Origin of the sequence: Arthrobacter sp. ZGTC412, assembly GCF_002929215.1 — a bacterium.
In the GTDB taxonomy this organism is placed as follows: Bacteria; Actinomycetota; Actinomycetes; order Actinomycetales; family Micrococcaceae; genus Arthrobacter.
In genome coordinates this window covers 170,575-225,042 of sequence record NZ_PJII01000003.1, presented here as the reverse complement: position 1 = coordinate 225,042, position 54,468 = coordinate 170,575, and the positions used below count along the sequence as shown (strand labels likewise).

Annotated in this window: 56 protein-coding genes, 1 tRNA gene and 1 other RNA gene (2 of these 58 cut by a window edge); 32 read left to right on the top strand and 26 right to left on the bottom strand. The window is 64.9% G+C overall.

Annotated features, from left to right (window positions below; translation table 11 throughout):
* The 3 genes in view from CXQ88_RS05990 to CXQ88_RS05980 are tightly spaced (at most 25 nt apart) and all read right to left on the bottom strand, a layout consistent with a single transcriptional unit that may run on beyond the window.
* A protein-coding gene (locus CXQ88_RS05990) for an acetyl-CoA acetyltransferase (RefSeq protein ID WP_104043242.1) crosses the window boundary here: on the bottom strand, positions 1 to 431 show its 5' end (the start). The gene continues 760 nt to the left of window position 1, outside the view; 431 of the gene's 1,191 nt are visible here — the first part of the coding sequence; it begins with the start codon at positions 429 to 431; its stop codon lies beyond the left edge, outside the window.
* Positions 428 to 1,123 carry a 3-oxoacid CoA-transferase subunit B gene (locus tag CXQ88_RS05985; RefSeq protein WP_104043241.1) on the bottom strand — a complete coding sequence of 232 codons (696 nt, stop codon included), beginning with the start codon at positions 1,121 to 1,123 and terminating at the stop codon, positions 428 to 430. Before CXQ88_RS05985 ends, CXQ88_RS05990 begins: the two co-directional genes overlap by 4 nt.
* Positions 1,124 to 1,148: 25 nt before the next feature.
* Positions 1,149 to 1,877 (bottom strand): CoA transferase subunit A, encoded by a 729-nt coding sequence (locus CXQ88_RS05980; RefSeq protein ID WP_104043240.1) that lies wholly within the window; start codon positions 1,875 to 1,877, stop codon positions 1,149 to 1,151.
* Positions 1,878 to 2,060: 183 nt separating this feature from the next.
* On the opposite strand from CXQ88_RS05980, the gene CXQ88_RS05975 reads away from it, so the two are divergent.
* A complete protein-coding gene (locus CXQ88_RS05975; protein WP_104043239.1) occupies positions 2,061 to 2,855 on the top strand; it encodes an IclR family transcriptional regulator in 795 nt (264 codons plus the stop codon).
* A gap of 114 nt (positions 2,856 to 2,969) precedes the next feature.
* Here the strand turns inward: CXQ88_RS05975 and nadE are convergent, their stop codons facing one another.
* Positions 2,970 to 3,824 carry an ammonia-dependent NAD(+) synthetase gene (nadE, locus tag CXQ88_RS05970; RefSeq protein WP_104043238.1) on the bottom strand — a complete coding sequence of 285 codons (855 nt, stop codon included), beginning with the start codon at positions 3,822 to 3,824 and terminating at the stop codon, positions 2,970 to 2,972.
* Between the two features lie 74 nt (positions 3,825 to 3,898).
* Here nadE and pyrE point away from each other — a divergent pair, with 74 nt between their 5' ends.
* From pyrE to CXQ88_RS05950, 4 genes are all read left to right on the top strand, one after another.
* A complete protein-coding gene (gene pyrE / locus CXQ88_RS05965) occupies positions 3,899 to 4,483 on the top strand; it encodes an orotate phosphoribosyltransferase (protein WP_104043237.1) in 585 nt (194 codons plus the stop codon).
* 130 nt (positions 4,484 to 4,613) lie between these two features.
* Positions 4,614 to 5,381, top strand: a complete 768-nt coding sequence (locus CXQ88_RS05960; RefSeq protein WP_104043236.1) for a GAF and ANTAR domain-containing protein — start codon at positions 4,614 to 4,616, stop codon at positions 5,379 to 5,381.
* A gap of 85 nt (positions 5,382 to 5,466) precedes the next feature.
* Complete coding sequence (locus CXQ88_RS05955) at positions 5,467 to 6,117, top strand: hypothetical protein (RefSeq protein ID WP_104043235.1); 651 nt, start codon at positions 5,467 to 5,469, stop codon at positions 6,115 to 6,117.
* 80 nt (positions 6,118 to 6,197) lie between these two features.
* On the top strand, positions 6,198 to 7,238 hold the full coding sequence (locus CXQ88_RS05950; RefSeq protein ID WP_104043234.1) for a thioesterase domain-containing protein: 1,041 nt from the start codon (positions 6,198 to 6,200) through the stop codon (positions 7,236 to 7,238).
* Positions 7,239 to 7,244: 6 nt separating this feature from the next.
* Here the strand turns inward: CXQ88_RS05950 and CXQ88_RS05945 are convergent, their stop codons facing one another.
* Positions 7,245 to 8,075 (bottom strand): HAD-IIA family hydrolase, encoded by an 831-nt coding sequence (locus CXQ88_RS05945; protein ID WP_104043233.1) that lies wholly within the window; start codon positions 8,073 to 8,075, stop codon positions 7,245 to 7,247.
* 70 nt (positions 8,076 to 8,145) lie between these two features.
* On the opposite strand from CXQ88_RS05945, the gene CXQ88_RS05940 reads away from it, so the two are divergent.
* The 3 genes from CXQ88_RS05940 to CXQ88_RS05930 all read left to right on the top strand — a co-directional run bounded on the left by CXQ88_RS05940 (position 8,146) and on the right by CXQ88_RS05930 (position 10,499).
* Entirely contained in the window at positions 8,146 to 8,826 is a 681-nt protein-coding gene (locus tag CXQ88_RS05940) for a TrmH family RNA methyltransferase (RefSeq protein ID WP_373637708.1), read from the top strand.
* A 231-nt stretch (positions 8,827 to 9,057) separates the two neighbouring features.
* Positions 9,058 to 10,077, top strand: a complete 1,020-nt coding sequence (gene fbaA, locus CXQ88_RS05935) for a class II fructose-bisphosphate aldolase (protein ID WP_104043231.1) — start codon at positions 9,058 to 9,060, stop codon at positions 10,075 to 10,077.
* Positions 10,078 to 10,079: 2 nt separating this feature from the next.
* Positions 10,080 to 10,499 (top strand): DUF3151 domain-containing protein, encoded by a 420-nt coding sequence (locus tag CXQ88_RS05930; RefSeq protein ID WP_104043230.1) that lies wholly within the window; start codon positions 10,080 to 10,082, stop codon positions 10,497 to 10,499.
* A 117-nt stretch (positions 10,500 to 10,616) separates the two neighbouring features.
* Here the strand turns inward: CXQ88_RS05930 and CXQ88_RS05925 are convergent, their stop codons facing one another.
* Together CXQ88_RS05925 and CXQ88_RS05920 are read right to left on the bottom strand one after the other, a co-directional pair.
* Positions 10,617 to 11,258, bottom strand: a complete 642-nt coding sequence (locus CXQ88_RS05925) for a uracil-DNA glycosylase (RefSeq protein WP_104043229.1) — start codon at positions 11,256 to 11,258, stop codon at positions 10,617 to 10,619.
* Between the two features lie 210 nt (positions 11,259 to 11,468).
* On the bottom strand, positions 11,469 to 12,674 hold the full coding sequence (locus tag CXQ88_RS05920) for a cobalamin-independent methionine synthase II family protein (protein WP_104043228.1): 1,206 nt from the start codon (positions 12,672 to 12,674) through the stop codon (positions 11,469 to 11,471).
* Positions 12,675 to 13,014: 340 nt separating this feature from the next.
* Between CXQ88_RS05920 and CXQ88_RS05915 the strand changes: the two genes are divergently transcribed.
* The 6 genes from CXQ88_RS05915 (at position 13,015) to CXQ88_RS05890 (ending at position 18,528) form a co-directional block, all read left to right on the top strand.
* On the top strand, positions 13,015 to 14,076 hold the full coding sequence (locus tag CXQ88_RS05915) for a M14 family zinc carboxypeptidase (protein WP_104043227.1): 1,062 nt from the start codon (positions 13,015 to 13,017) through the stop codon (positions 14,074 to 14,076).
* 263 nt (positions 14,077 to 14,339) lie between these two features.
* On the top strand, positions 14,340 to 15,629 hold the full coding sequence (locus CXQ88_RS05910) for an adenylosuccinate synthase (protein WP_104043226.1): 1,290 nt from the start codon (positions 14,340 to 14,342) through the stop codon (positions 15,627 to 15,629).
* Between the two features lie 271 nt (positions 15,630 to 15,900).
* Positions 15,901 to 16,251 (top strand): YegP family protein, encoded by a 351-nt coding sequence (locus CXQ88_RS05905; protein ID WP_104043225.1) that lies wholly within the window; start codon positions 15,901 to 15,903, stop codon positions 16,249 to 16,251.
* A 292-nt stretch (positions 16,252 to 16,543) separates the two neighbouring features.
* A complete protein-coding gene (locus tag CXQ88_RS05900; protein WP_104043394.1) occupies positions 16,544 to 17,095 on the top strand; it encodes an RNA polymerase sigma factor in 552 nt (183 codons plus the stop codon).
* A complete protein-coding gene (locus CXQ88_RS05895) occupies positions 17,092 to 17,994 on the top strand; it encodes a hypothetical protein (protein ID WP_104043224.1) in 903 nt (300 codons plus the stop codon). The genes CXQ88_RS05900 and CXQ88_RS05895 overlap by 4 nt, the downstream gene beginning before the upstream one ends.
* 57 nt (positions 17,995 to 18,051) lie before the next feature.
* Complete coding sequence (locus tag CXQ88_RS05890) at positions 18,052 to 18,528, top strand: CoA-binding protein (RefSeq protein ID WP_104043223.1); 477 nt, start codon at positions 18,052 to 18,054, stop codon at positions 18,526 to 18,528.
* Here CXQ88_RS05890 and CXQ88_RS05885 read toward each other — a convergent pair.
* Positions 18,491 to 19,519 (bottom strand): isopenicillin N synthase family dioxygenase, encoded by a 1,029-nt coding sequence (locus CXQ88_RS05885; RefSeq protein ID WP_104043222.1) that lies wholly within the window; start codon positions 19,517 to 19,519, stop codon positions 18,491 to 18,493. The two genes, CXQ88_RS05890 and CXQ88_RS05885, sit on opposite strands and share 38 nt — an antisense overlap.
* A gap of 45 nt (positions 19,520 to 19,564) precedes the next feature.
* On the opposite strand from CXQ88_RS05885, the gene CXQ88_RS05880 reads away from it, so the two are divergent.
* The 5 genes from CXQ88_RS05880 (at position 19,565) to CXQ88_RS05860 (ending at position 22,295) form a co-directional block, all read left to right on the top strand.
* Positions 19,565 to 19,981 (top strand): MmcQ/YjbR family DNA-binding protein, encoded by a 417-nt coding sequence (locus CXQ88_RS05880; protein ID WP_104043221.1) that lies wholly within the window; start codon positions 19,565 to 19,567, stop codon positions 19,979 to 19,981.
* A 2-nt stretch (positions 19,982 to 19,983) separates the two neighbouring features.
* Complete coding sequence (locus tag CXQ88_RS05875; protein WP_373637715.1) at positions 19,984 to 20,550, top strand: DUF1990 family protein; 567 nt, start codon at positions 19,984 to 19,986, stop codon at positions 20,548 to 20,550.
* Positions 20,547 to 20,864 (top strand): putative quinol monooxygenase, encoded by a 318-nt coding sequence (locus CXQ88_RS05870; protein WP_104043220.1) that lies wholly within the window; start codon positions 20,547 to 20,549, stop codon positions 20,862 to 20,864. The genes CXQ88_RS05875 and CXQ88_RS05870 overlap by 4 nt, the downstream gene beginning before the upstream one ends.
* 77 nt (positions 20,865 to 20,941) lie before the next feature.
* Entirely contained in the window at positions 20,942 to 21,235 is a 294-nt protein-coding gene (locus CXQ88_RS05865; protein WP_104043219.1) for a DUF503 domain-containing protein, read from the top strand.
* A gap of 118 nt (positions 21,236 to 21,353) precedes the next feature.
* On the top strand, positions 21,354 to 22,295 hold the full coding sequence (locus tag CXQ88_RS05860) for a hypothetical protein (RefSeq protein WP_258061703.1): 942 nt from the start codon (positions 21,354 to 21,356) through the stop codon (positions 22,293 to 22,295).
* Positions 22,296 to 22,365: 70 nt separating this feature from the next.
* Here the strand turns inward: CXQ88_RS05860 and purL are convergent, their stop codons facing one another.
* The 3 genes from purL to purS are packed head-to-tail and all read right to left on the bottom strand — an operon-like array spanning position 22,366 to position 25,698.
* The gene (gene purL, locus CXQ88_RS05855) at positions 22,366 to 24,675 is read right to left on the bottom strand and encodes a phosphoribosylformylglycinamidine synthase subunit PurL (protein ID WP_104043218.1); all 2,310 of its coding nucleotides are present in this window, start codon (positions 24,673 to 24,675) and stop codon (positions 22,366 to 22,368) included.
* Entirely contained in the window at positions 24,672 to 25,445 is a 774-nt protein-coding gene (gene purQ / locus CXQ88_RS05850; protein ID WP_104043217.1) for a phosphoribosylformylglycinamidine synthase subunit PurQ, read from the bottom strand. The genes purL and purQ overlap by 4 nt, the downstream gene beginning before the upstream one ends.
* A gap of 1 nt (position 25,446) precedes the next feature.
* A complete protein-coding gene (purS, locus tag CXQ88_RS05845; RefSeq protein WP_003798434.1) occupies positions 25,447 to 25,698 on the bottom strand; it encodes a phosphoribosylformylglycinamidine synthase subunit PurS in 252 nt (83 codons plus the stop codon).
* A gap of 272 nt (positions 25,699 to 25,970) precedes the next feature.
* Between purS and CXQ88_RS05840 the strand changes: the two genes are divergently transcribed.
* On the top strand, positions 25,971 to 26,153 hold the full coding sequence (locus tag CXQ88_RS05840) for a hypothetical protein (protein WP_104043216.1): 183 nt from the start codon (positions 25,971 to 25,973) through the stop codon (positions 26,151 to 26,153).
* Positions 26,154 to 26,434: 281 nt separating this feature from the next.
* The gene (locus CXQ88_RS05835) at positions 26,435 to 29,539 is read left to right on the top strand and encodes a S8 family serine peptidase (RefSeq protein WP_104043215.1); all 3,105 of its coding nucleotides are present in this window, start codon (positions 26,435 to 26,437) and stop codon (positions 29,537 to 29,539) included.
* A gap of 93 nt (positions 29,540 to 29,632) precedes the next feature.
* On the opposite strand, the gene CXQ88_RS05830 is transcribed toward CXQ88_RS05835, so the two are convergent.
* Genes CXQ88_RS05830 through CXQ88_RS05815 form a run of 4 tightly spaced genes read right to left on the bottom strand, consistent with a single transcriptional unit; the run spans position 29,633 to position 32,105 of the window.
* Positions 29,633 to 29,980, bottom strand: a complete 348-nt coding sequence (locus CXQ88_RS05830; protein WP_104043214.1) for a serine protease inhibitor — start codon at positions 29,978 to 29,980, stop codon at positions 29,633 to 29,635.
* Positions 29,977 to 30,954 (bottom strand): 3-methyladenine DNA glycosylase, encoded by a 978-nt coding sequence (locus CXQ88_RS05825; RefSeq protein WP_104043213.1) that lies wholly within the window; start codon positions 30,952 to 30,954, stop codon positions 29,977 to 29,979. The genes CXQ88_RS05830 and CXQ88_RS05825 overlap by 4 nt, the downstream gene beginning before the upstream one ends.
* Positions 30,887 to 31,564, bottom strand: coding sequence for an SSI family serine proteinase inhibitor (locus CXQ88_RS05820; protein WP_306736401.1), 678 nt, complete (start codon positions 31,562 to 31,564; stop codon positions 30,887 to 30,889). The genes CXQ88_RS05825 and CXQ88_RS05820 overlap by 68 nt, the downstream gene beginning before the upstream one ends.
* A gap of 34 nt (positions 31,565 to 31,598) precedes the next feature.
* Complete coding sequence (locus CXQ88_RS05815; protein ID WP_104043212.1) at positions 31,599 to 32,105, bottom strand: MarR family winged helix-turn-helix transcriptional regulator; 507 nt, start codon at positions 32,103 to 32,105, stop codon at positions 31,599 to 31,601.
* A 79-nt stretch (positions 32,106 to 32,184) separates the two neighbouring features.
* Here CXQ88_RS05815 and CXQ88_RS05810 point away from each other — a divergent pair, with 79 nt between their 5' ends.
* Together CXQ88_RS05810 and CXQ88_RS05805 are read left to right on the top strand one after the other, a co-directional pair.
* Entirely contained in the window at positions 32,185 to 32,427 is a 243-nt protein-coding gene (locus CXQ88_RS05810) for a hypothetical protein (protein WP_104043211.1), read from the top strand.
* Positions 32,428 to 32,551: 124 nt separating this feature from the next.
* Entirely contained in the window at positions 32,552 to 32,764 is a 213-nt protein-coding gene (locus CXQ88_RS05805) for a hypothetical protein (protein ID WP_104043390.1), read from the top strand.
* Between the two features lie 116 nt (positions 32,765 to 32,880).
* Here CXQ88_RS05805 and CXQ88_RS05800 read toward each other — a convergent pair whose 3' ends face one another.
* A complete protein-coding gene (locus CXQ88_RS05800; protein ID WP_104043210.1) occupies positions 32,881 to 34,239 on the bottom strand; it encodes an aspartate kinase in 1,359 nt (452 codons plus the stop codon).
* Positions 34,240 to 34,481: 242 nt separating this feature from the next.
* Between CXQ88_RS05800 and CXQ88_RS05795 the strand changes: the two genes are divergently transcribed.
* Positions 34,482 to 35,447: an ABC transporter ATP-binding protein gene (locus CXQ88_RS05795; protein WP_306736397.1), complete on the top strand. Its 966-nt coding sequence runs from the start codon at positions 34,482 to 34,484 to the stop codon at positions 35,445 to 35,447.
* Positions 35,444 to 36,577: an ABC transporter permease gene (locus CXQ88_RS05790; RefSeq protein WP_104043209.1), complete on the top strand. Its 1,134-nt coding sequence runs from the start codon at positions 35,444 to 35,446 to the stop codon at positions 36,575 to 36,577. The genes CXQ88_RS05795 and CXQ88_RS05790 overlap by 4 nt, the downstream gene beginning before the upstream one ends.
* Before the next feature lie 227 nt (positions 36,578 to 36,804).
* Here CXQ88_RS05790 and CXQ88_RS05785 read toward each other — a convergent pair whose 3' ends face one another.
* The 5 genes from CXQ88_RS05785 to CXQ88_RS05765 all read right to left on the bottom strand — a co-directional run bounded on the left by CXQ88_RS05785 (position 36,805) and on the right by CXQ88_RS05765 (position 42,114).
* The gene (locus tag CXQ88_RS05785) at positions 36,805 to 37,404 is read right to left on the bottom strand and encodes a GNAT family N-acetyltransferase (protein ID WP_104043208.1); all 600 of its coding nucleotides are present in this window, start codon (positions 37,402 to 37,404) and stop codon (positions 36,805 to 36,807) included.
* Between the two features lie 14 nt (positions 37,405 to 37,418).
* Complete coding sequence (gene recR, locus CXQ88_RS05780) at positions 37,419 to 38,018, bottom strand: recombination mediator RecR (protein WP_104043207.1); 600 nt, start codon at positions 38,016 to 38,018, stop codon at positions 37,419 to 37,421.
* A gap of 36 nt (positions 38,019 to 38,054) precedes the next feature.
* Entirely contained in the window at positions 38,055 to 41,597 is a 3,543-nt protein-coding gene (locus CXQ88_RS05775) for a DNA polymerase III subunit gamma and tau (RefSeq protein ID WP_104043206.1), read from the bottom strand.
* A gap of 51 nt (positions 41,598 to 41,648) precedes the next feature.
* Positions 41,649 to 41,745: signal recognition particle sRNA small type (gene ffs, locus CXQ88_RS05770), an RNA gene on the bottom strand.
* 18 nt (positions 41,746 to 41,763) lie between these two features.
* Positions 41,764 to 42,114: a hypothetical protein gene (locus tag CXQ88_RS05765; protein ID WP_104043388.1), complete on the bottom strand. Its 351-nt coding sequence runs from the start codon at positions 42,112 to 42,114 to the stop codon at positions 41,764 to 41,766.
* Positions 42,115 to 42,439: 325 nt separating this feature from the next.
* Between CXQ88_RS05765 and CXQ88_RS05760 the strand changes: the two genes are divergently transcribed.
* A tRNA-Ser gene (locus tag CXQ88_RS05760) sits at positions 42,440 to 42,524 on the top strand.
* 47 nt (positions 42,525 to 42,571) lie between these two features.
* Here the strand turns inward: CXQ88_RS05760 and CXQ88_RS05755 are convergent.
* Positions 42,572 to 43,513, bottom strand: a complete 942-nt coding sequence (locus CXQ88_RS05755) for an oxygenase MpaB family protein (RefSeq protein WP_104043205.1) — start codon at positions 43,511 to 43,513, stop codon at positions 42,572 to 42,574.
* A 165-nt stretch (positions 43,514 to 43,678) separates the two neighbouring features.
* Between CXQ88_RS05755 and CXQ88_RS05750 the strand changes: the two genes are divergently transcribed.
* Both CXQ88_RS05750 and CXQ88_RS05745 read left to right on the top strand, forming a co-directional pair.
* Entirely contained in the window at positions 43,679 to 45,214 is a 1,536-nt protein-coding gene (locus CXQ88_RS05750; RefSeq protein WP_258061701.1) for a M23 family metallopeptidase, read from the top strand.
* 241 nt (positions 45,215 to 45,455) lie between these two features.
* Positions 45,456 to 46,385, top strand: a complete 930-nt coding sequence (locus CXQ88_RS05745) for a phosphodiesterase (RefSeq protein ID WP_104043203.1) — start codon at positions 45,456 to 45,458, stop codon at positions 46,383 to 46,385.
* Positions 46,386 to 46,394: 9 nt separating this feature from the next.
* On the opposite strand, the gene CXQ88_RS05740 is transcribed toward CXQ88_RS05745, so the two are convergent.
* Both CXQ88_RS05740 and CXQ88_RS05735 read right to left on the bottom strand, forming a co-directional pair.
* Positions 46,395 to 48,032: a stealth family protein gene (locus tag CXQ88_RS05740; RefSeq protein ID WP_104043202.1), complete on the bottom strand. Its 1,638-nt coding sequence runs from the start codon at positions 48,030 to 48,032 to the stop codon at positions 46,395 to 46,397.
* A gap of 60 nt (positions 48,033 to 48,092) precedes the next feature.
* Positions 48,093 to 49,022 (bottom strand): hypothetical protein, encoded by a 930-nt coding sequence (locus tag CXQ88_RS05735; protein ID WP_104043201.1) that lies wholly within the window; start codon positions 49,020 to 49,022, stop codon positions 48,093 to 48,095.
* 147 nt (positions 49,023 to 49,169) lie between these two features.
* Here CXQ88_RS05735 and CXQ88_RS05730 point away from each other — a divergent pair, with 147 nt between their 5' ends.
* Both CXQ88_RS05730 and CXQ88_RS05725 read left to right on the top strand, forming a co-directional pair.
* Positions 49,170 to 49,469, top strand: a complete 300-nt coding sequence (locus CXQ88_RS05730; RefSeq protein ID WP_170850843.1) for a type II toxin-antitoxin system VapB family antitoxin — start codon at positions 49,170 to 49,172, stop codon at positions 49,467 to 49,469.
* A complete protein-coding gene (locus tag CXQ88_RS05725; RefSeq protein WP_104043200.1) occupies positions 49,462 to 50,136 on the top strand; it encodes a LytR C-terminal domain-containing protein in 675 nt (224 codons plus the stop codon). Before CXQ88_RS05730 ends, CXQ88_RS05725 begins: the two co-directional genes overlap by 8 nt.
* Before the next feature lie 74 nt (positions 50,137 to 50,210).
* Here the strand turns inward: CXQ88_RS05725 and CXQ88_RS05720 are convergent, their stop codons facing one another.
* Both CXQ88_RS05720 and CXQ88_RS05715 read right to left on the bottom strand, forming a co-directional pair.
* The gene (locus CXQ88_RS05720) at positions 50,211 to 50,861 is read right to left on the bottom strand and encodes a TetR/AcrR family transcriptional regulator (protein WP_104043199.1); all 651 of its coding nucleotides are present in this window, start codon (positions 50,859 to 50,861) and stop codon (positions 50,211 to 50,213) included.
* A 35-nt stretch (positions 50,862 to 50,896) separates the two neighbouring features.
* Positions 50,897 to 51,595 (bottom strand): DsbA family oxidoreductase, encoded by a 699-nt coding sequence (locus tag CXQ88_RS05715; RefSeq protein WP_104043198.1) that lies wholly within the window; start codon positions 51,593 to 51,595, stop codon positions 50,897 to 50,899.
* Between the two features lie 225 nt (positions 51,596 to 51,820).
* Between CXQ88_RS05715 and CXQ88_RS05710 the strand changes: the two genes are divergently transcribed.
* Together CXQ88_RS05710 and CXQ88_RS05705 are read left to right on the top strand one after the other, a co-directional pair.
* On the top strand, positions 51,821 to 52,882 hold the full coding sequence (locus tag CXQ88_RS05710) for a glycosyltransferase family 4 protein (RefSeq protein ID WP_104043197.1): 1,062 nt from the start codon (positions 51,821 to 51,823) through the stop codon (positions 52,880 to 52,882).
* A gap of 60 nt (positions 52,883 to 52,942) precedes the next feature.
* Positions 52,943 to 54,468: the 5' portion of an amylo-alpha-1,6-glucosidase gene (locus CXQ88_RS05705; RefSeq protein ID WP_104043196.1), read on the top strand. It continues 634 nt past the right edge of the window; only the first 1,526 of its 2,160 coding nucleotides appear in the window; its start codon is at positions 52,943 to 52,945; its stop codon lies off the right edge, out of view.

Sequence of the window (54,468 nt, the reverse complement as noted above, 5' to 3'; positions counted from 1 at the left end):
TTACCGGCCATGTCGTAGTCGGCGCCCAGCAGGCCTGCACCTACAACGTCGGCGCCCGCGTGGGTCATCTTTTCCGCGCCGATCACCAGAACCGTTTTCGCCGTGCCGGCCAGTAGGGACTTGGTGCCCTGCTGGAATGCCGCGGAGCCGGAGGCGCAGGCGTTCTCCACCCGTGTGGCGGGAACGTTCGCCAGATCGTGGGAGACCTGTAGCGCCAGCGACGACGGAAATGCCAGCGGCATCATCCCGGAGTTGAATTGGCCCAGGTAGATTTCGTCGATCTGGCCCGGCTCGATGCCGGAGTTGGCGATGGCCTCGGTGGCCACCTGGAGGATCAGGGACTCCAGGGTCTCCTCCGTCAGCTTGCCGAAGCGGCTGTGCCCCCAGCCGGTCAGCAGGACATCCTTGCCGAACTGTTCCTGAAGGCTCATGCCCGGGCCCCTTCGAGGGCAGCTGCCGCCGGTTCCGGTTCGTCCAGGGCAACGGTGAACTCTGCCTCCGTCTTTTCGCGGATTTCCTCAACTGTGACCCCTTGCGCCAAGCGGGTGAGCGTGAGCTGCCGCCCGCCGCCGTCGTTCTTCACGAGGTCAAAGACCGCGACGTCGCTGATGATGCGGTCAACCACCGCAAGGCCGGTCAGGGGAAGCGTGCACTCCCGCACGATCTTGGCGCTGCCGTCCTTGGCGTTGTGCTCGGTGAGGACCACCACGCGCGGGGTCCCGGCCACGAGGTCCATAGCCCCGCCCATTCCCTTGACCATCTTGCCGGGGATGGTCCAGTTGGCGAGGTCGCCGCTGCCGGAAACCTGCATGGCTCCCAGGATGGCAACCTTGACGTGCCCGCCCCGGATCATGCCGAAGGACGTGGCGGAGTCGAAGATGCTTCCGCCGGGCAACACCGTGACGGTCTGCTTGCCGGCGTTGATGAGGTCGGCGTCCTCCTCGCCCTCGTAGGGGAAGGGTCCCATGCCCAGGAGGCCGTTTTCGCTTTGCAGCACAACCCGGACGCCAGCGGGCAGGTTGTTGGCCACGAGCGTGGGGATCCCGATGCCAAGGTTTACGTAGTCGCCGTCGTTCAGTTCTTCGGCCGCGATGGCAGCCATTTCATCCCTGGTCCAGGCCATGGGGTTCTCCTTGGGTTCGTGGTGGTTAGGCCGGTACGGGCGCGGCATTGCGGGAGGCGGCCGGCCGGACGGTGCGCTGTTCGATGTCCTTGACCCGGTCCTTCGCCTGGACCAGGCGCTGGACAAACACTCCCGGCGTGACGATGTGGTTCGGATCTAGCTCGCCCGGTTCCACGACCACCTCGGCTTCCGCGATGGTGAGGAGCCCCGCCGTCGCAACAACCGGGTTGAAGTTCCTGGCGGTGTAGCGGTAGACCAGGTTGCCGTCCGTGTCAGCGGTATGCGCGTGGACCAGCGCGACGTCGGCCCGGATGGCGCGCTCCTGGACGTACGTTTCGCCGTCGAACACCTCGTGCGGCTTGCCTTCTGCAACCAGGGTGCCCACGCCGGTTTTGGTGTAGAAGGCAGGGATGCCGGCGCCGCCGGCCCGGAGCCGCTCGGCAAGCGTGCCCTGTGGGGTGAACTCCACCTCCAGCTTGCCGGCGAGGTACTGCTTGGCGAAGAGCTTGTTTTCGCCCACGTAGCTGGCAATCACCTTGCGGACCTGACCGGCTTCGATCAGGATGCCCAGGCCCTTGCCGTCCACACCCATGTTGTTCGAGACCACCGTCAGGTCCTTGATCCCCGAATCACGGACGGCCTCGATCAGGTCCGCGGGGATGCCGCTCAGGCCGAACCCGCCGACGGCAAGCGTGATGCCGTCCTGCAGTGCCTCCTCCAGGGCGACGGCGGCTGATGGCTGAAGTTTGGACATGGGGCCTCCTCGTTGAGATTCCCGCAGCGGTTGGTCCATCTTGTGGACGCGGGCTCTGAAAATGGACACTACGGGCGGCGAAGAAGCGCTGTCAAGACCGGAAATTGCTGAATAAGAGAGGAGTTCTACAGTGTGGACGATAGGATTATTGAAGTCCATAATCTGGATACCGTAGGAGGGAAAATGACTAGTTCGCCGGTACAGGGCGCCCAGGTAGTCAGCCGCATCGCCGGGCTGCTGCGGCTCGTGGGACGCAGTGCGGAGGGGATGCAGTTGTCCGCGCTGGTGAGGGAATCGGGCCTTACCCGGCCCACTGTCCACCGGCTGCTTTCCTCCCTCGCGTCGGAAGGACTGCTGGATCACGACGCCGGCAGCGGCAACTGGGTGCTGGGCCCGGAAATGCTCCTGATGGGATCAGTGGCAGCTGCCCGATTTCCGCTTGAGGACATTGCCCGGCCCAGCCTCCGCAGGCTTGCCGAGGCCACCGGTGAAAGTGCCTTCTTTTCCATCCGCCGGGGTTCGGAGACGGTATGCCTGCTGCGCGAGGAGGGAAGCTTTCCGGTCCGGTCCTTTGTGCTGCACGAGGGCGTGCGCTTCCCGCTGGGTGTTGCCTCTGCAGGGACTGCGATCATGGCTTTCCTGCCCGAGCCCGAGCAGGAGGAGCTGCTGCACAGCTGGGCGGAGCACGCGGGTGCTTTCGCCGCAGCGCACACACAAGAACTGGTCCGGGCCAACCTCGCCCAGACCAGGCAGGCTGGCTACTCGGTGAATCCCGGGCTGGTGCTGGAGGGCAGTTGGGGGATGGGCGCCGCGGTGTTCGACGCGTCGGGCAGGCCCGCGTGGGCGCTTTCCCTCACGGGGATAGAGCCACGCTTCAAGCCCGAGCGGCAGGAAGAGCTGGGCAACCTCCTGATGGCCGAGGCGCACCGCATCACCCAGCAGCTGGGTGGGGACGGAAAAGGCCGGCGGGGCCGCTGAGTCTCCCCGGCTTTGCCCTGGAATAACGACGGCGCGCCGCCCTTTCGGTGCGACGCGCCGTCGTGCTTCCCCAAAGGTGGGGATATTCAGCGCTTGAGGACTTGCCCGGCGGAACTACAGCCCGGCGCGCGCTTCTTCTGGGCCCTGGTGCTTCCACCAGGTGTCAAAGATGGTCACGGGGACGGTGCGCTTGTGCCGGGTCCGCAGGTACTTTTCTTCGATCAGCTCAGCCACGGACTCTGAAACGTCCCGGCCCTCCAGGTAATCGTCGATCTGGTCGTAGCTCAGGCCCAGCTCATCCTCGTCGGTGCGGCCCGGCTTACCATCCAGCAGGTCCGCCGTGGGCACCTTTTCCCAGACGCGGGCGGGCGCGCCGAGCTCGGCCAGCAGGGCGCGGTTCTGCCTCTTGTTCAGGCCAAACAGCGGAAGGATGTCCGCGCCGCCGTCGCCGTACTTGGTGAAAAAGCCGGTAACGGATTCAGCGCCGTGGTCGGTGCCGAGGACCAGGTAGTTGTGCTCTCCGGCCAGGGCGTACTGTGCGATCATGCGGGTGCGTGCCTTGGTGTTGCCCTTATGGAAGTCGGAAATTTCCGAGCCCACCGTCTTTTCGAACTCGTCCTCGAAGCCGTCCACGGCGGCCGAGATGTTGAACGTCCACTCTGTCTTGGGTTGGATGAAGTCCAGGGCAGCCTGGGCGTCCTCCTCGTCGTGCTGGACGCCATAGGGCAGCCGCACGGCCACGAAGTTTACGTCCACGCCCTCGGCCTCAAGTTCCTCGACCGCCAACTGGGCCAGCTTTCCGGCCAGGGACGAGTCCAGGCCGCCTGAAATGCCCAGGACAAAGCCCTTGGTGTGGGTGGCTTTCAGGTAGTCCTTCAAGAATGTGACGCGCTTGCGCACCTCCCCGGCGGGGTCGATCCGGGGCTGGACGCCCATTTCCTCAATGATCCTGGCCTGGAGTTCGCGCATATGGTCCAGCCTAACCAGCGGTGTCAATGAGCCCCAAGCATCCACACCGGCCCGCCCCCACTAAACTGGAGTCCATGACTTCCCCCAGTGACACTGCAGTAGAACCTGCAGCCGCCCGCGCCCGCCTGCTGGAACTGATCAAGGAACTCGCCGTGGTCCGCGGCAAGGTAATCCTTTCCAGCGGAGCCGAAGCCGATTACTACATCGACCTCCGCCGCATCACCCTGCACCACGAGGCCTCCAAGCTCGTGGGCCAGGTAATGCTGGCCCTGGCGGACGACGCCGGAATCGACTTTGAGTGCGCGGGCGGACTCACCATGGGCGCCGACCCCGTGGGTACCGCCGTGATGCACGCTGCGGTGGACGCCGGCCGGACGGTTGACGCGTTTGTGGTCCGCAAGGCCCAGAAGTCCTACGGCATGGGCCGCCAGGTGGAGGGCCCGTCCGTGGAGGGCCGCAAGGTCCTGGTTCTCGAGGACACCTCCACCACGGGCGGTTCGGCGCTGACCGCAGTAGAGGGAGTCCGGAAGGCCGGTGGCAACGTGGTCGCCGTCGCCGTCATTGTGGACCGAAACACCGGTGCCAAGGAAAAGATCGAAGCGGAGACGGGGGTTCCCTACCTGTTCGCGTTCGGCAAGGACGAGCTCGGGCTGTCGTAGCCACGTTTGCCCAGGCAGCCGGGGCGTGCGTGCCCCGGTTGCTTTTTGGTTCAGACTTTGTTGGTTCGGGACACGGGGGTGCCCTATGATTTGGTATCCCCTCTAGTACCCCGTACGGAGAACGTGCACAATGCTGCCCCTTGAAGAACCCTTGAACACCACTGCCCAGATCCAGAACCTTATTCTGGAAAGCGCCGATTTTGAGGGCTTCCTGAACGAACTGGCGCGGTTTTCCGCGCATCAGGTGGCCGGCAACGGCGAGGACGCCCTTTGCGGCATCACCCTGCTCCGCGACCGGAAGGCCGCCACCATTGGCTGGAGCAGCGACTCGGCCCGCGAAGTTGACGAAATCCAGTATTCCTTGTCGCAGGGCCCTTGCCTCACCGCCGCCGAAGAGGACCGCGAAGTCCACGTTCCCGACCTGTTCGAGGAAGACCGCTGGGGCCCGGACTATGCGTCCGCGGTGGCATCACACGGCCTGCGGTCTGTGCTCTCGCTGCCGTTTAATTTGCAAGGCGAGGCAAAGGCCGCACTGAACCTCTACTCCGACGTCCCGTTCAAGTTCGACGAACGCGCCACGGCAAAGGCCAGGGGCTATACAAGGGAAATTTCGCAGGCACTCCGGCTGGCGGTGCGGTTCTCGCTTCATACGGACAGCGCCGCGAATCTCCGGGCAACCCTGGAATCCAGAACCGTCATAGACATCGCCATTGGCATTGTGATGGCACAGAACAGGTGCAGCCAGGAGGCGGCGGTCAGCATCCTCACCGAGGCTTCCAGCAACAGCAACACCAAGCTGCGGGATATCGCAAAATCATTGGTGGACTCCGTCGGGGGCGTGGGTACGCGGACGCATTACCAGGAACCGGGGCAGCGCCAGGCCGACCAAACCGCGTGACTAACGGGTTGTGCCCGACTCCTGCTGGAGGTTACGCTTACCAAGGTTGAGCCGTCGGCCATAGACCCCCTCTTTTGGAGTACCTATGGACCGCGCACTAGATACCCTCGTTAACCTCGATGTCCCCGCGGACCTTGTCCGCATTGACGTCCGGGGGAGCCTGAACCAGGACTCCCGCCCCGGGCTTGTTCAGATCATCCGCCGCATCAGGAGGATGGGGATCCGTTCCCACATCCGGGTTGAGCTTTCCCGCGCTGCCATGGTCGAGTCCGCGGCCCTCGCAGGCCTTCGCAGTGACCTCAACGCCATCGACGCCGGCAGCCTGCCGGGCATTTACGGCTCCGGGGTGTCCCTTGACCTTTCTCCTGCGGGCGAGGACTGGGCTGCAGCGCCTTCCCCCGCCGGGCAACCGCTGACGATCCTCGACGGTTTTTCCGTCGGCGGCGCTGCAGACATGGACGCCCTTGGTTTCACGGCTGCTTTTCCTGGCGAAGCAGAGATCCCGCTGCTGGACCTCACCGGGTTTGAGGTGCTCTGCGGCCGGGCGCTGCATGATTACTCGGATGAGGAACTACTGCTTGCCAGCGACACCCTCTTCACCCTTTTGGACAACCCCGCCGCTTTCCCGGGGTCGGACCTGCTCGGCCGGTACGACGACATCGGTCAGGAGATGCTGCGCCGCCAGCAGGACGCTTCAGCGCCGTTTCCGGCCGCGGAAGGACAGGCTGCCAGCTGAGCACCTATTGACCGGGCGTCACTGAAAGGTTACCGGCGGCTCCTTGCGGCGGTGTCTTCCGGTGTGCCTACGGTAGTGGTGTGCCATACGAGGGGGAAGTAAATCCGCAGGACCGGCGCGGGGCTTCCGGAGTCCGGCTGCTGCAAGATGCCGCTGCCCTTAAACAGTTCTCCCGCCGGGGATTCCTCTCGGGAGCAGGCGTGTCCGGCCTGCTTGCCGCGGACATGCTGCTCACCCGCCAGGTGCAGTCCGCCCGCCAGACGAACCGGATCCTTCCTCTTGCCGACGACTTCGCTGATGCTTACTACGCGGACGCCAGTTGGTTCCTGTTCCCCGGCTATAAAACCAGCTGGGAGGAGGCGCAGTGGATCCTGAACTCCCTCCGGGGCACGCTGAATAAGCGCGCGCGGCTCGCCGCCGTCGGCTATTCCAACCTGGGCCTGGACATCGATGAGGTGGTCATCGCCGTGATTGAGCACGTCCGTGCCCAGAAGCTCACCAAGCTGTTCTTCTACGGACACAGCTTCGGCGGAATGGTGGCCACCCAGGTAGCCGCCCGACTGCTGGAACTCCATGGTGTGGAAGCGGAACTCATCGTGCTGGACTCCAGCCCGTACAGCAAGCACGACGTCCTGGACCAGAGCTGGTTCGACGGCGTGGTGTTCCTCTACGAGCGGGGTTTCCGGTTCCCATCCACCCTGCGCGGCGGGTACGAACTCGGGGAGCGCGTCATCCATAAGGACGAACGGAGCTGGCGGCAGATCCTTGACCAGACGCTCGAGCAACTGTCACCGATCGCGCCGTCCAGCCTGCTCGTCCAATCCGAATCCGCCTACATCTACCACTTTGACGGTACCCGGTTCGCGGACAGGATAGGGGGCGCCAAAATGGCCTACATCGGCAACCGGCGGGATACCACCGTCCGCTATCAAACGGCCGTTGAAGCGTGGTCGGTGGCGTACAAGGCAAACATGGTGTCCAGCGGGCTTCAGACCGAAGGCGCAGCTCCTGCCCACGCCAGCCCGGGCTGGAACCCGAACATCTACCGCCCCATCCTGCAGGAGCTGCTGGACGAGAACTTCCCGCTGCCCCGCGGCGGATCCCGGGTCACCGTCTTCTAGCTGGACCTAGATCTGGTTCTTCAGGTCAGCAACGGAATCCAACACCTGGTTGGGCCGGAAAGGATACGAACCGATCTCTTCGCGCTTGGTGATGCCGCTCAGGACCAGGACGGTGTGCAGCCCGGCTTCCATACCGGCGATGATGTCCGTGTCCATCCGGTCCCCGATCATGGCGGTGGTTTCGGAGTGCGCGTCAATCTGGTTCATGGCGGAGCGGAACATCATCGGGTTGGGCTTGCCCACGATGTACGGCTCCCGGCCGGTGGCCTTGCTGATCAACGCCGCGATGGCGCCGGTAGCAGGCATGGGCCCGTCCTTGGACGGGCCCGTGGCGTCAGGGTTCGTTGCGATGAACCGTGCCCCGGCCAGGATCAGGCGGATGGCCATGGTGATGGCCTCAAAGGAATACGTGCGGGTCTCGCCCAGCACCACAAAGTCCGGGTCCTGGTCGGTGAGGATAAAGCCGGCCTCGTGCAGCGCCGTCGTCAGTCCTGCCTCGCCGATGGTGTAGGCGCGGTTCCCGGACCCAGAACCCTCCACCTGGTTCTTGAGGAACTGGGCGGTGGCAAGGGCTGAGGTCCAGATGTTCTCCTCGGGAACCTCCAGCCCAGAGGCACGCAGCCGCGCGGCGAGGTCGCGTGGCGTGAAGATGGAGTTGTTGGTGAGCACCAGGAAGCGCTTGGACGTGTCCACCCAGCGCTGGATAAGCTCCGCGGCGCCTGGCACTGCCTGGTTTTCGTGGACCAGGACGCCGTCCATGTCCGTCAGCCAGCACTCAATGTCCTGCCCGCTGCGGTATACCGATGGTGACCCTTTAACCTTGTCCGCTTCTGCCATGCCTACCTCCGCCGGTGATGAAAGCCCGAAAGGTCCAGTCTAGTGTTGAGGGGTGAATCAAACGCCCGGTATGACGTCCGAACCCCAACCAGAGCCGGAGCAGCCTGAAGAGGCACCTGCCGGGGAGGTTCCGGGCGAAAAGCCGGAAGTCGGCGTCGGGCCCTGGGAAGGCGAGCTGCCGGAAGGCGACCATTGGGACCCCGATCTCCTCGCGGACGGCGACCGCCGCAATGTGCTGGACAAGTACCGCTACTGGAAGCATGAGGCGATCGTGGCGGAGCTGGACTCCCGGCGCCACAACTTCCACGTGGCCATCGAAAACTGGCAGCACGACCTCAACATCGGCACTGTGGTCCGAACCGCCAATGCGTTCCTCGCCAAGGAGGTGCACATCATCGGCCGACGGCGGTGGAACCGCCGCGGCGCCATGGTCACCGACCGCTACCAGCACGTCCGCCACCACCCCACCGTGGACGACTTCGTTGCCTGGGCCCAGGGGGAGGGGCTGGCGATCATCGGGATCGACATCTTCCCGGACTCGGTGCCGCTGGAAACCTACGAACTGCCCAAAGACTGCGTGCTGGTGTTCGGCCAGGAAGGGCCGGGGCTGACGCCCGAAGTCCACGAGGCGGCCCTCGCCACCCTGTCCATCGAGCAGTTCGGCTCCACCAGATCCATCAACGCAGCCTCGGCGGCGGCCATTGCCATGCATGCCTGGGTGCGCCGGTACGTGTTCAACCAGCACGTGTAGGGTGCGGGTGGTGGGCCCCCGCCCGCAGGGTTCCCTGGCCGCGGAGCGGCTCCGGCGAGGGCCCCGGCCCGAGCTTGCGAGGGTAGGGAGCCGGCGCGGACTTGCGAGGCTAGGGTGCGGGTGGGGCGTAACCCACAGCACTCCCTGCGCGGAAATGGCTAGGATGGTGCTAGCCGTAAGCGGTACTCCAGGGTTACCAGCCCACAGACGAACCTCAGCATAGGAGTCAGCATGCCCATTGCAACCCCAGAGATCTACTCCGAGATGATCGACCGCGCAAAGGCGGGCGGCTTCGCATTCCCGGCCGTGAACGTGACGTCCTCCCAGACGCTGAACGCAGCCCTCCGCGGCTTCGCCGAAGCTGAGTCCGACGGCATCGTCCAGGTCTCCACCGGCGGTGCGGCCTACTGGTCCGGCGCCTCCACCAAGGACATGGTTGCCGGTTCCCTCGGCTTCGCCGCTTTCGCCCGCGAAGTTGCCAAGAACTACAACGTCAACATCGCGCTGCACACGGACCACTGCCCCAAGGACAAGCTGGACAGTTTTGTGCTGCCCCTGCTCGCAGCTTCCGAGGCTGAGGTCAAGGCCGGCCGCAATCCGCTGTTCAACTCCCACATGTGGGACGGCTCCGCCGAGACCCTGCAGGAAAACCTGCGCATCGCCCGCGAACTGCTTGAGCGCACCGCTGCCGCCAAGATGATCCTTGAGGTCGAGATTGGCACCGTGGGCGGCGAAGAGGACGGCGTTGAGCACGAGATCAACGAAAAGCTCTACACCACCGTCGAGGACGCCCTGGCCACCATCGATGCCTTGGGCGCCGGCGAGAACGGCCGCTACATCACGGCACTGACCTTTGGCAACGTTCACGGCGTCTACAAGCCCGGTGGCGTGAAGCTCCGTCCGGAGATCCTCAAGGACATCCAGGCGCAGGTGGGCGCGAAGATCGGCAAGGACAGCCCGTTCGACCTCGTGTTCCACGGCGGCTCGGGCTCGTCGGACCAGGAAATCGCCGACGCGGTCTCCTATGGCACCATCAAGATGAACATCGACACCGACACCCAGTACGCCTACACGCGTCCCGTGGCCGATCACATGTTCCGCAACTACGACGGCGTCCTGAAGGTTGACGGCGAAGTTGGCAACAAGAAGACCTACGATCCCCGCGTCTGGGGCGCCTCGGCCGAAGCCGGACTGGCAGCCCGCGTGGTCGAAGCTACCAAGCAGCTCGGATCCGCCGGAAAGACCTTCTAGGAATGTCCGACGAGTTCCGCAAAAACCTGATGGGCCCCGAGCCCACGCTGCTGCCTGCTGAGACTGAGGTCTACCAGCAGCTGGAAGCGGGCGAGGAAGCCCTTGATCTCGTAGCCAAGCACCCTACGTCCTCGCTGTTGTGGGCCGTGCTCGCCGAAGAGGCCTGGGATGAGGGACGGACCATCGACTCCTACGCTTACTCACGGGTGGGCTACCACCGGGGACTGGACTCGCTGCGCCGCAACGGCTGGCGCGGCGTGGGACCCATTCCGTGGGAGCATGAGCCCAACCGTGGCTTCCTGCGGGCGCTGTACTCCTTGGGTCGTGCATCTGCCGCGATCGGCGAAGCGGAGGAGCCGGAGCGGATCGAAAAGTTCTTGAACGACTCCGACCCGGCAGCGAAAGCAGCCATCGAAGGCTGACCTGAAGGTTAAAGTTCGACGGCGGGCGGTCACCTTTTCCGAAAAAGGTGACCGCCCGCCGTCGTTACCGGTGAGATGGGCCCACGTCCGCAGGGTTCCCTGGCCGAGCTTGCGAGGTTAGGGTGCGGATGGGGACTTCTGGAGCCCGGTCCGTGCCATCGCGTCGGCGTAGGCCACGCGCATGTCCTCGAGGTACTCCTCCTGGCGGGCAGGAGAACCGGCGAAGGCGCGGCCGCTGAGGGAGCGCACCTTGTAGGTCTTTAGGCCGCGGCGCCAGAGCAGCGGCACTTCGGTCTTCAGCAGCAGGTTGGCCAGGCGGTTGGCTTCCGTGCCGTGTGCCACGATCACCGAAGCGCGCGGAACCAGTGCCAGGAACTTGAGCAGCGGCTTGAGACCGGCGGAGATCTGGTCCGGGGTGAACTTCCCGTTGGGCTCTCCGGCGATGTGCCAGGGGTGGACGTTCCACGGCATAACGAACTCGGGACGCAGCCCGAGCTTCCACTGGATGCCGAGCATCCGGGTGGCAGCGTCATGGTCTCCGGGGGTGATGAAACCGGACTGGTCGGCCTCGCCGATGTTGGAGTACAGGCTGATGATGCGGCACTCGTCGACGTCGTGCATGGGGTCCACGTAGGGCACCACCGTGCCGGGCTTGGCTCCCTGCAGGGAATCGCACAGTTCGTTGACGGCTGCAACATTGGGTTCGTAGCGGCGGCTCAGAAGTTGATCATGAAAGGATTCGGGTGCCAGGGCTGTCATGTAGTGCTGGATCTCCTGCGGGGATTGGTGTTGCTGCCACCTCGGAAAATGGGCGCACGATGGCGCAGACATCCGCGGTGGTTGAAATGGGGTGGACCGATTCCTGGTCGGCCTTTACCAGTTTAGCAAGCTCCGCAAAACGAAACGCCGGTCCCGCGCACCCGATCCAGGCGGGGCACGGAACCGGCGTTCCCGTTACGTGTCTTTTGGCTACCAGAGCCGCTTGGTGGCCCGGCGTGCGCCCTCGCCCAGTGATTCCAGCTTGGCGAACGCGATTTGCGGGTGGACCCTGCCGCCGAGGCCGCAGTCGGTGGAGGCGATGACGTTCTCGCGGCCCACAACCTCGGCGAACCGGACAATCCGGTCGGCCACGAGGTCCGGATGCTCCACCACGTTGGTGGCGTGGGAGACGATGCCTGGGATGATGACCTTGCCCTCGGGAAGCTTGGTGTCCTCCCAGACCCGCCACTCGTGTTCGTGGCGCACGTTTGCGGCCTCGAAGGAGTAACCGCCGGCGTTGATCTGGAGCATGGTCTCCACCAGGTCCGCAAGGGGAAGGTCGGTAGTGTGCGGGCCGTGCCAGGAGCCCCAGCAGAGGTGGAAGCGGACCTGCTCCTCGGGAAGGCCGCGGAGGGCGTAGTTCAATGCCTCCACGCGGATCTGCGTGAACGTGAGGTAGTCTGCGACGCTCGGCTCGGGGCTGATCTGGTCCCAGTTCTCGGCGATGGAGGGATCGTCGATCTGCAGGATCAGGCCGGCGTCAATGATGGCCTTGTACTCTTCGCGGAGCGCATCTGCGCAGGCGTAGATGTACTCCTCCTCCGTGGCGTAGTACTCGTTGGTGATGCGTGAGGCGCTGCCGGGGGAGAGTGCTGCAACAAAGCCTTCCGTGAGCCCGGTGGCGGCCAGCCCCGCCTTCAGGTTGGCGATGTCGGAGGCGACCGCTTCCTGGCCGGTGTAGACGAGCGGTCCGGTGACCTTCGGGAACGGCTTGGGTCCACCCGTGAAGATTCCGCTGGTGGGATCGTTGTAGGCCTCGGAGAAGATAGTGCGGTCACGGCGGTGGATGAAGCCCGTCAACTGGACGTTGCCCGGAGTGGATTCCTTCGGTTCAACGGCCCACTTGGCGTCGTTGTCCAGCTCCAGCCCGCCCATGCGCGCGAAGGAGTAGGACCACCAGGCGCCGTAGTCCACCGAAGCGGACATGGCGTGCCCGTACTCGCCGTCGTTGGGGATATCTACGCCGAGGCTTTGCTGGCGCTGGACCAGGTCCACTACGGAAGCGGTGAGGAGTTCGTTGTAGCCCCCGACGTCGGCAGGGTTCTGCTCGCGTGCGGCATTGGCGGCGATGAGCTCAGCGGTGCGGGGCAACGAACCTGCGTGGGTGACGCGGATATGGCTTGTGTTCAAGGTCATGCTGGAATTTCCCTTCCATCGGTCCTGGCAGTAGCACCTTCGCAGGCAGGATGTACCTGCACTTTGGGGTTGCTGCGGCGTCAACGATCCAGGTCTCTCGGCCGCTCCGGATGGTTTACTCTCACTAAATCCAGACGGCTCCCCGGGAGCAAATCGGCCTCGGATTGTGTCGGAACGCTAAGGGGCGCAGAAGCGGCCTTTCAGAACGTAATAACTGAATGCGCATTACTGTTATGTCCATTGACAGGTTTGGTTCAGGTTGGTTGGCTTTTGTCACAGCCCGCGATGGGGGACATGGCGGGCTGGCCGCACCTAATGCACTCGAAAGAGGTACCGCACCGTGAGAAATTCCCTGGCAACCTTCAGGACCCTGGCAGTTTCGGGAGCCCTGGCTCTGGCCGTAGTGGCAGCGCCCGCTCCGGCCATCGCAGTGGGCGAAGGCCCCAATTATGACGGCAACGGCCAGATCACCACCTCCAAGCTGGCCTCTTACGACCAGATGGTCTCATTCCTCAAAGACCAGGACGCCCGCCAGCCCGCCATGGAGCTGGAAGTCATCGGCCAGACCGTGAAAGGCCGGGACATCCACCTGGTCAAGTACATCTCGGATCCAGCCAAGCCCACCATCCTCTACCTGACCCAGCAGCACGGCAACGAGCAGCTCACCACCGAAGGCGCGTTGGAATTCGTCAAGCACCTGGGCACCGGAAAGTCGGGGGATGTTCTCGACGGCGTGAACATCCTCATTGTGCCGATGCTCAACGCAGACGGTGCGATGGGAGACGTGAACTTCCCGCTGGACGATTACCTGGCCAAGGGTGACCGCAACATGACGCGGTACAACGCCGAAGAGGTGGACCTCAACCGCGACCATGTGGCCAAGGTCCAGCCGGAAACACAGGCGCTCCACAACAACGTGATGAGCAAGTACAAGATCGACTACATGATCGACCTGCACCACCAGGGCACCCGCAGCCAGCGTGACGGCGAGCTGGTGTCCGGGTCCATCCTCTACCCCACCACGCCCAACGCCGATCCCGCTGTGGTGGAGAAGTCCAAGCAGTTGGGCTCCGTCGTTTTCCACAACGTCGACTCCACCGGCTGGGGCCACCTGGGCAAATACGTGGGCGGCAGCGCCGAAACCATCAGCCGTAATGGCATCGCCGTGGAGTATGGGATCGCGACGCTCCTGTTTGAGATGCGCGGCATGTCCGACCACTACCTGGACGGCTACGCCCTGGGGCTCCGGAGCAATGGCTACCTGATTAAGCAGACGGTCACCACCCTGACGGCCACCGCCGCCGCGATTGCGGACGGATCAATTACCGACGCCGATACCTCCTTCTGGGACGGCCTGACCACCCAGACCTCCCGTCCGGGCGAGGAAGCCGACGACGAATAGCATCACCGCTGACAGTCCGCCGCGGTCCTTCACCGGTGCAGGGTCCTTTGCCCTGCAAGAAGGACCGCGGCGGCCCAACGAGTGGACAAAGTAACTGATCGGCTAAACTTGGGTGGTAAGAGCCCCGGAACTCTTGCGTCGCTGTGCTGCCCCGCAGACCAGCGAAGGCCGGTCCATCCGGGGCATTCTGATGAACGGCGCTGTGCCAGACCTGCCACATCGTGGCGGGGCCCGGGCAGCCCGAACGAATGGGGGAGGATCCCATGCCAGCAATTGTGATCGTAGGAGCCCAATGGGGCGACGAAGGAAAAGGCAAGGCGACCGACCTGCTGGGCGGCCGTGTTGACTACGTCGTCAAGCCCAACGGCGGCAACAACGCCGGGCACACCGTCGTCGTAGGCGGTGAAAAATACGAACTCAAGCTGCTTCCGGCAGGCATCCTCAGCCCCAATGCGGTACCTATTATCGGCAACGGCTGCGTGGTCAACCTCGAGGCACTCTTCCAGGAGATCGAAGGCCTTCAGGCCCGCGGCGCCGACACCTCAAAGCTCCGCGTCTCCGCGAACGCCCACCTTGTCGCTCCGTACCACCAGGTGCTGGACAAGGTGACGGAGCGCTTCCTCGGCAGCCGCGCCATCGGAACCACCGGGCGCGGCATCGGCCCTGCGTACATGGACAAGGTGGCCCGCCTGGGCATCCGGGTCCAGGACGTTTTTGACGAGTCCATCCTCCGCCAAAAGGTGGAAGGTTCCCTGCGCCAGAAGAACGAACTCCTGGTCAAGGTTTACAACCGCCGTGGTGTCCTGGTGGATGAGATCGTGGAGTACTTCCTGTCCTTTGCCGAACGGCTCCGCCCCTTGGTCATCGACAGCACCCTGGTCTTGAACACGGCCCTGGACGAGGGCAAGGTTGTCCTGATGGAAGGCGGCCAGGCAACATTTTTGGACGTGGACCACGGAACCTACCCGTTCGTTACCTCTTCCAACCCCACCGCGGGCGGTGCGTCTGTGGGTTCGGGCATTGGACCCACCCGCATCTCCCGCTCCATCGGGATCATCAAGGCCTACACCACACGCGTCGGCGCCGGCCCGTTCCCCACGGAACTCTTCGACGAGATGGGCTTGTACCTGCAGAAGACCGGTGGTGAATTCGGTGTCAACACCGGCCGGCCGCGCCGCTGCGGCTGGTACGACGCCGTCCTGGCCCGCCATGCCTCCCGCGTCAACGGCTTCACGGACTATTTCGTCACCAAGCTGGACGTGCTAACCGGCATCGAGCAGATTCCGGTGTGTGTGGCCTACGACGTGGATGGTGTGCGCCACGACGAGATGCCCATGACACAGACCGAGTTCCACCACGCGGTGCCGATCTTCGAATACTTCGAGGGCTGGACTGAGGACATCACCGGTGCGCGGACCCTGGCGGACCTGCCGGAGAACGCACGCAACTACGTCCTGGCCCTGGAGAAGCTGTCCGGCACGCGCTTCTCCGCAATTGGTGTGGGCCCGGACCGGGACCAGACCATCGTGGTGAACGACCTCATCAACGTTTGACGCTTCAGAAATTACGACGGCGGGCCACCTTGCGAAGGTGGCCCGCCGCTGTTGTTTGGCCGGGTCAATTTACACAGGGTTTACGCGGCAGGTCTTGTCAGGCGGCGGGCGCAGCCGCGAGACTCTTTGGTACACCCGGTGACCTAATCACCGATCGTTCGACCACAGCCGCGGAATACGGGCCAGCCCAATCGCTGGTGCCGGCGGGCGCCGATGACGTTGCCCGACGGACCGCAAATTGGGCAGTACCCGCAGAACGGAAGGATTCGTTATGGCCGGAAAGTTCGAAGCATTTGTTGATCAAGATTCGTTTTTCAGGTTCCGGCTGCTGGCGCCGGATGGCTCAGTGATGGCTGTCTCTGGCCCCTTCGAGGACAAAGCCGCCCTTGCTGCCGGAATTACTGCCGTTCGTGAGTGCGCCGGCACCGGGCTGGTCACCGACCTCTGTCCGGCCGGCGCTGTTGCGCGTCCGGCCCCCGCGGGGGCTCCTGTGTTTGCGCCGGCGGCCGCCCCGGCTGACTGCGAGGACCGGCGCACTCCCGCCGGGCACACGTTCGTTTTGGCAAAAGGACCACGCCGGCAGGGAACCAAGCCCCGCTGGACCACTGCAGTTGCCCGTTGAAGGTACCGCCAAAAAGTTTTTGAACTTTTTTCCTGCAAGGCGTACCCCTTGATATGCCTGCAGCGATTACCCCTATGTAGCGCCGGTCTGGAACTTGTCCCCCATCACGTTCCAGGCCGGCACTTTCTCTTTCCGGGGGCAGGGGCAGCTGGTTCAGCCAGCCGCAACGCACGTGTGGCGGGCATAGGCATCGGTTACTGAGCGGTAAAGTAATGCAGGGAAAAGGCGTTCCGCGAACGGAATCCAGCCTTCCCCTCAAATAAACCCCTCTCTGACTGAAAGCGCTATGTCCGTGACTGATGCACTGACAGGCGGGGCCCTGCGGGATCAAGCCGCCGGGGCGTCCGTCTTCAGCGTCGTTTACCGGACTTATGCATCACAGGTCCTGGGCTATCTCACCGCCCGGGGAGTCGAAGATCCGGAGGCGGCCATGCAGGAAGTGTTCCTCTCCGTCCTTCCACGGCTCGACACCATCCACGGAGGTGCCGCGGGACTCCGTACGTTTATCTTCTCCGTCGCCCACGCGCGAATGGTTGACGACCATCGACGCCAGAGCCGTACGCCCTCCAAGCTGCCTTTTGAGCCCGAATTGGACCACCGGAAGGACCCATCTGCCGAAGCGGAAGCCCTCGAGCGTATTTCGCCACGCGAGGTCCTGAACCTGCTGGACGGGTTGCCGCGGGATCAGCGCGAGGTCCTGGCCCTTCGCCTCGTTGCCGGACACACCGTCGAGCAGACAGCTGAAGTCATGGGCAGGACCGCCGGCGCCGTGAAGCAGCTTCAGCGGCGTGCGCTGGGGAAACTCCGGGAACTTTCGGCAGTGAAGGAGTACCTGAGGCCATGACCCAAGCCAATCAGCTGCCGGAAATTGTGGAGGAAATGCTCCTCGACGCCGGACAAAGGCAGAACTCCGAGCTTCGCGCCGCCCTTCTTGCGCTGGGATCGCTGGCTTCGCTGCCCGCTCCGGCCCCGTCCGGGGAACTTGCCGTGCTGCTGGCGGAATCCGAGGACGAGTCCGCTGGCGGTCCGGGTGGCAGGAGCGGTATTTCGGACAGCGGACCCGGGGACGATCTCGCGGAGCGCCGGCGGATTCGGGCACACCGGCCCACTGTGGTTGGCCTCGCCCTGATAGCCGGGATGGGGCTTGGCGTGGGCGGAGTAGCCGCCAGTACTCCGGTCCCAGGACACTCAGGCAGCCCCTCCATCCAACACCTTCTTGAAGGCTGGGCTCCTGCCTGGAGTCTTCTTGTGCCGAACGCCCTTGAGTCCGGACTGCGGGATGCTCTGGACGGACACGACGCAGAAGCGGCGGTGCAGGATGTATTGCCGCCAGGTGTCAGCGAAGAAAACGTCACTGGCGGTGGATCCGCCGTGACCGCTCCCGCCGCGGAGGATCACTCTGCCACACCCCGCGTCCCGGAAGTCCCGGTACCGAACACGCCCGGCCAAGTGACGCAAGGAAACGCCGAGGCACAACGAGGCGGCGGGGAAGGCTTGGCCACGGATGCCGGGAAGAGCGACGCGGGAGCTGCCGGGAGGGAAAGCCAAGGCGCTGGTGGGCTCCCGGAGCAGGCAGTGGGCCACGGAGCCGGCGCCCAGCGCGAGTCAAAGCACGTGGCTGGAGCGGTCCCGGGGGCACGGGCAGATACGGTGCCGGGAGCCATCAGGCAGGGTGCGAACGCCGCCGGGGCGCCCGTCAAGGCTCTGCCCGGGACGAAATGGCTGCAGAAGTTCACCCGGTAACCGCCACGGTGGCGTCCGTTGACCCGGCCTCCCTTCCCGGCCAGCTAGGCTAGGCGCATGGGGCACAAAAATGATCCTGCCGTCGTCGAACGCCTGATGCGGACCAAAGGTCGGTGGGCCATCGTTGGCCTCACCACCAATGAATGGCGGGCAGCCTACGATACCTCGCTTTTCGTCCGCGACCGCCTGGGGATGGAGATCATCCCTGTCAATCTTCCGGGTGAGCCGGTGCATGGGGAAGCCGGCTACCGGAGCCTGGGCGACATTCCCGCTGAGAAGCATCCCATCGACGTCGTTGACTGCTTTGTGAACTCCCAGAAAGTGGGGGATGTGGTGGACCAGGCGATCGCGGTAGGGGCGAAAGCGGTGTGGCTTCAGCTGGGGGTTATCGACAAGGATGCAGCCGAGCGGGCCAAGGCCGCCGGGCTGGACGTCGTGATGGACACCTGCCCCGCCCAGCAGGCCTGGAAATACAACCTCGGACACGCTCGGCGCATCAGCGCTGTAGAAGCTCCGGATAATGCCGCTCCGTGACGTCGGGGTGGGCGCGCATCCTGCCCTTGAGCATATTCATCCCGAACGAGGCCAGGAGCGGGTTGGCGGGGTCGTCGGAAATGCCCCGCGCTTCGGCCTTCAATTCGGGCGGCAGGGGGACGGGGTCGATCACGGCATCAAGCCGGGGAGACCAGAAAAACGGGACGGAGTACCTGTCCACACCAGGGGGCGGCGCCTGCACCCGGTGGATGGTGGCCACCAGATAACCTTCCGTGGCTACCTCCAGCATTTCGCCCAGGTTCACCACCAGGGCTCCCGGGATAGGCTCCACAGGCGCCCACTCGGTGGCCCCGGGCGGCAGGACTTCCAGCCCGCCTACATCGTCCTGCAGCAGGAGCGTGACAAAGCCGTAGTCGGCGTGCGAGCCGACGCCCTGGTCACCTGCGGCCGCCACTACTCCGCCCACGTAGTGCACCAACTTGCCCATCCATGCCGGGGAACCCTGGAACGGCTCGTCGAAATAGTCCTCCGGCAGCTTCAAAGAGACGGCGATGGCCCGGAGCAGCTCCATTCCCACCGCTGACATCAATGTCGCCCAATCCATGGCCGCCGGCTTCAGCTCCGGGAAGGAGTCCTGGGGCCAGAGGTTCGGGCCCTGAAGCAGCCAGTATGGCTGGTCAGACGGATAATCCGTTACCGGCTCCCGTTCGGGGGAGTAGTCGATCTGCTCGCGGGCATCCGCCCGCCCCTGAGTCACCTCAGTGCCCATCCGGGTGTAGCCGCGGAAATGGGGTGAAAGCCTGTTGTCCAGTTTCATCCTCTCCTCGAGCGGCAAGGCAAAGAACCGCCGAATCGCGTCCAGCAAGTTCTCGGCTTGGCCTGGCGCGGCGCCATACCCGGTGATCTGGAAAAAGCCCACATTGTGGGTGGCGTACCGAAGCTGCTCAATGAAGTCCGGGCTGAATGAGCCGTTGGCCTGCCGTGCTCTGCCCAGGTCCAGAACAGGTATGGCCCCCTGATCGTGTGACATCCTCGCAGACTAGCACCGGAGGAGCCGGCTTTATAGGCTTCCTGCATGGACCCTGCTGCACTGAGGAAAATCTGCCTCTCGTTTCCCGGCGCGTACGAGGACTACCCGTTCGGGCCGGAGACAGCCGTATTCAAGGTCCGTGCAGATGTTGCCGGCGGTGCGCGGCATGAGGCCAAGCTCTTTGCCTTGTCCTCGATGGACGCCCAGGACTTTTACGTGAACCTCAAGTGCGAGCCGAACCTGGCTGTTCAGCTCCGGGCAGCGCACCCGGAGATCAGCGGGGCGTGGCATATGAACAAAACGCATTGGAACGGCGTCCGCTTGGACGGCGGACTGCCGGACGACATAGTCAGGGATATGGTGGAGGACTCCTATGACCTGGTGGTGGCAGGCCTCAGCAGGAAGCAGCAGGAACAGCTCGGGTGGGCACGCCTGGCAGGGACCAGGGGCGAAAATCTGTGAGGATCAAGCGCAAGACAGGCGGCGATTTGAACTGGCGCGGCGGACTGAGCTACCCCGGCATCGGGGGCACGGAGCATGGTGCGGCGCCGGAGGGCTACGCGACTGTGCTTGAGGAGGTTCACCTTGGCAGCGGCATGAGCGCTTACCAGCAGGTGGCTGCCGGGATCCTGTCATGGGAGTTGCAGCGGCGGGCAGGCCTCCGCGTCCGCACTGATTCGCCGCGTGTGGTGCCCCGAGCCCGGGTGGTGAGCGGCTTCGGCGTCGGGCCCTTTCGACTGGACGCGCCCTGCGAGGTGGTGTGGGTCCGCGAACCCCTGCCGGTGGGCATGCCCCAATCGGCCGGATTCGGGTACGGAGCGCTGCCCGGGCATCCGGCCCGGGGCGAAGAATCCTTCGAGGTGGTAATCAACGGAGATGCCGAGGTCCTCCTTCGAATCCGGGCATTCAGCAAACCGGGCAGCTGGTTTTACGCAGCCGGCAGTGTGGTCACCCGGGCAGCGCAGCGTCACGTTACTTCCCGGTACATTGAAGGGGCACGCCAACTCGCCGCGGAAGGACAATCCCCGTGATCTTTATCGTCGTTAAGTTCAAGGTCAAGCCCGAATGGTCAGAGCGTTGGCCCGGACTGGTGGCCGGCTTCACCCAGGCCACCCGGCAGGAGCCGGGCAACCTGTGGTTCGACTGGTCCCGGAGCGTGGAGGACCCGAACGAATACGTCCTGGTGGAAGCGTTCAAGGACGACGCCGCAGGCGAGCACGTCAACAGCGCACACTTCAAGCAGGCCATGGCGGACATGCCCCAGGCCCTCGCCGAGACTCCCCGGATCATCAGCCGCCAGCTCGACGGCGACGCCTGGGACCGGATGGGTGAGCTCACCATCTAGAACCCCATCGGTTGCTCCGTAACTGCCCTTGTGAGACTCCAGAACGGCGATTACGGAGCAATGGATAGCATGAAGGCATGTGGATCGGCTGGATCGAATTCGACATCCTCCTGGGCGACGTCCAAAGCCTGAAGGAGAAACGCGCCGTCATCAGGCCCCTGCTCGCGGAGATCAAGCGCCGCTACGACGTCTCCGTCGCTGAGGTGGGCTATCACGACCAGTACCGGCGCTCGCAGGTGGGCGCCGGCCTGGTGGCAGCGGACCGGGCGCACCTCGTGGAGGTGCTCGACGCCGTCGAACGCCTTGTGGCCGGAAGGCCCGAAATCGAGCTGCTGAGCGCACGGCAGCGGGACCACCACAGCGAGGACTAGACCAATCGACTGCTCCATATGCGCCGTTATGAGGTCCCAAAAGGGCGCCTACGGAGCAATGGATGAGGGGTGTGGATAACTTCTCCCCCCTTCGCCCGGGTTCTGCTGAGATGAACCCATGAAAACCGCACGCCCGCTGCCGAGTGACTTCCTTGACCGCCCGTTCACCACTGTGGAAGCGGCCCGCGCCGGGGTGTCACCCAAACAATTGCGGCACCCAGCTTTGGCCAGCCTGGGAAAGGGGATCAGATCGGGATGTCCGACGGCGGAGCTCCCGTTGAGTGTCAGGGTGCGGCCTTTCATCGAGGTCAACGAGCGATGCGCCGCGTCGCACCTCACCGCGGCTGAGCTCCTGGTCCTGCCGCGACGTCAGGAGAAGGAGACTCCGGAGATGTTTCACATCATCAGGCCCGAGGGCGCGGCCCATCTCAACAGGCCGCATGTTATCGTCCACCGAATGAAGCTCTACGACGACGAAGTCACGGTGCATGAGGGTATTCCCGTCACCACGCCCGAGCGGACCTGGCTGGATCTTGCTGAAGTTCTCAGCCTGGATGCCCTTGTGGTGGCCGGGGACAGTTGCGTCCGCGTGCCGAGGCCGGAGCTTGAGGGCCGGGCCCTGCCGCTTTGCTCCATCGAAGACCTTCAGCGGATGATCGACCGGCACAAGGGCAAACGCGGTATCCGTAAGGCAAAAGAAGCTATACAGCTCATCAGGGTCGGGTCCGATTCCCCGCAGGAGACGCTACTCCGGTTGGCTATGGGGCGGGCCAGCCTGCCCGAACCCGAGCTGAATGTGCCCATCATTGACGACGCAGGCAGACGGCATCATGAGCCGGACCTGAGCTACCGCAAATACCGGATCGGGATCGAATACGAGGGAGAGCACCACGGCGAAGAAGGGCAAATCGTCCGGGACATCGCCCGCTCAGAGCGGTACGAGGCCTTGGGTTGGACGGAAGTCCGGATCTCTAAAAGGCACATGCTCAACGATGCCAAACCGGCGGTTGCCAAGATTCGTACTGCCCTCATCCAGGCAGGGTGGCGGTTGCGGGGTTAACGAACGATTGCTCCGTAACTGCCGTTCTGAAGGTTCAAAAGGGCAGTTACGGAGCAATCGATGGAAAAGGCTAGCCGAAGTACTTCGGCAGCGTGGCCTCGTGGGCTTCGCGGAGGGCGTCCAGGGACAGGCCCGCCACATCGTTGATTTCCAGGGTGCCGCTGGCAGCGTCCACCACGCCGATCCGGGTGTGGGCGAAGCCGCGGGCGGTGCACATGTCCGTGAAGCGGACTTCCTCCGAGCGGGGGACGCCCACAACGGCACGGCCCTGGGACTCGGAGAAGAGCGCCGTGAACAGGTCCACGCCGTCCCGGTCCAGAACGTCCTGCAGGGCGATGCGGGCACCTACGCCGTAACGCAGCGAGGACTCCACCAGGGCAGCTGCGAGGCCGCCCTCGGAGAGGTCGTGTGCGGAGTCGATCATGCCGTCGCGCGAGGCGTTGATCAGGATCTCACCCAGCGCACGCTCGGCGCCGAGGTCAACCTTCGGAGGCTGCCCGCCCAGGTGGCCGCGCATGTTGGCCCATTCGGAACCGTCCAGCTCGGCAGCCGTGGTGCCCAGCAGGTAGATTGCCTGCCCGTCCTCGCGCCAGCCCGACGGCGTGCGCCGGGCGACGTCGTCGAGCTTGCCCAGTACTGCCACCACAGGGGAGGGGTGGATCGGCGTGGTGCCGGTCTGGTTGTAGAGGGAGACGTTGCCGCCGGTGACGGGGATGCCCAGCACCATGCAGGCGTCGGACAGGCCGCGGATTGCTTCGGCGAGCTGCCACATAACGTCCGGGTCCTCGGGGGAGCCGAAGTTCAGGCAGTCGCTGACGGCCATGGGGACGGCGCCGGAGGTGGCAACGTTCCGGTAGGCCTCGGCCAGCGCCAGCTGGGCGCCGTGGTACGGATCGAGGTAGGTGTAGCGGCCGTTGGCGTCGGTGGCCAGGGCCACGCCCAGGCCGCTTTCCTCGTCCACGCGGACCACACCGGCGTCATCGGGGAATGCCATGGAGGTGTTGCCGCCTACGTACCGGTCGTACTGATTGGTGATCCAGGACTTGGAGCACATATTCGGCGAGGCCACCAGTTCGGTGACGGCCTTGGCCAGTTCGGCCGGAGCGGACGGACGGCCTGCGTCCTGTACGGAGCCAGTGAAGGAGTCTGCCTGCACGGCGTCCTGCCACTCGGGACGGGCGAACGGGCGGTCGTAGACCGGGCCGTCGTGCGCTACGGTGCGGGGATCGACGTCGACAATCACCTCGCCTTCCCAGGTGATGATGAGGCGGCCGCTGTCCGTCACCTCGCCCAGCCAGGCATACTCGACTGCCCACTTGTCCATGACCGCCTCGAACGCTTCCACGTTCTCGGGGGTGACCACGGCCATCATGCGTTCCTGCGACTCGGACATCAAAATTTCGCCCGGGGTCAGCGTGGGGTCGCGCAGCAGCACGGAGGTCAGCTCAACCGCCATGCCGCCGTCCCCGTTGGAAGCCAGTTCTGAGGTGGCACAGGAGATGCCTGCGGCGCCGAGGTCCTGGATGCCTTCAACCAGTGAGCCCTTGAACAGTTCCAGGCAGCACTCGATCAGGACCTTCTCGGCGAACGGGTCGCCCACCTGGACGGCCGGACGCTTCGAAGGCTTGGTGTCGTCGAAGGACTCGGAAGCCAGCACGGAGGCGCCGCCGATGCCGTCGCCGCCGGTGCGGGCACCGAAGAGGACCACTTTGTTACCCTTGCCGGAGGCGTTGGCCAGGCGAATGTCCTCGTGGCGCATGACGCCCACGGCCAGGGCGTTGACCAGCGGATTGCCCTGGTACACGGAGTCGAACACCATTTCGCCGCCGATGTTCGGCAGGCCCAGGGAGTTGCCGTAGCCACCGATGCCGGCAACGGCACCGTGCATAACTCGTGCTGTGTCCGGGTGGTCGATGGCGCCGAAGCGCAGCGGATCCATCACGGCAACGGGGCGGGCGCCCATGGAGATGATGTCGCGGACAATGCCGCCGATGCCGGTTGCGGCGCCCTGGTAAGGCTCAACGAACGACGGCGAGTTATGCGACTCGATCTTGAAGGTCACGGCCCAGCCGTCCCCCAGGTTGGTCACGCCGGCGTTCTCGCCTATGCCCACCAGCATGTCCTTCTTCATCTCCGGCGTCACCTTTTCGCCGAACTGGCGCAGGTGGTTCTTGGAGGACTTGTAGGAGCAGTGCTCGCTCCACATCACGGAGTACATGGCGAGCTCGGCACCCGTGGGGCGGCGGCCCAGGACCTTGACGATCTCGTCGAATTCGTTGCGCTTCAGGCCCAGTTCGGCCCAGGGCAGTTCAGTATCCGGTGTCTTCACGGCGTTCTCGACAGTGTCGATGTTGAACTTCTTGGTGGTTTCGATGCTCACTTGTCGCCTCCCACAATCTTGGTCAAAACGGAGGTGAAGAAGCCCAGCCCGTCGGTGTCGGACCCGCCGACGCCGTCAAGCGACTCTGGGCCGAATCCGGCCTCAACGGCGTGTTCGGGGTGCGGCATAAGGCCCACCACGTTGCCAGCCGCGTTGGAGATGCCGGCAATGTCACGGCGTGAGCCGTTCGGGTTGAAGCCCACGTAGCGGAACACCACACGGCCCTCAGCCTCGAGCGCGTCCAGGGTCTTGTCGTCCGCGAGGTACTGGCCGTCCTGGTTCTTCAGCGGCACAGTGATTTCCTGGCCTGCCTGGTAGTCCAGCGTCCACGCGGTGTTGCTGTTCTCGACGCGCAGGACCTGGTCACGGCACATGAACTTCAGGTGGTCGTTCTTGATCATCGAACCGGGCAGCAGGTGCGACTCGGTGAGGATCTGGAAGCCGTTGCAGATGCCCAGCACGGGAAGCTTGGCGTCGCTGTTGGCGGCGTCGATGATCCTGGACATCAGCGGTGCGAAACGCGCGATGGCGCCGGCGCGGAGGTAGTCGCCGTAGGAGAAACCGCCGGGAATCACGACGGCGTCCACGTCACCGAGCTCGGTGTCGGCATGCCAGAGCTCGACGGCGGTGCCGCCGGCGAGCCGGACCGCACGGGCGGCGTCGCGGTCGTCGAGGGTGCCGGGGAACGTGACGACGCCGATCCGGGCACCCGCGAGGCGCGGTTCGACGGCGACGGCGATGGACTCGCCGATCAGGGGAAGTTCAGTCATATCAGGCCTCAACGACCTCGACGTTGACGACGTCCTCGATCACTGGGTTGGACAGCAGGGTCTCTGCGGCGTCGCGCGCCTGGGCCAGGATGTCCTCGGTCACCTCGCCGTCGACGGTCAGTTCGAAACGCTTGCCCTGACGGACAGAGCTGAAGCTGGTGAAGCCCAGCCGGGGGAGAGCGCCGACGATAGCCTTCCCCTGCGGGTCCAGAATCTCGGGCTTGGGCATAACGTCAACAACGATCCGGGGCATCCGGTAACTCCTGTGCGTGAGCTTGGGTAAGGGCGCAGCGGAGTGGTGCCGTCTCACGCCGTACCGAAGGTGTTGGGGGACACGCTTTGTAAACCTTGTGGACGGGCGCTCCGCGAGCTTGCTAGTCCATTCTACCGGCCGGACAGCCCCACCCTGTATTCGGCGGATTCCGGCCATATTATGCTGCCGGCGGCCTGGCTTTCACGGCTGGGTCTGAGGCGGTTCCCAGCTGGGTTATGGAGTTGAGCCGACGGTGTCACTAGTATTGCTGAATGGCTGAGAAACCGAAATCCGTACTCTTGCCCATGGTCGCCGCCGCAGTGTTCGCAGGGCTGGGACGAATGGTGCTCCAGAAGATCAAAGCCGACCGGTTTGCACGGGAGAACCGGGTGGCGGGACCCCTGGATGAAAAGACCAGGCAGTGGATCAGCGACGTGGTACGCACACCCCGGTAGCAGCGCAGGAGCGCACCGGGTTTGAGGTTGCAAGGGCGCCCTGCGTGGCGCCCTTTTCCATGCCATCCTGCCCTGACGGGGGCAGCGTATGACTGGCGATTAATTCACGAATGTGCCCTATGTCATATTCAGCTATCAGTCTGTACTCTATGAATCGGCTCGTCTCACGGAATGACAAAACCTGTAATTTCGCGTTCCATGCCAATAGTTTCTGGCCCCCAATCTGGTTGGGCCGGTACATCGTGAAAGGGTTGCGCGTGATAACAACTGGAAAGAGGCCCATGCGGGCCGGGGGATTCCGGAAGGCCGCGGCGCTGGCCGTTGGTTTACCCCTTCTCCTCACCTCGATGGCCATGGGTCCCGCTACCGCGGCGCCGGCCGGACGGGATCTGGCAGTAGCTGCCAACAACACCGCCCCTGCTGACTTCAAGGACGGCCGTTACATCGTTGTCCTGGCGGGTGCGGCGGCTGCGGGTTACGAAGGCGAAACCCCGGGGCTTGGCGCAACCAAGCCGCAGAACGGCCGGAAGCTCGATGCCGGAAGCCCCAACTACAAGGCCTACGACGCGCATCTCCGGAAGCAGCAAGGCGAGGTAGCTGCCAGCCAGGGTGTTACCCCCGGAAAACAGTTCACCGCTGCCCTCAACGGTTTCAGTGCCGAGCTGACAGCGGCGCAGGCGATGGAGCTGTCCAGGGACGACCGTGTCCTGGTGGTCGCGCCGGACACCGAGAACGCCCCGGATTACACCACCACTGACTTCCTCAAGCTGACCGGCCCCGACGGTGTCTGGGCCAAGCAATTCGGCGGCGAAGCCAACGCCGGCAAAGGGGTCGTGGTAGGGGTCATCGACTCGGGCTATGCCCCGGACAACCCGTTCCTGCGGGGCGAGCCCGTCCAGCCGCTGACCGGCCCCGCGCAGGTTGGCGTGCCGTACCGCACCGCCGAGGGCCGGATCGCCATGCTTAAGGCCGACGGCACTACCTTCATAGGCGAATGCCAAAAGGGGCAGGGGACTGGCGCCGCATTCGATGGTTCCCTGTGCAACTCGAAGGTCATTGGCGCCAGGTACTTTGCCGATTCTTTCCTGCAGTTCGTAGCCCCTGAAAACCGGGCGCCGCAAGAGCTTATTTCACCGGTCGACGTCGGAAGCCACGGCACCCACACAGCCACTACCGCTGCGGGCAACGCGAACGTTGAACAGGTGATCGACGGCTCCGGCTTCGGCAAGAGCTCCGGCGTTGCTCCCGCCGCGAAGGTCTCTGTCTACAAGGTCTGCTGGGAGGACACCAACCCTGAGTCCGGCGGCTGCTACTCGTCCGCATCGGTCGAGGCTGTGGAAGCCGCCATCAAGGACGGCGTGGATGTCCTGAACTACTCGATTTCGGGCAACAACAACAGCACCACCGATCCCGTGGCGCTGGCCTTCCTTAATGCTGCCGCGGCCGGTGTGTTTGTTTCTGCTTCCGCCGGCAACTCCGGTCCCACTGTCTCCACGGTCAACCACGCCGCGCCGTGGCTGACCACGGTTGCCGCATCCACCTTCCCGAGCGAATTGCTCGGCACCGTGAGGGTTTCCGATGGTTCCCTGTACCGCGGAGCTTCGATCATGAAGTCTGAAGTGGCGGACAAGCCGGTTGTCGTCGCCGCGGCTGCAGCAGCAGCAGGTGCTGCCAACCCGAACCTCTGCGGTCCCGGTTCCCTCGATGCTGCGAAGGTGGCCGGCAAGGTGGTGGTCTGCGACCGCGGCGTTGTGGACAGGACGGCCAAGAGCCAGGAAGTCCAGGACAAGGGCGGCGTCGGAATGATCCTGGTGAACGTCACCAGCAGCTCCGAAGACGCGGACAATCACGTGCTCCCCACAGTGCACGTTAATGCCCCTAAGAGCCTGGAACTGAAGTCCAAGCTGGAAGCCAATCCCGCTTTGACCGTCAGCCTGCTCAAGGGGGACCTCACCGGTGAACCCGCTGCCCCTGCACCGCAGATTGCCGGCTTCTCGTCCCGCGGCCCGAGCCTTGCTTCGGGCGGCGACCTGCTGAAGCCCGACATTGCTGCGCCGGGCGTGAACGTCCTCGCCGGTGTCTCCACCATCGGCAACAAAGGCGAACAGTTCGGGTTTATGTCCGGAACGTCCATGGCCGCACCCCACATCTCCGGTTTCGGCGCGCTGGTGCTCAGCAAGCAGCCCAAGTGGACCCCTGCCATGGTCAAGTCGGCCATGATGACCACTGCCTACCCGCTGGTGAACGCTGACGGTTCAGCCAACACGGATCCCTTCCAGGGCGGCGCAGGCCACGTCGACTCAACCCGGGTCCTGGATCCAGGCTTGGTCTACAACTCAGGCATCAAGGACTGGCTGGGCTTCCTCAATGGCCAGGGCGTCGATACGGGAGCTCCGCAGGCCGGCACCATTGCCGCACGCGACCTGAACCTGCCGTCCGTCGCACTGGGCAGCCTGGTGGGCGAAGTGCAGGTCAAGCGCCAGCTCACTGCCCTGGTACCCGGGATGTACCGTCCGGAAGTAAACATGCCGGGCTTCAATGTCCAGGTGGAGCCAAACGCGCTGAACTTTGCCAAGACAGGCCAGACCCGGGAGGTCACCCTGACCATCAGGAACGTGAGCGCTCCGGTGGGCAAGTTCAGCACCGGCACCCTGACCTGGAAGGGCCCGCGCACTGTGAGCTCTCCCATCGCCATCCGGCCCGTTGATGCGCAGATCGCCCCGTCATTCTCGTTCAGTTCGGCCACGGGCAGCGGCAGCGGAGCCATGGAATTGGTCTCCGGCTCGGATAACCCCATCAAGGTAGGGGTGGAAGGCCTGGCGCCCTTGAGCCAGACAGCCATCACCAAAACTCCCGGTGAGTATGCACCGACAAACGATGCGCACAACGCCCTGCTCCGGGTGACGGTGCCCGCCGGCGCGTCATTCGCCCGCCTGGGTATCCAGGCGCAATCGAACGACGTCGACTGGGACATGGTGGTCTACGCACCGAACGCCTCGGGTGGCCTGACGGCAACGCAGGTGGCCACGGCTTCCGCCAGTGAGTTCCTGGATCTTGAGGCGCCGCGGGCGGGTACGTACTACGTAGTGGCCAACCTCTACTCCACGCCCGATAAGGGGGCAGCCAGCGCGTCCGTGCAAGCGGTCACGTTCGCAGGGGATGCAGGCAACCTCAAGGTAGAACCGAATCCGATTGTGGCTCCGAACGGCACCGCCACCTCGGCTACGCTGTCCTGGACCGGCCTGTCCGAAGGTGCCTACCTTTCGCGCCTTAGCTTGGGCGAGAACGGCGTCAGGACCTGGGTCAACGTCCAGGTGGGTGCAGCTTCTACTGCTCCTTCAGGGGCCCCGCAGGTGGCTCTCGCGGACGCAGTTCCCGCGGCCTAGCAGCTTCACACTTAGGCAACAGGATCCCCGGGCGGGTTGAACCGCCCGGGGATCCTGTTTAAACTGGCTGCTTCGATGGCAGGTGGCGTTGCCCTAAGTTGCGCCGGAGGCTCCAGCGGCATTGCCCAGTAAAGGGGCCATGGTTTTCCAGCGCGAGATTTCGCAGCCGTCGGTCCTCGTAAAGACCGCCTCAACTGCCCGCCCGTGGAATGTTCCGGTCACCACGGCAACCTGTGGTCCGCCGTACTGCTGCGTGCACAGCTTCGGGGGCCCGGGCTTCGGAAAGAAGATGTCCTCGCCGTACCGTTCCACCGCGGCCAGTGCCGCTGCAGGGTCCGGCAGCGTGCTTTCAGCCGCGGGGCGTCCGGCGTCGGCCACCAGGCGGAATTCGTGCTCACCGGCCTCGGGGCTTTCCCGCAGCCTGACGGTCAGGTCGATCATGCGGACCCGCTCCCCGACAAGGCGGCCAGTTCCTGGGCTAGCTTTTCACGGAGCCCGGCCGCCTCGGATGCAAAGGACCGCTGGTGTTCCACGTAGGCGGCTTTGCCCTGTGGGGTTTCGATGCGGATGGCTGGGTAGCCCCACTCGGCCAGATCGTAGGGCGAGGCCTGCATATCCATGGCCCGGATCCGCCAGGACAGTTCAAAGCAATCCATCACCAGCTCGCTGGGCAGGGCGGGCAGGAGCTTGTACGCCCATTTGTACAGGTCCATGTTGGCGTGAAGGCAGCCCGGCTGTTCAAGGTGCCGCTGGGTGTCCCGGCTCGGCGCCAGTTCGTTGAGGGGAATGGCATCCGGGGTGTAGAACCGGAAAGCGTCGAAGTGGCTGCAGCGGATGCGGTTGTTCTCCACCACCTTGTCCGTGCCTGCTGACCCGAGGCGCAGCTGCAGGTACTCGTGGCGCAGGTCGAACCGGTCCTGGTGGTAGACCATGGCCCACTCATGGAGCCCGAAGCAGCCAAACTGCGCAGGGCGGGCAGCAGTCCCGCGCAAGATGATCTTGGCGAAGGCGACGGCGTCTTTGCGGTCTGTGAAAAAGGCGTCGCGGTCCATGGTCGCAGCGGCGGTACCCGGCGGCAGCCCGAGGAAGGCGAGTTCGCCGTCGTCGAGCGTTCGGTAGTGCTTCCACCCGTCGCGGGCGGCAGCTTCCCGGCCCGCCAGAACGACGCCGGCGCCCGGGTGCCAGCGGCGGAGCTGGCCGGGTTTCTGGGTGTAGTAGGTGAAGAGGAAATCCTCCACCGGATGCTTGTGCCCTGCCGAACGGCGGGCAAGGTAGGGATCCGCGTAGCGGCTGACGCGCAGCTGATGGGCTTCCTCGCGGGCCCGCCACTCGTCCGCCGCCAGAACCCTAAGCTGCTCCACCGGCTGCACCAAGGACGTCCTTCGCGGCATCCCAGGCGCTGATTTCGCAGCCATTGGTGCGGGCAAAGGCAGTATCAACAGGAACTCCATCCACCACACCGGTGACGGCAGCTTCCTGGGGCCCGCCGTACTGTTCGGTGCAGGCCTGGTCAGCCCGCTTGGGACCGGGACTGAGCAGCGCGGCGTTTTCTTTCAGGGCAGCGCAGGCGGCATCCGCAGCGGGATGCTTGCTTTCGGCGTCGGGCGCGCCATCAACACAGACGAGGGTGTGATGGACCTCCGGTGCGCCAGCCGAGGGTTTAATCGTGATGGCCAGTTCGGCGTTGCCCTGGCCAGGGCCGGATGACGGCGCGGCAGGCTCGGGTGCCGGTGCCGGCACAGACGACTCGGCGTCGGGGTCGAGGCTGCCCGAGGGGGCCGGCGTGGCCGGCGGTGCAGAGGCAGAAACGGAAGCCGTTGGTGTTGTGGAGGGATCGCCGGTAGGAGTTCCCCCGCCCTCGTTCGGCGTGCAGGCAGGCAGCAGGACAGCAGCGAACAACAACGCCGCGATGCGGACGTATGTTTTGTTCCTGGACTGAGTTGGGCGCGGCAGGACGTCTGGGCGCATCAGCTGCACTAAGCCCCCGGAATGCACATCGTGCCAGTGCCATGGCCTGTCCGTCATGATGACATTCTACTGCCGTCGTCCTGCTGGCTGGCTAAGCCTGCTGGGCCTGGGACGTGGCTGCGATGAGCCCCATCATGGCAGCGTGCAGCTCGCCGACCTGGCTTCGGGTCAGGCCCAGGCGTTCCATCATGGTGCCGGGCACCTTGAGCGCCTCCTGCCGAAGGGCCGCCCCTGCGGGAGTGAGGTCGACGGCGAGGGCGCGCTCGTTGCCGTCCACCCGCCGTCGCGAAATCAGGCCGGACACTTCAAGGCGCCGCAGCAACGGCGAGATGGTGGCCGGCTCCTGCGCCAGGGCATCGCTGATATTCCGCACCGTGCGCGGGCTCGACTCCCAGAGGCACAGCATGACCAGGTACTGCGGGTGGGTGAGATTCAACTTCTCGAGCACAGGTTTGTACGCTCCCACCACACTGCGGGAGGCAACAGTCAGGGCAAAGCAGAGCTGGTGCTCGAGCAGCAAGTCGTTGTCCTGCGGACTGTCCCCGCCGCCGCCGGGCGCGGTGCCGGCTGCGGTGAAAGTGCTGGATGCAGTGGTCATAAGAGACTCCAATTGTTAGTGCGCTAATTATTAGTGTACACTGTTGCTAGGAAAAGGGGTCTCTGGAAGGAGCCAGTTCATGGGTAAGGCCAGTTCAGAAGGCAAAGAAAACGCTTCGCAGCGGTTTATGCGGGCCACCGGCAAGCTGCGCGCCATTTTCGGTCCTGCAAACCGTTCTTCCCTTATGCATGACATGACAGAGGAAAACCGGCGTCTCCTGTCCCAGCGCGAAGCTGAAACCCGGCAATGGGAGACCATCACGCGGCCTGATGGCAGCACCTATGTGGTGCCCAGGAATCCGGAAGACAAGTCCCTCCGCTGACACCCGGACTGCGGAGCGTTTTCGGGCCCCCGGGCGTAAAATAAGGGCACTGGCTCCGCGAGGAACAGTGGCTAATTTGGAACAGCTCTTCTTTCCCCTGAACGCGGGAAGGGGGTGGAAAACAGTGGCACGTGTACTCAGCGGCTTTATGAACGCAACCGACAGGCTCCGCTTCTTCTTTGGACCGGCCTCCCGCCTGGACACCAGCCTGCCCGTGGTGCACAAACATGACGAGTTTGAGCAGGCCTCGGAGGAGGAACTCACGCAATTTGTGGTGGAAACCGACACAGCCGGCCACCACTACGCCGTACGCCGCGAAGAAGAGAAGGAGACTTGACTTCGGCCAGGCCCGGACGGCATTGCCGCGGCTACTCCCAAAAACATATAAAGAATGCACTGGCCAGAAAGTAGATTCCCTGGCCAGTGCATTCTTTTATGACTTGGGGGCGCGGGTTAGCGGCCGGTGCCGCCGTACACAGGGGCTTCGTTCTCGCTGTCCAGTTCGAAGGCCCGGTGGATGACCCGCACGGCCTCATCCAGCAAATCCGCATGGGTAACAACCGAAATGCGGATTTCCGATGTGGAGATCATGTTGATGTTGATCCCGGCCTCCGAGAGTGCTTTGAAGAACGTTGCGGAGACGCCCGGGTGGGAACGCATGCCGGCACCGATCAGGGAGAGCTTGCCGATCTGCTCGTTGTACTCGATGGTCTCGAACCCGATCTGGTCCTGCGCTGCGTGAAGGGCAGCCAGGGCGTCGGCACCTTCCACGATGGGCAGGGTGAAGGAGATGTCCGTCCGGCCCGTGCCGTGCGTGGAAACGTTCTGCACGATCATGTCGATGTTTGAGTGCGCATCGGCGATGACCTGGAAGATTGCGGCCGCCTTGCCGGGAATGTCCGGAACGCCAACAACGGTGACCTTGGCTTCGGAACGGTCGTGTGCGACGCCGGAGATGATTGGCTGCTCCAAGGCAACTCCCTCTTGTGTGGTGATCTTGTCTTCAGCACTCGGGATGACCCAGGTGCCTTCGTGTTGGCTGAATGAGGAGCGGACGTGCAGCGGCACACCGAACCTGCGCGCGTACTCGACGCAGCGAAGGTGCAGAATCTTGGCTCCCGAGGCTGCGAGTTCAAGCATTTCCTCGCTGGAGATCGTGTCGATCTTCTGGGCTGAGGGGACAACGCGCGGATCGGCCGTGTAGATGCCGTCCACGTCCGTGTAGATTTCGCAGACGTCGGCTTCGAGCGCCGCTGCCAGCGCTACGGCCGTAGTGTCCGAACCGCCGCGGCCCAGGGTGGTGATCTCGTTGGTGGTCCGGCTCATGCCTTGGAAACCCGCCACGATGGCGATGTTGCCCTTATCCAGGGCGGTGCGGATGCGGTGGGGATCGACGTCGATGATCCTGGCCTTGCCGTGGATGCCGTCGGTGATCATGCCGGCCTGGGAACCGGTGAAGGACTGGGCGGAGGCCCCCAATTTGTTGATGGCCATGGCCAGCAGCGCCATCGAGATGCGCTCACCGGCGGACAGCAGCATGTCCATTTCGCGGGCAGGGGCAGAATCAGTTACCTGGCCTGCGAGGTCCAGGAGTTCATCGGTGGTGTCACCCATGGCCGAGACCACAACAACCACCTCATTGCCCGCCACCTGGGCGTCCACTACGCGCTTGGCGACCCGCTTGATGCCGTCTGCGTCAGCTACGGAGGAACCGCCGAACTTCTGCACAATGAGCTGTTGGGTTACGGCACCGCCGGCCGGCAGCTCCTGCGGCTGCGTCGCGTTGTGCACTTCGGTAGTGGGCGTACTCATGCGCGTACCTTCACTGGATCAATTGGAGTCCGGCCAGACAGCCGTAACGCTGTGTTGGCCCTGACGCTGGAAACTAACGCCGCTGTTGGCGCGACTTCTGGTTCCAGTTTATCGCCGTGCATGGCCGGGCGTTGAATTGTGACCGAATCTCAGCCCGTGGAAGGACCTGCGGGGAAGCCCCCCGGGCGTACGCTCAAACTGTCAAAATGCAATAAAGACTGTGGGGGACAGGTGCGCAATAGATGGCAATGATTTCTGAATTACCGGAGGCTGCGGACGGGCCGGAACCCGACGACGGCATCACGGCGCGGGCGGTGAGCCGCAGCTTCGGCGCGGTGCACGCTGTCGAGCACATGGACTTCCATGCGCCCGCCGGGAAGGTGACCGCCCTGATAGGCCCGAACGGGGCAGGTAAAACAACCCTGCTGCTGATGCTGGCATCACTGCTGGCGCCGGATGAGGGCAGCATCAGCGTGGGCGGGCTCGATCCGCGCCGGCACCGGGCAGAAGTGCGCAGCCGGCTTGGCTGGATGCCGGACACCTTGGGCGTGTGGGAGTCGCTTACCGCCAGGGAAATCCTCACCCAGATGGCGCGCTTTTACCGGCTCCCGGCGCAGGGCATCGCGCAGAGGGTCTCGGAGATGCTCGAACGGGTCCGGCTGGACGACCTGGCGGACCAGCCGGCGCGGGTGCTGTCCCGCGGGCAGCAGCAGCGGCTCAGCCTGGCCCGGGCACTGATCCACGACCCGTCCGTCCTGCTGCTCGACGAGCCAGCCTCGGGATTGGACCCGGGCTCCCGCGTGGAGCTGCGGATCATGCTGCGGCAACTCGCGGCGGAGGGCAAAGCCGTGGTGGTCTCGTCCCATGTGCTCAGCGAACTTGACGAAATCGCCGACGCCGCGGTGTTCGTCAACAAGGGCCGTACGGTCCGGCACCAAACCACCGAAGAAGCTGCCGCCGCAGGCCGCAGGTACGCAGTGACCGCCTCTGATGCTGCCTCACTTGCCGCCAAGCTCACGGAGTTGGGCGTAGCGTTCCGCCATGAAGACGGGCGGCGTCCTTCTGTCAGCCTGATGCTGGCAAGCGATGGCGACGCCGAGCGGCTGCTGCGCGACCTGGTGCTGGCCGGCGTCGGGGTAAACTCCTTTGCCCCGGCATCCGGGGCCCTTGAGGAGACATACATGAGGCTCGAGGGGGAGCGGCAATGAGCCACACAACAGAAAACCGGCAGCACACCGTCGGCGGCACGGGAGCCGGCGGCTACGTGCCCGGTGTCAGGGACGTGGTGGTCCTGGAGCTCAAGCAACGGCTGCGGTCCCGCGGCTGGTACATCATGCTGGCCATTTGGTTTGTCCTCACAGGGCTGGTGACCTGGCTGACCTGGGCCAGCTGGAACGCATCGCAGACGGCCCAAGGTGAATTCCCGGCCTACGTCCAGCCGTCCCAGTCGGGGCCCGGGTCCATGATCTTCGAGGTGGTCCTGGCCTTTGTCCTGCTGTTTGCCTTGCTCGTTGCCCCGGCGCTCTCCGCCAATGCGGTGAACGGTGACCGGGCCGGCGGCACGCTGGCTATCGTTCAGGTGACGCTGCTGCAACCCGGCCAAATCCTGTGGGGCAAGTTCTTCGCAGCATGGGCCGCAGCACTCGCGTTCCTGGTGGCGAGCACCCCGTTCCTGGTGATCGGGGTGGCGCTGGGCGGAATGACTCCCGGCCACGTGCTGGTGGCCCTGCTGATGCTGGCGCTCGAGGTGGGTGTTGTCTGTGCCATCGGCGTTGGCATCTCAGCGCTCGCCGGGAGGCCGCTGTTCTCCATCGTGGTCACTTACCTGGCAGTGGCCGGGCTGGCAGTCGGCACGCTGATCGCGTTTGGCCTGGGCACGGGGCTTACCCAAGGCACGATCATGGCCAACCAAGCTCAATACCGCGCGTACGAGCCCCTCGTCAATGGGCCGGCGGAGCCCGAGTACACGTGCTCCGGACCACTGCAGGAGCAAAGTGCCATGCGCACCGAACGGGTAGCCTGGCTGCTGGCCATGAACCCGTACGTGGTGGTGGCCGACGCGATCCCGTACCCGGATCGGACCGGCCAGCAGGGTTTTACGTCCGTTGGTGCCATAGAAAACATCAGCCAGGGCGCGCGGTATGCCATGGCCGGCCCGGAGGGAACCTACCCCTGCGCCAACGGGGAGGTTAAGCCGCGGTACCTGGCGCAGTCCACACCTCTGTGGCCGCTGGGTCTCGGCCTGCAACTCATGCTGGCAGCACTGCTGATGTGGCTGGGCTGGCGTTCACTCCGGACTCCGGCCCACCGGCTGGCGCGGGGCACGCGTATCGCCTAGTTACTATTCACGACAGGCCCAGCCGCGGCGGATGAGGAAGTCAAGGGTCTGCCGCTTCAGGGTCCGGGGGCCGCTTGAGCAGCCCTGGGCCAGGCCCCTGTATGGAGAGCCAGGAACGCGACGGCACGTGGGTGGAATTGCCGCTGGCCACGGTTGGCATTGCACTGCAGAGGTGCCTGGCAGGAGGATTCCTTGCCGGCGGGCTGGCGACCCGGCGTCGTGCCGGGTCAGCTGGATGAGTGCTGCGGGCTGTCCAGCCTGAACATCAGCAAGGGGAAGCCCTTGCCGGCCGTCTCCTGGTTGGTAGGGACTGCGGGATCCCGCCGGAACCCGAGGCTTTGCAGGAGCCGGATGGAGGGAATGTTTGGTTCGTAGACTGCTGCGACGACGGTGCTGACCCCGCAGTGCGTGAAGAGCCACTGCACCAGCGCCGCCGCAGCCTCACGGCCGTACCCGTGGTGCTGGTGGTCGGCATGCAGCACATAGGCCAACGCGGCGTGCCCGGCGGGATGTCTTCCGGGGGCCAGCACGCCCGACGCGGCCAGGGCGGTGCTGTTCCACGTGCGCGCGTCGCCAATTACTTCGCCCGAATCCCGCAGGGTAATGGCCCAAACGTAGTTGAACCATTGGCCGGTGGAGGCTTTGCCCAGGGCCAGCAGTTGCGCCAGCCTTTCCCTGTTTGCCTCAACGTCAAGGGGATCGTGGGAGAGGTATTGGGTGGCTGCAGGGTCGCCCCTGTACTTGTGAATGGCCTCCTCATCCCCACCATCAACCAGGCGCAGGACAAGCCGCTCGGTGAAAAGAGGTGCGACCTCTCCCGGGAGCATCGTCTGCCAAATCCTCAGGTCAGGGCGTTGCGGCGGCCCTCGAAAGCCCGCCCCAACGTGACCTCGTCTGCGTATTCGAGGTCGCCGCCCACGGGCAGCCCGGACGCCAGCCTGGTGACGGTGATCCCGATGGTCTTCAACATGCGGGCCAGATAGGTGGCTGTCGCTTCACCCTCCAAGTTGGGGTCCGTGGCAATGATGACTTCCTGGATGGCGCCGTCGTTCAGTCGCGTGAGTAGTTCCCGGATCCGCAACTGCTCCGGGCCGATCCCGGCGATCGGATTTATGGCCCCGCCCAGCACGTGGTACCTGCCCCGGAACGAACGGGTGCGTTCCACGGCGAGGACGTCCTTCGATTCCTCCACCACGCAGATTACCGCCGGATCGCGCCGGGAATCACGGCAGATATTGCATTGTTCCTGCTCAGTGACGTTGCCGCACACGGCGCAGAACTTGACGCGTTCCTTGACGGAGGTGATGGCCTCCACCAGCCGCTTCATGTCCTGGGGGTCCGCTTCAAGGATGTGGAACGCCAGCCGCTGTGCGGATTTCGGGCCCACGCCGGGAAGGCGTCCGAGCTCGTCAATCAGCTCCTGGACAGCACCTTCGTACACGTTTTCCTCTTTAGCTAGGGGTGGACAGTAGTTGGATCAGTAGCGGGGTGTAACGGTGCTTCCGTCGAGGGAGCGCTCTTCGATCAGCTTCCCGCCAAGGATACGTTCCACCGCGGCGCGGCCGAACACCCCGGACTCCTCAATGGTCTCATCGTCAGCGCTGGGGATGTCCTGTACGTAGGTGGCCGCTGCAGGAACCGCGCGGGCAGGAGCCTTTGCCCGGCCCGCCTCGGCCTCCGGGCTGTTGGACAGGCGCTGGTAGAGGCTTTGCCGGGTGCGCGCCGCAGCAGGGGAATCGGAGGAAACGGGCGATGCTGCAGGAGCACTGTGGGCAGGCGCGGCCGTAGCAGGGGGTGCCGCTGGAGCAGTGCGGGCGGGCGCCGCTGCGGGTGCGGCTGAAGCCATCGCGTACTCGCGCGCCGGCACTTGAGTGGAACCTGAGGGAGCGGCGGCCGAGGGCGCCGAGGGCGCTGCACCAGAGGGAACGGGGCTTGAGGGAACCACGCCCGCAGGATCGGGGATTGAGGGAACCGCGCCCGCAGGAATCGAACTTGGGGTGAGGGGTTCCGCAACGGTCACCCGAGTACTCGCTTTCACAGGCGAGGCTGCAGTTGGAGCCAAACCCCATTCGGCGTCAACTGCTGCAGTTGGAGCCAAACCCCATTCGGCGTCAACGGAAGAACCCGCCTTTGTAACAGGGATGGAAGGCGGAACCTGGGCGGCAGCGGGTTCGTAGTGTGTAGCTGAGGGGGCCGCGACTGCTTCCTTTTCAGGCAATACGGCAGGCAGGTTCGTGCCCACGTTGCTGGATTCCCCGACAACCCAAACACCAGGTGCCTGCTCAACGGCGCGGGTCCATGGATCGGGAGCATCCAGGCCTGGGGTAGCGGCAGTTGGAGTGTTGGCAGCCGAGGTTTGGCTGCCGGCCCGGGCGCCCGGCTGTGTGCCCTGTTGGGCTGTGCCGGCTGTGCCGGAGGGGCCGCCAGCGGCGGTGGCCGGAGCGGAACGGCTGCCGGAGCGCGCGGAAGGGTCCCAGTCCATGGGAGGTTCCTCTTCCAGCGGGGGTGCGTCCTCGTCCCGGGGAGGTCCCCAATCGTCGTCCGAGTAGGAGTAGTCTCCTGCGGACCCGCTGTATGGGTCCCCCTGAGCCGAAGAAGGCGGCGATGGGGCCGCCGAAGGCTGAGCTTGGGAAGCGCCGCCCGCTGCCACCGGTTGGGCGGGGGACGGGTCAGCAACGGGTTCGGGCCGGGCCTGGGCTGGGTCAGCGACGGGTGCAGGCATCTCCTGGGAGGGGCCGCCCGCTACACCGGACCCAGCTGGGGAAGGACCGCTGCCGGGAGCGGGCTTACCAGGGCCGGCTGAGTGAGGCCCGGCAGAAGACGTGGCACCGCGCCGCCCGTGCGGGGATTCGGCCTCCTGTGCTGCGCCCTGGGACTGGCCTTGGGCAAAACCGGCCGTAGCGGAAGGTTCGGGTGCATCCGGTGCCGGGGACGGCGCAGCAGGTGCCAGTCCCCAGGCAACATCGGCTGAAGTGGCCGGGGCAGTTGACTTTGCCGGATTAGTTGTAGGTGCCGGGGCAGGTCGGCTAGCGGGTGCTTTTGGGTTTGGCTCAGAGCTCGTCCGGCCGGCGTTTCCGCCTGCCACCGCGTCGATCTGGCAGTCGATGCCCACAGTCTTATGGATCGCCTGCCGCAGGTTTTCGGAATGGTCCGCCCGGCCAAAAGCGCCGGCGAGACCGGACGTGGCGAACGAAAGCGTGACGGTCTGGCCGTCGAACGCACTGACCTGGGCATTGGGTTCAACGAGTGCCCAGGTGCTGCGCTTGATCTTGGACAGCGTCTGCAGGACATCCGGCCACGCCCGGCGCAGCACTTCCACGTCGCCCATGGCCGCAGGGGCCGCGGCAGGAGCGGATGCAGCGGTGGCCGGTCCGGGCCGGGCAGCAGCAGGGGTGGACTGGGCAGCCGGGGCCTGGCTGGTACCAGGTGCCGGCGTCCCGCCCATGGGGCTTGCTGTGGGGTCTTCCGCGGGATCTGCGGCGGGGCGGGCCTGGCCGGGACGGGAGTCCGCGCGGGAGTCGGTGGAGACCTCAACAGGCCAGTCGTTGGTGCTGACCCGGGGAGCGGTCAGGGGAGCACGACTGTCCGCCTCGGCCGGGCTGGCTGTTGCGGCATGGGCTGGCGATTGCCCGCGTGCTGGCTCGGGAGTGGCCGCAGCGGGTTCCTGGCGGGATGCCCGGGAGGCGGATTGGGAGGCCGCTGGCGCCGGCTGCGCGGATTCGGGTGTGGCTGGTTCCGCAACCACCCGCGCGGGCGTGGCCGATTCCGGAGCTGCCTGCGTGGAAGCAGTGTGCCCGGCTGATGCAGGTGGGGCCGAGGCTGCGGGGGCGGGAGCACCGACGTCGTTCCCTGCGTAGTTCAGCCGCCGCTCTACACGGTCTATCCGTGCAGCCATGCCGCGCTCGTTCTGCTCCGAACTGGGGAGCAGAATCCGTGCGCAAAGGAGTTCCAGGTGCAGCCGCGGGGAAGTGGCGCCGGTCATCTCGGTCAGGGCCGTATTGGTGACATCCGCGGCGCGGGACAGCTCCGCGGCGCCGAGGTTGTGCGCCTGGTTCTTCAGCCGCGCAATCTGGTCCGCCGGCATGCCACGAAGAATGGTCTGGGCGCTTTCGGGCATGGCCTGGACGATGATGAGGTCGCGGAAACGCTCCAGCAGGTCCTCGACAAAGCGCCGCGGGTCATGGCCGGTCTGGATCACCCTGTCCACGGCGCGGAAAACGGTGGCGGAGTCCGACGCAGCGACAGCCTCAACAACATCATCCAGCAACGACGCATGGGTGTAGCCGAGCAGCGCCACGGCCAGTTCGTAATCCAGTCCATTGGGGCCCGCGCCGGCCATCAGCTGGTCCAGGACTGACAGGGAATCGCGGACGGAGCCGCCGCCGGCGCGGATCACCAGTGACAGCACGCCCGGAGCAACCGGGACGTTTTCCTGGTTGCAGAGAAGTTCCAGGTAGGCCATCAGCGGCTCCGGCGGCACCAGCCGGAAGGGGTAATGGTGCGTCCGGGAGCGGATGGTGCCGATGACCTTATCCGGCTCCGTGGTGGCGAAAATGAACTTGATGTGTTCCGGGGGTTCTTCGACGATTTTCAGCAGGGCGTTGAACCCGGCGGAGGTGACCATGTGGGCTTCGTCAATGATGAAGATTTTGTAGCGGTCACGGACAGGGGCGTACGTGGCGCGCTCCCGCAAGTCCCGGGCATCGTCCACGCCGCCGTGGCTGGCAGCGTCAATCTCGATAACATCCAGGGAGCCGGAGCCGCCGCGGGCCAGCTCGACGCAACTGGGGCAGGTGCCGCAGGGGGTGTCAGTGGGGCCCTGGGCGCAGTTCAGGCAACGGGCCAAAATCCGGGCGGAAGTGGTTTTGCCGCAACCCCTGGGACCCGAAAAAAGGTAGGCGTGGTTGACCCGGTTTTTCCGCAAGGCCGTCATAAGCGGCTCGGTGACATGTTCCTGCCCGATAACGTCAGCGAATGAGTCTGGACGGTATCTGCGGTAGAGGGCGGTAGTAACTGTCACAGAGAAAACCCTACCAATCCGGGCTGACGGTTCGCCGCCCTGTGGGGGAATAGTAAAGACCCCCCATGCACCCGCCAGAGCCCATTTACCCTTGCTACCTTCCGGTCCTGGGGGAGTTCAACAGGATGACGCCACATGAGGGGCCGCCAGTTACTTTACCCGATCTTCAGGCACGACTCGAATCGGCCTCCGCCCGCCTCCAGCCCTCAACCCGCCAGCTCATAAAAGCCGGTTCCTCGTAGGGGTGCGCGGCCCGCAAGGCAGCAACCACTACCGAAAGCGCGTGCCATTCAACCACGCACTCAATCCGGTCCTCCGGCACTTCCTCCGGTGCTCCCACCCGCCCAAGGTAAGGAGCGGCACCGTCGTGCGCAGTAAAGCGGCCAATTCCAGAGGTGACAAAAGAACAGTGCGAGTAGTTACCGATCCGGCCCGCGCCGGCGTCGCCGATGGCCGCAAGGACCTGTTCCGTGTGAGTGCCGGGGACGTATATCACCAGGGCGTGCAGCTCAGTCATGCCTCCCATCGTGCCGGAAGACCCCCTAAATGAGCGCAAATCCATTGCTTATCCAACTGCCACCCACGATCATGGGTATGTACACCGATTGGGGCAATCTCCAGATTGTGAGCTATGGGGCCTGGCTGAACGGAGCCGGACCCGGCAGCTCAACGGTGTTCCGGTGGAATGGACGCATTGGGGGCGTCCATTTCTGGGTTAATACCAAGCTTGGAACCGGTCAGTACCGAGGCCGGAATCCCTTCGAAGCCGGTGCCGGAGCCTCGATTGGGCGAAGCGGAAAAGTTCAGGTACTCTAGTATCTGCTTTTGATTCAGAAGCAGCTGGAGAATTCGCCTAGCGGCCTATGGCGCACGCCTGGAACGCGTGTTGGGTTAACGCCCTCGGGGGTTCAAATCCCCCATTCTCCGCCGGTTAAGAACCCGGTCCCGGCAGTGCCGGGGCCGGGTTCTTTCGTTTATCGCAATTCCACCAGTCCAGGTCCGCCCGCCTCCGCGAAGCCCAGCCGGCGAAGCCGCTGCCGGGCGGCCAGTTCGCTCGGGCCGCGGCGCCCCAGGGCAAGGCGCACGACGACGAGCACCACCTTGGTGGCCAGCCTCACCGGCAGCGGGAACGGACCGAGCCGTGGTACGGACAGTCCGAGCATCCGGCGGTACTTCGGATCGAGGCTGGATACTGCTCCCGCAAAGAGGATGCGGTAGCCGGGCCGAAGCATGGGATGCAGCGGCGGATGGCGGATAAAATCCACTGTTTCTGCTACGCGGCTGTCCACCCGCAGCTTCCCGTTGAGGAAAAACCGGTCCAGTTGCGCCCGCATGTCCGCCTCGGAAAGCGGCGGATCCGGCACGCCCATCAACTTGCCGGCCTGGGCCCATTCACGGACGTACGCGTCCGGGCCGCCGGGAATGGGGCCGCCCCATAACTGATGGGCTGTAAGAAACCCATCGGTAAAGGCGATGTGGATCCAACTGGCCAGCTCCGGATCGTTGGCGCTGTAGCCACGCGGCGTTCCCTGGTTGTCCAGGAAGCTGCCCTGTACCGGCTCGTGCAGGCGCCGCACCCGCCGCGAAGCCTCCTCAGCAGCAGCCTTCGAGCCGTAGGTAACGGTAAAAATCCAGCGGATCGTCGCAGCCAGTCGGGCCAAGGGATCCTCACGGAAGTTCGAGTGCTCGTGCACCCCTGCAAGGGCCCCGGGATGAAGGGACTGCATCAGCAGTGTGCGGATTCCGGCAACGATTGGCGACATGGAGCCGTGCACCGCCCATACTGCCGAACCCGGCAGGTGGTACCCGGGGTCGTCCCCCGCTGCCAGCTTCGGCACCCAGTCGGGCACTTCGTCAGCCCTGCCCGTAAAGGTTTTCTTAAGTTCGTCCTGCCATTGCCTGAGGAAACTCCGCATATCACATTGTCGCCCCAAGGTGCTGGGCAGGGAGCAGGGCCGTCCCACAAGGTTTTTTCAAGTAATGGCCTGCACGATGGGATGGGGTTCACAGGCTACCGGCCCTGTGGTCCCATGGGAGAACCGCCAGGATGCGTGCGGGTGATTATGTTACGGAGACATGCTGTGGGGAATCATCAGAAATCGGGCAAGCACACCGAGGTGCGCCGTCCCAAAGTATCGGTTCTTCGCGCCCTGACTGCCACTGGTGCTGTTGCCTTATCCATCTGGTCCCTCAACCTGACCGGCAGCGCGGGGGAGCCGGAGGCATCGGGCTCCGTGGCTGCCGGGCTTGGTGCCGGGACGACCACGTCCGAGGACCGCTCGGCCGAGCCGACATCGGACAAGGTTGGCGCCGGGATGCTGCAGGCTACGGCCTTCACGAACCCAGGTGCGCTCGTCAAGTTTCCCCACGCGGCCATAGGCGGTTACCGCGGGAAGAATTCCTCGCCGCTGACGGTGGGGACAACCGGATTTGGCAGGCCACCCGCCGGATTCCTGATGGCGCCGCTGGCTCTGCTCAATGCCAGCTCGCCCTTCGGTTTCCGGGTGAGCCCGCTGTCCGGAGCCGCCGGCGACTTCCACTTGGGCCAGGACTACGCGGCCCCCTGCGGGACAAGCGTCTACGCGGCGGACTCAGGACTGGTACGCGCCGCCGGCTGGCACCCCTGGGGAGGCGGCAACAGGGTGGAAATCGATCACGGCAACGGCCTCATCACCACGTACAACCACCTCGACGCCATTGCGGTCCGTACGGGCGACGAGATTCACGCCGGTCAGGTCCTGGGCGAGGTGGGCAGCACCGGATGGTCGACGGGATGCCACCTGCACTTCGAGACCATTCTCAACGGCCGCCACACGAGCCCGCTGAAGTGGGGCCTGATGCCCGCCCGGCCTGTGGGCGGCAGTGGATCCGAGGAGATGCGGAGCTACCTGCCCGGATTCGGCTCCCCCTCCCAGGGGACAATCAGTTGGGCGCTGCCGCTGAGCCACGATCACGACGAAGACCATGAGGGTGGGGTCCAGGCAGGAACGCCCGCGACGCACGCCTCCCCACCTCTGCTGTGGCCCGCCATGGCGAGCCCTACACGCAGTCTGCTGACGCCGTCGCCCACTGCGTCCCCGTCGGGCACCCCAAGCGCGTCGTCCCCGACCTCACCGGGTCAGCCGACGACACCGACAGCGCCCACGCCGTCGCCGAGTGCGCCGTCCCCGACGCCGTCACCAAATAACACGGCACCGACGCCGACGCCGACCCCAACCCCGACCCCGACCCCGACGCCGACGCCGACCCCGACGCCGACCCCCACGCCGACGCCGACCCCCACGCCGACGCCGATCCCCACGCCGACACCGACGGAAGTCACGCCGGCGCCTGTCGAACCGACGCCATCGCCATCGCCGTCGCCGTCCCCTGCTCCGACCGTGCCATCCCCGGCACCGACGCCGATCCCGGCTGACCCCACGGAACCTGTGGTGACGCCTACGATGTCGCCCATTCCGACCTCCGCCTCCCCGGCGCCGGCGACCTGCCCCGCGGAGCCCACTTCGGAACCACCTAACCCGTCCCCTGATGCGTCGGCAACGAATCCCACCGGTGAACTACTTCCCGGGGACCCCACCTGTACCCGCCTTGTGCGCGATCCCGCTGACCCTGCCTGACGGAGCCGGGACAGACTTAGGCAGGCTTGAAGGGAAAGTGGGCGGGGTCATCAGCGCCGCCGAAAAAGCCGTGGCCTGAAACCCTGCGCTTACCCGAATTAATTCTTCGATGCCGCAGTTCTTTTATCTTTTTCCACACGGGCTTCGGCGATTTACCCAAAGTTTGCCAAATGTCTGATTGGATAAACATTACTGAAGGGTACAAGGGAAGCGCCGTTTCCCACCGACCACAGAGGCAGCAATGGAGCACATCGAGGCCGAGCATCCCCGGCCACGCCACTTCCTACTCCACCTGAGCGATCCCCACTTGATGGGAGGTCCGGACCCCCTATACGGCGTCGTCGACAGCGAAGCGCGGCTCATCCAACTCTTCGAAGAGGTAAAGGCGTCCGGGGCGCGGCCGGAGGCTGTCATTTTCACCGGTGACCTCGCGGACAAAGGCGATCCGGAAGCCTATGCAAAACTGCGCGCCATCGTGGAGCCGGCGTGCGTGGAACTGGGTGCAGAAGTCATTTGGGCCATGGGAAACCACGACAACCGGGCGAACTTCCGGAAGGGCCTGCTGGACCAGCCCGGAAATGACGCCCCCGTGGACCACAGCTACTTCATCAACGGGTTGCGCGTCATCACCCTGGACACCACCGTCCCGGGTTTCCACCACGGCGAACTCAGCGACTCACAGCTGGACTGGCTGGCGGAGGAACTGGAAACGCCGGCTCCGGACGGCACCATCCTGGCGCTCCACCACCCGCCCGTTCCCTCCGTCCTTGACCTCTCGGTCCTGGTTGAGCTGCGGGACCAGGCATCCCTCGCCGCGGTGGTCCACAAGTCGGATGTCCGGACCATCCTGGCCGGCCACCTGCACTACTCCACCACGGCGAGCTTTGCCGGTGTTCCCGTCTCCGTGGCTTCCGCCAGCTGTTATACGCAGGACCTGAACGTTGCGGTGGGAGGCACTCGGGGACACGATGCCGGGCAGTCCTTCAACCTCGTGCATGTTTACGAGCACACCATCGTGCACTCGGTGGTCCCGCTGGGCAGTTCGACGACGGTGGGGGAGTACGTTCCCCCGGAAGAGACAGCCCGCCGGCTGGAGGCCGCAGGCATCCGTATCCCGGAGACCACCAAGCAGCGGAGCAGCGCCCGGGCTGAACTGTCTTCCGGGCGCTAGACCGTCTGCCTACTTTTCCCAGGGCGCCTTGATGGGGAAGTACTTCTCCAGGAAGTCTGTGACCAGTTCGGCGCGCTCGTCCGCGTGCACCTCCGGGAAGCTGCCGTCGTTCAGGCAGAAGAAGTCCATGTTCCGCTTGGACAGCAGCTTGGGCAGATAGTTCAGCCCGGTCCGCATGGTGGTGTCCACGTAGCGGACCTTGGCGGATGTCTGGGTGACGGCACCCCCTGTCAGCAGTGCGTAGTAGTGGTAGAACGAGTTGGTGACGGAGATGTTGTCCGCGGCGCGGAACCGGCTGGCCGCGGTCTTGCGGAACTCCTCAGGGAACTCCCGCTCCATCCTGGAAACCACACTGCGCCGCAGCGGCGCAGCAGTGTGCTCAAGGTGTCGCGTAGTGATCCGTCCGAACCGGTTCCACAGCAGCTTCCGGTTGACCCGGGCTGCATTCTCGAAGCCGCTGCGTTCCGCGGCGTTCTCGCCCAGGCCGATCCGGGTTTCCGCCTCGATGAACTTGGTGATGCCGCCGGGGGTGAAGAACAGATCCGGACTGACCGGCCGGCCAAAGAACATGTCATCGTTTGAATACAGGAAGTGCTCGGACAGGCCTTCGATGTTGTGCAGCTGGCACTCGACCGCCTGCGAGTTGTGGGTGGGCAGCACGGAAGGATCAGAGAAGAACTCCTCACTGCGCACTATCGTGACCGCCGGGTGGTCTGCTAGCCATGCCGGGGCGGGGGAGTCCGTGGCGATGAAGATCCGGCGGATCCAGGGCGCGAACAAGTAGACGGACCGCAGCGCGTATTTGAGCTCGTCGATCTGGCGGAAGCGGGCCTCGTGGTCGTCGCCTTCGCCCAGGACAACATCCTTCTGCTGGGCGCGCCGGGCGGCAATGTATTCGGGCGAGCTGCCGTCCACCCAGGAGAACACCAGGTCCACGTCGAAGCTGATGTCGCTGGCATGGTCGGCGAACATGTTCTCAATGGTGGGCCAGGTGTGGCCGTAACGTTCCACCGTGCCGCGTACCGCGTCCTGCCGCAGCATGGTCCGTCGGGTCAGGGAGTTCTCGATCGGAAGGATCAGTTCCTCCCCTTTAAAGGACCACAACTCGATCTGCACTCCGGCTGAGGCGCCGAATTCGAAGCCTCCCACCGGTTCGACGCGGGGGCGGTACAGGCGGAAAATCCGTGCCTGCCGGTTGGAGGACAACTCGCCGTCCGCCACCAGCACGGAGACCTTTTTCTTGGCGTCCACCGTCATGGAGTAGACCGGTTCGTCCCGGCAGGCCTCCACCAGGGCAGCACGGAGCTTCTTGCGGTCCTTCCAGTCCAGGGCGATGACGGGCCGGTCATTGTTGCCCCGGACCAGCAGGTATTCGAGGCCGGCCTCCGCCAGTACATTGCGCAGGAACAGCAGGTCCTCCACCATGGCCTGGTAGGGCGTCCTGTTGTAGTTGATCAGGGCGTAGCGGCCTTTGTGCCTGATGACGTCCGGGCGGTGCCGAAGGCGCTGCTCAGCCGCCGCAGAAGTGACCTCTGCGTGAAATTGTTCCTCTACGGACGCCTGGCTGCCGTAGTAAACCTCGTCCTGTACCGGTGCTTCTGTAATGGTCGTCTCCGTGCTCGTCAAAGTAAGCGTTCCTACCTGCATGATAGCCGCGCGGGGGAAACAGCAGGTTTCGGGCAGGGCTGCCCGGGGTACGGAACGGGGTTAGGCGCCCAGCGCCTCACGCCAGCTGCGCAGGAAAGCGCCGCCGGCGTCGTCGTGGATCACTGAGGCCTCAAGCCCCAGGTCCGCTGCGGTCAGGACAGCATACGGCTTGTCTGGAACTCCATCGGCAGGGCGGACATCCACATGCTTCACCGCGTGGTCGTTGTGGTGGAGCCAGTCAGCCATGGCGTAATCCGTGCGGGAATCGCCCACCGTCCGCCAGTTCTGCGGCGTGATGCCCTGGGCGGCGAGCAGTTCCACTGCCCTGCTGGCGCCCAGATCCTTGCCCAGCCGTACCGACTCAATGTCCGTGGAAATGATGGTGGGGTCCACGCGGTAGTCCACTTCGTCGTCGGAATTCGGGGCGTGGTGCTCCAGTCGGACCACGCCCAGCCCGTGACGGGCCATCAGGTCCATGGCGTCGGCGTCGAAGAGTTTCTGCTCGGCGAGGTATTCGGCGCTGGGCACCTCGATGTGCTGTTCCACGGACACCATGGCCCGCTTGGTCTCGTCGAAGAACATGTGCGCCGAGTAGTCCTCGGCCACCATCCGCCGGACGTCGTCACCATAGGCTGCGGGCACCGCCAGTTCCCGGTCCACATGGATGGGGCCGGGCCCGGCAGCGGTGTAGCTGAACCAGACAGCCCCCTTTTCGCAGACGGCGTGGATGATGGTGCCGGCCGGGATGCCCGCCGCAATCATCGGTTCCATAACCTGCTCGCGGATGAAGGCATCGGAGCGGCCGGTGTTGAAGATGACAGGAATGCCGGCAGCGGCCAGCGCCACGAGATCAGAAATGATCTCCTGTTTAACGTTTCGCGTAACGGGACTTGCCACCGGCCCGTCCACATCCAGCAGCAGCGCGAGGGGAGGCGTGGCCGGCTGGTGTCCGCCGGACGTGGAGGTGGCGAGGAACTCGGATGCTGTCATGGCACCATTCTGTCAGCAGCACTGCGAACTCCGGGCGCCGGGCGGCGAAGATCACCGCGGGCGACGGATGGTCACTGTTTGGCTACAACCTGCCTGACGGCGTGCCTGCTACTTTCGCTGGGACCCTTGGGTGCCTAGGGTGGCATGGTGATATTCAAAGCTGTGGGCGAGGGCCGCCCTTACCCTGACCATGGTTACAACACTCCCAAGGAATGGGCTGCGCTGCCCCCGCGCCCGGTGAGGCTGGACGAGCTGGTGACTACCAAGCGCACCCTTGACCTGGAGGCTCTCCTTGCCGAGGACTCCACCTTCTTCGGCGACCTTTTCCCGCACGTGGTGCAGTACCAGGGAACCCTATACCTTGAGGACGGCCTGCACCGCGCCGTTCGGACCGCCCTGCACCAGCGCACGGCGATCCACGCCCGCGTGCTGGTCATCGATGGCTAGGAAGAAGCAGCAGGACCCAAGCGTCCTCCACGGCCACCGCGTTGTTACCGGCCCTGAGTTGCGGGCCACCTTCGAAGCGGAGCGCGACGCCGACGACACGTCGCGGGTGCGCCGACGTGTGCTGCATGCGGTGGTGCTTGTGGTCCTCATCGGACTGATCGCTGCCGCCATTATCACCGCGCTGGCCATCATCAACGGACGCCTGAAGATCCCCGCCGCTGCGCCGGCAGAGGAGACTGCCTCCAGCTGCCCTGCGGCCACCTTCGACTACACGCCCCACGAGAAGATCAACCTCAACGTCTACAACTCCACGAGCAGGCCGGGCCTGGCGCGGTCAGTGGCGGACGAGTTCCTGGCCCGGAAATTCGTGGTGGGGTCGGTCTCCAACGTAGACGCCGGCTACCGGGGCGTTGCCGCGGTGGTGTCCGGAGCGGCCGGCCAGTCCGCGGCATTCAGTGTCCAGCGGAACCTGCCGGGGTCGGACTACTTCCAGGACGGCAGGGCAGACGGCAGCGTGGACGTGATCCTCGCCCAGGACTACGGTGCTCTGGCCGCGCCCGAGCTTGTTGACCAGACTCCTGGGACCCTCAGCTGCCCGCGCGAAAGCCGCCGGGTTGCCGACGACGACAAGCGGCCGGTCATCCCGTCCTCTGCGCCCGCTTCCTGAGACCAACCCTGCGGATGCGCTACCAGATCGGTTTGTTATCCCGGCCTGATAAGGACCAAAAGTGATGGGGCAACTCAGCCGGCCACGGCGGGAAGGGGTGCCACGCGAACGGGGCTGCCGGCGTCGTCGAACCTCGCCCCGGCGCCCAGCTGGATAAAACGCACAGTCCTGGCCACCCTGGCTTCCAGCTCCGCGGGCTCGTCACTGCCCCTGGCCGCGCTGGAAGACAGCGTGCCAAGGATCAGCTGCGCCTGCTGGCCTATGTCGGCCACCGGCAGGTAGCCCTGCTCCATTCCGTCGCGCAGGATGCCCTGCAGCAGGACGCTCAGCTCGCCCACGTGGTCGGCCAGTTTGGCGAAGGACGACGGCGACAGCACGGCTCCCATGGCCGGTCCCGGGGGCAGGTGGCGGCGGCTGAGGTCCACCACCTGGGCGCGGACGTACAGTGCCAGCCGCTCCACCGGGTTGTCCAGGCGGCCGAGGGCCTCCCGGAGCTCGGACAGGAACTTTTCGGTCTCCTCCAGGGCATAGGAGATGAGGAGCTCTTCGATGTCCGCGTAGTAGTTGTAGACGGCGGTCCGGCCCACCCCTGCGTGGCGGGCCACGTCTGTCATGGTCAGCCCGGGAAGGCCATGCGAAAAGAGGAGCTCGCCGAAGGCAGTAAGGATGCGGCGCTGCGTTTCGGCGCGCTGCTCGGCGTTGCTGGCCGCTGAAATCCTGGGCATGTAGACACTTTACCGCCAAGTGTCACCAAACCGTGCTAGACAGTGCAGCCGTCCGGACCGCAAGCTTCGCCGTCGGTGGAGTTCACCAGTACCAGCGGGTTGGCATCCTGCCATGCCTGGGTCAGCGCGGCGGTAAACGTCCCGGTGGGCTGGGCGCCCGAGAGGCCGAACTTGCGGTCAATGACGAAGAAGGGCACGCCGCTGATGCCCAGTGCCTGGCCTTCGTCGAAATCCGAGCGGACGTCGTCGGCGTACTTATCTGTGGTGAACAGTTCCTCCGCCTCACCCGCGCTGATGCCAAGATCCAGGGCAAGAGATGTCAGGTACTCGCGGCTGCCGATGTCCTTGCCGTGCTCGAAGTGGTCGCTGAGCAGGCGCTCCTTGGCTTCGTCCTGCATGCCGTGGGCGGCCGCGAGATGGATCAGGCGGTGCGCCGTGAAGCTGTTCGCCACAACCACGGAATCGAACCGGTAATCCAGGCCCTCGCCCTTGGCCTGCTGCGTGACGTGCTCGAACATCTGCGAAACCTGCTGCGGGGCCAGGCCCTTTCGGGTGCTCAGGTACTCCAGCTCGGTCCCGTCATAGTGCTCGGGCAGGGTAGCGTCCAGCTGGTAGCTGCGCCACTGCACCTGCACCGAATCGCGGTGCTCGAAGTTGGCCAGTGCTGCCTCAAAGCGGCGCTTGCCGATGTAGCACCACGGGCACGCGATATCTGACCAGATTTCAATCTTCATGCTGTGGGCAACCCCGGGGCCGGAGAAGGCATTCCTGCGCGCCTTTGTTAGATACCCCACAGTAGGGCTTGTCGTGCGGAGGATCGTGCGCAATAGTCAGAATGTCGGCCTAAGCCAGAGGCCGGCTCACACTCCTAACAACAACCGCGGACCGGAGCAGGTAGCGCGGATGGAATTGTCCGGCCAGCTGGGAGCCCGGCCTGTCATTCTCCTTGGAGGCCCGGGATGCGGATAGGACTGGTTGCGGGACCGTGGATTCCCATTCCGCCCGTGACTTACGGCGGCACGGAAAGGGTGGTGGACAGCCTGGCCCGGGGTTTTGCGGCCGCGGGGCACGAGGTATTCCTGGCGGCGCCGACGGACAGTACGTGCCCTGTGCCGAGGGTTCCGGGCATGCGGCCCTCGGTTCCGGACGAGCTGAACCTGACTCTCTCCGAACTCAGCCACGTGGCACGGGCCTATGAGGGCCTGGAAAATGCGGACATCATCCACGACCACACGTTGGCCGGACCTCTCTACGCGCATCGGCCCGAGCAGGTGCCGGTGGTTACCACCATCCACTCCCGGCTTGACCCCGAAGCGGCTGATATTTACAGGGCCATTGCCCGGAACACTGCGGTCATCGCCATTTCCCGTAACCAGGGATCCCACGCGCCGGACGTTCCCATCACCCGGGTGATCCATCACGGGATGGACGTCTCCTCGGTCCCCGTGGGGTCGGGCAGCGGAGGCTACCTGTGCTTTGTGGGGAGGGCATGCCCGGACAAAGGGCTGCTCGAGGCCGTGATGATCGCTCACCAGGCCGGCCTGCCACTGCGGATAGCGGCCAAGATGCGCCAGCCGGACGAAGTCCGCTTCTTCCGCGAGGTGGTTCAACCCATGCTGGGGCCGGACGACGACGTGGTGGACGAAGTGGATGATGCCGGCAAATATCGGCTGATGGGTGAGGCGTTGGCGTTTTTGAACCCGATTCAGTGGCCGGAGCCCTTCGGGCTGGTCATGATCGAGGCACTGGCCACCGGTACCCCCGTGATCGGCACCCGCGCGGGTTCGGCACCCGAGATAGTCGAGCACGGACGGACCGGATACCTCGGGGACATCGGGCAGCTGGCCGGCTTCGTGGGGGTGGCAGGAGGCATCAGCCGCGCGGCGTGCCGAAAGGAGGTGGAGGAGCGGTTCAATGAGGATCGGATGGTGAACGAGCACCTCAGCCTGTACGGCCAACTGCTTGAAGGGGCTCTATCCGGAGGGGTTCCGCATCCTGTGGGAGTGCACCAGAATCAGTAAGGGCGTTAAGCCTGCTTCCGAATCCGCGGGGGCAGCAGCCCGCTGAGGAGGGAGTTGTCCGTGACCGCATGGAACGCCGATACAGAGGCAGCCGCATCCGAATCGGGTTCGGTCACAGTAGTGGAAGGGTCCTCGTTCTGCATTTCATCCGGAGGTGGGGACATCAGTTCCGACGGCGGCACGAACGGTGCGTTCTTCCAGGACACCCGCATCATTTCCCACTGGGTGCTCCGGGTCAACGGTTCCCTGCGGGAGCCGTTGGCGGCCCAGAGGCCCCGGCCCTTCGAGGCCACCTTTGTGGGCCGGGCCAAGTGGCCGGACGGCAGGTTCGACAGCCCCCTGGTGGTCCGCCAGGTGCGGCACATCGGACCCGGACTGCAGGACGACATCACCCTGGAAAACTACTCTGCCGAGCCGGTGGACTGCGACGTCGAGCTTCTCATCGACGCCGACCAGGCTGACCTTTTCGATGTAAAGGGCGGGCGGGCATCCCGCACTGCAGAATCATCCCGCACTGTCGGCGACGGCCAGCTCGTTATTGAAAGCGCCCACAACGGGCAGCGGCGCGGGACCGCCATCCGTGCCCGTGGGGCGGTCGTCAGCACGGACGGGCTCCGCTTCCGGGCCACCATCCCGGCCCGCGGCAAGTGGGCAACCAGCGTGATCGTGGTGCCACTCGTCAACGGGCAGGCACCCGACGAACCCTTCAACGAAGGCGGGCTTCCGCACCACCGCGAAGGTGCACTCCGGCACCGCCACTGGGAGCAGAACGTCCCCCGGATCACCGTCACGGACAGCAACCTGCAGGCAGTCCTGAACCGCAGCGAGAGCGACCTTGGCTCCCTGCGGATCTTTGACGAGCACCACCCGGAACGGGCAGCCGTGGCAGCCGGCGCGCCCTGGTTCATGGCACTTTTCGGCCGCGACTCCATCCTGTCTTCCTACATGTGCCTCCTGGTGGACCCCAAATTGGCTGCCGGCACGCTGCAGACTTTGGCAGGCCTCCAGGGAACCAAGGTCGATCTGGATTCGGAGGAGGAACCAGGGCGGCTTCCCCATGAAGTGAGGCTTGGCGTCACAGCCGGCGCCGCGCTGGGCGGCACCGCCTATTACGGGACGGCTGACGCCACTCCGCTCTTCGCAGCCCTCATCGGCGAACTTAGCCGGTGGGGACTCTCCCGCGACATCATCGAGCCATTGCTTCCGCACGCGGACCGGGCCCTGGACTGGATCGAGCAGTACGGGGACCGCGACGGCGACGGGTTCGTGGAATACGCCAGGCCCAATGACCACGGGCTGATAAACCAAGGCTGGAAGGACTCCTGGGACGGCATCAACTTCGCTGACGGCACGATGGCCGAGGCTCCCATAGCCCTCTGCGAAGTGCAGGCCTACGTTTATTCGGCCTACATTGGCCGGTCCCTGCTTGCTCGCTGGAGCGGTGATTCTGCCTTGGAACAGCACTGGGCAGAACGCGCTGCGGAAGTGAAGGCCGCGTTCAACGAGAAGTTCTGGCTGCCGGAGAAAGGCTACTTCGCGGTGGCACTGGACAAGGACAAGCGGCCGGTGGACGCCTGTGCCTCGAA

Excerpts from the sequence above, each read along its gene's own strand:
- CXQ88_RS05765 (WP_104043388.1), bottom strand. The coding sequence starts at position 42,114 with ATGACTGAGCTGCACGCCCTGGTGATATACGTCCCCGGCACTCACACG.
- CXQ88_RS05745 (WP_104043203.1), top strand. The coding sequence starts at position 45,456 with ATGGAGCACATCGAGGCCGAGCATCCCCGGCCACGCCACTTCCTACTC.
- CXQ88_RS05790 (WP_104043209.1), top strand. The coding sequence starts at position 35,444 with ATGAGCCACACAACAGAAAACCGGCAGCACACCGTCGGCGGCACGGGA.
- CXQ88_RS05930 (WP_104043230.1), top strand. The coding sequence starts at position 10,080 with ATGTCCGACGAGTTCCGCAAAAACCTGATGGGCCCCGAGCCCACGCTG.
- CXQ88_RS05800 (WP_104043210.1), bottom strand. The coding sequence starts at position 34,239 with ATGAGTACGCCCACTACCGAAGTGCACAACGCGACGCAGCCGCAGGAG.
- CXQ88_RS05945 (WP_104043233.1), bottom strand. The coding sequence starts at position 8,075 with ATGGCAGAAGCGGACAAGGTTAAAGGGTCACCATCGGTATACCGCAGC.
- CXQ88_RS05975 (WP_104043239.1), top strand. The coding sequence starts at position 2,061 with ATGACTAGTTCGCCGGTACAGGGCGCCCAGGTAGTCAGCCGCATCGCC.
- CXQ88_RS05810 (WP_104043211.1), top strand. The coding sequence starts at position 32,185 with ATGGGTAAGGCCAGTTCAGAAGGCAAAGAAAACGCTTCGCAGCGGTTT.
- CXQ88_RS05920 (WP_104043228.1), bottom strand. The coding sequence starts at position 12,674 with ATGACCTTGAACACAAGCCATATCCGCGTCACCCACGCAGGTTCGTTG.
- pyrE (WP_104043237.1), top strand. The coding sequence starts at position 3,899 with ATGACTTCCCCCAGTGACACTGCAGTAGAACCTGCAGCCGCCCGCGCC.
- CXQ88_RS05960 (WP_104043236.1), top strand. The coding sequence starts at position 4,614 with ATGCTGCCCCTTGAAGAACCCTTGAACACCACTGCCCAGATCCAGAAC.
- CXQ88_RS05910 (WP_104043226.1), top strand. The coding sequence starts at position 14,340 with ATGCCAGCAATTGTGATCGTAGGAGCCCAATGGGGCGACGAAGGAAAA.
- CXQ88_RS05715 (WP_104043198.1), bottom strand. The coding sequence starts at position 51,595 with ATGAAGATTGAAATCTGGTCAGATATCGCGTGCCCGTGGTGCTACATC.
- CXQ88_RS05825 (WP_104043213.1), bottom strand. The coding sequence starts at position 30,954 with ATGGCTGCGAAATCAGCGCCTGGGATGCCGCGAAGGACGTCCTTGGTG.
- CXQ88_RS05895 (WP_104043224.1), top strand. The coding sequence starts at position 17,092 with ATGACCCAAGCCAATCAGCTGCCGGAAATTGTGGAGGAAATGCTCCTC.
- CXQ88_RS05865 (WP_104043219.1), top strand. The coding sequence starts at position 20,942 with ATGTGGATCGGCTGGATCGAATTCGACATCCTCCTGGGCGACGTCCAA.
- CXQ88_RS05880 (WP_104043221.1), top strand. The coding sequence starts at position 19,565 with ATGGACCCTGCTGCACTGAGGAAAATCTGCCTCTCGTTTCCCGGCGCG.
- CXQ88_RS05815 (WP_104043212.1), bottom strand. The coding sequence starts at position 32,105 with ATGACCACTGCATCCAGCACTTTCACCGCAGCCGGCACCGCGCCCGGC.
- CXQ88_RS05755 (WP_104043205.1), bottom strand. The coding sequence starts at position 43,513 with ATGCGGAGTTTCCTCAGGCAATGGCAGGACGAACTTAAGAAAACCTTT.
- CXQ88_RS05905 (WP_104043225.1), top strand. The coding sequence starts at position 15,901 with ATGGCCGGAAAGTTCGAAGCATTTGTTGATCAAGATTCGTTTTTCAGG.
- CXQ88_RS05985 (WP_104043241.1), bottom strand. The coding sequence starts at position 1,123 with ATGGCCTGGACCAGGGATGAAATGGCTGCCATCGCGGCCGAAGAACTG.
- CXQ88_RS05890 (WP_104043223.1), top strand. The coding sequence starts at position 18,052 with ATGGGGCACAAAAATGATCCTGCCGTCGTCGAACGCCTGATGCGGACC.
- CXQ88_RS05795 (WP_306736397.1), top strand. The coding sequence starts at position 34,482 with ATGGCAATGATTTCTGAATTACCGGAGGCTGCGGACGGGCCGGAACCC.
- CXQ88_RS05840 (WP_104043216.1), top strand. The coding sequence starts at position 25,971 with ATGGCTGAGAAACCGAAATCCGTACTCTTGCCCATGGTCGCCGCCGCA.
- CXQ88_RS05710 (WP_104043197.1), top strand. The coding sequence starts at position 51,821 with ATGCGGATAGGACTGGTTGCGGGACCGTGGATTCCCATTCCGCCCGTG.
- CXQ88_RS05835 (WP_104043215.1), top strand. The coding sequence starts at position 26,435 with ATGCGGGCCGGGGGATTCCGGAAGGCCGCGGCGCTGGCCGTTGGTTTA.
- fbaA (WP_104043231.1), top strand. The coding sequence starts at position 9,058 with ATGCCCATTGCAACCCCAGAGATCTACTCCGAGATGATCGACCGCGCA.
- CXQ88_RS05885 (WP_104043222.1), bottom strand. The coding sequence starts at position 19,519 with ATGTCACACGATCAGGGGGCCATACCTGTTCTGGACCTGGGCAGAGCA.
- nadE (WP_104043238.1), bottom strand. The coding sequence starts at position 3,824 with ATGCGCGAACTCCAGGCCAGGATCATTGAGGAAATGGGCGTCCAGCCC.
- CXQ88_RS05720 (WP_104043199.1), bottom strand. The coding sequence starts at position 50,861 with ATGCCCAGGATTTCAGCGGCCAGCAACGCCGAGCAGCGCGCCGAAACG.
- CXQ88_RS05725 (WP_104043200.1), top strand. The coding sequence starts at position 49,462 with ATGGCTAGGAAGAAGCAGCAGGACCCAAGCGTCCTCCACGGCCACCGC.
- CXQ88_RS05955 (WP_104043235.1), top strand. The coding sequence starts at position 5,467 with ATGGACCGCGCACTAGATACCCTCGTTAACCTCGATGTCCCCGCGGAC.
- CXQ88_RS05820 (WP_306736401.1), bottom strand. The coding sequence starts at position 31,564 with ATGACGGACAGGCCATGGCACTGGCACGATGTGCATTCCGGGGGCTTA.
- CXQ88_RS05830 (WP_104043214.1), bottom strand. The coding sequence starts at position 29,980 with ATGATCGACCTGACCGTCAGGCTGCGGGAAAGCCCCGAGGCCGGTGAG.
- purS (WP_003798434.1), bottom strand. The coding sequence starts at position 25,698 with ATGCCCCGGATCGTTGTTGACGTTATGCCCAAGCCCGAGATTCTGGAC.
- CXQ88_RS05940 (WP_373637708.1), top strand. The coding sequence starts at position 8,146 with ATGACGTCCGAACCCCAACCAGAGCCGGAGCAGCCTGAAGAGGCACCT.
- purQ (WP_104043217.1), bottom strand. The coding sequence starts at position 25,445 with ATGACTGAACTTCCCCTGATCGGCGAGTCCATCGCCGTCGCCGTCGAA.
- CXQ88_RS05980 (WP_104043240.1), bottom strand. The coding sequence starts at position 1,877 with ATGTCCAAACTTCAGCCATCAGCCGCCGTCGCCCTGGAGGAGGCACTG.
- CXQ88_RS05925 (WP_104043229.1), bottom strand. The coding sequence starts at position 11,258 with ATGACAGCCCTGGCACCCGAATCCTTTCATGATCAACTTCTGAGCCGC.
- CXQ88_RS05860 (WP_258061703.1), top strand. The coding sequence starts at position 21,354 with ATGAAAACCGCACGCCCGCTGCCGAGTGACTTCCTTGACCGCCCGTTC.
- CXQ88_RS05785 (WP_104043208.1), bottom strand. The coding sequence starts at position 37,404 with ATGCTCCCGGGAGAGGTCGCACCTCTTTTCACCGAGCGGCTTGTCCTG.
- CXQ88_RS05735 (WP_104043201.1), bottom strand. The coding sequence starts at position 49,022 with ATGACAGCATCCGAGTTCCTCGCCACCTCCACGTCCGGCGGACACCAG.
- CXQ88_RS05740 (WP_104043202.1), bottom strand. The coding sequence starts at position 48,032 with ATGCAGGTAGGAACGCTTACTTTGACGAGCACGGAGACGACCATTACA.